The sequence below is a fragment of the Actinacidiphila bryophytorum genome, from assembly GCF_016916835.1.
Classification (GTDB): Bacteria; Actinomycetota; Actinomycetes; order Streptomycetales; family Streptomycetaceae; genus Actinacidiphila; species Actinacidiphila bryophytorum.
In genome coordinates, this window is sequence record NZ_JAFFIX010000004.1 from 335,718 (window position 1) to 393,248 (window position 57,531).

Genomic DNA, 57,531 nt, shown 5'->3' on the forward strand with positions numbered 1-57,531 from the left:
CGATCGTCGAGCGCGCGATCAGCCAGTACGAGAGCGCCCGCACCGAAGGCCCGGAGTCCGTCGTCATCCTCGGATCGCTCCACCTACGAGGCGTCGTCCTCGCCTCCCGCAACCGCGACCGCCACGCCACCGAGACCCACCTGCGCCACGCGAAGGGCCTGGCCGCCCAGCTCGACGGCGACGTGCTGATGCACAACCTGACCTTCGGGGAGGGCAACACGGCCCTCTACGAGCTGGCTGCGCATGTCGAACTGGACCAGCCCAACAAGGCGGTGACCATGTCGACGCCCCTGATCGACCAGCCGCCCTCCGGCCTCAAGCCCAACCGCCTCGGCCGCCTCTACATCGATGTCGCCCGCGCCCGCCTGGCCCTGAAGGACGCAGCCGGAGCCGAGGAGGCACTGAAGGCCGCCTTCAAGGTGTCCCCGCAGATGGCACAGATCCACCCGATGAGCCGCGAGGTCCTCCGCGTCCTCTTCATCCTCCACCAACGCGCCCGCCCCGACCTGGTGGCGATGGCGGAACGAGCGGGCCTCACCATGTGAAGGACATGCATGTTCTTCTGCTCACGCATGACGCCTGGGCGACGCGCGCGCGAGTTCGCTGGCCGACGCAGTGCGACGATCGCTGGCTTAATGAGAGCCACTGCTGGGTACTGAACTTGATTGGGTGATGTCGGTCCCGTTCGCCTGACAGCCGGCGTTCGGCGCCGGTAGCCGTGGGGTGTGAGGTACGCGCAGGGCGGCGGGCTGACCGACGCCGAGAGAACCACGCGGGAGCGGTTGCGACTCCAGGCCGTGGAGCGTTTCGAGGCTGGGCAGAAGAACACCGAGATTGCCGCTGGCCTGCGGGTCAGTGTGCGGTCCGTCGAGCGGTGGCGCCGGGCCTGGCGGGAGGGCGGCGAGGCGGGAGTCCTGTCGAAGGGGTCGCCGGGAAGACCTCGGCTCAGTGAAGCCCAGATCACCCGGCTGGAGCGTGAGTTGGAGCGTGGTCCGCTGGCCCACGGTTGGGCGGACCATCGGTGGACCCTGGCGCGGATCAAGACGCTGATCGGCCGGCTGTTCCATGTCTGCTACACGGTCGAGGGCTCCTGGCGGCTGCTGAAGCGGCACGGCTGGAGTTGGCAGCAGCCCACTCGGCGGGCGATCGAGCGCGACGACGAGGCGGTCGAGGTCTGGAAGAGGGAGACCTGGCCGCGGGTAAGAGCACCGCGGCGGAGCGCGGGGCCTGGATCGTCTTCGAGGACGAAGCCGGGCAGTCAATGACTCCGCCGCGAGCAAGGACCTGGGGCCGGATCGGCCACACCCCGATCGTGAGGATGAGAGGCCGGGGCTCCGGACGGGTGTCGATGGCAGGCATGACCTGCTACAAGCCCGGCGAGCGGTCCCGGCTGATCTACGCGATCCGCGAGTACCGCGGACGCAAGGACGAACCGAAGGGCTTCGTTTGGCGCGATTTCCGCGACCTCATCGTCCGCGCCCGCATCCAGCTCGGCGGCCCGATCGTGCTCGTCTGGGACAACCTCCGCCTGCACCTCACGGCCGGCATGCGGGCGTTCATCGACGCGAACGCCGAGTGGCTCACGGTGTTCCAGCTGCCAACCTACGCCCCGGACCTCAACCCGCAGGAGGGCGTCTGGTCGCTGGTCAAACGCGAGATCGGCAATCTCGCCGCCGTGGACCTCGGCCAGGTCACCCGATCCGTGAAGCGGCGGCTCAAGAGGATCCAGTACCGCCCGGAACTCGTCGACGGCTGCCTCGCGACCACCGGCCTGACCTTGGACTGAGGTGACTCAGTCCTCCTCCCAGTTCGCGTAGTCGCCCATCGCCACGTCGTCGCACAGGGTCTCCCACAACCCGCTGTGAGCGGGTGCACTGTCATCGAGGGTGTCGAGGAGCTGGCGAAGCTCGTCCGCCACCTCCTCGAATCTGTCCTCTTCACCCTCTTCGTAGAACGGGAAGCGGTCGATGACGGCCGCGACGCACCGGTGGAAGGTTTCGAGGTTCCTGTTCACATGCCGGGCGGTCGCAGACCCGATCTTGGGGATGTGCACGACGCGACGCGAAGCCACATCGACGCCGAGCCGACCGAACAGGCCGCTGGACCCAAAAATGACCACCGCGCTCTCGCCGATCCCGTCCAGCAACGTCGCTTCGGTCAGCGGTTGGTACTCATAGCCGATCAGCCCCGCCGGGACGCCCCTATCTCGCAGATCGGCGGCGATCTCGGCGGGTACCTGGGGTGCGCAGCCGATCTGGACCACAACGTACTTGGGCAACCGCAACGGCGGGAGGTCTCGAATCACGCGAACATCATCCCTGTGCTCCGCCTTCGCCGGAAGGACGCGGGCGGGGCCCTCGGTCATCCGGCGGCGAGCCCCGACATCACTCAATCAAGTTCAGTAGCGCTGGCTGGAATCCGGAGAAGCCCGGGTCATTCGCCCCACACCTCGATTACCATCGCCTCTGGGCGAGAGTTGCCAGGTGCATGAACTGGCGGCGTGGAGGGGGCATCTCCAAAACTTCGCGGTGTTCTTCGGATCATGTGGATCACGAGTCAGCCGCAAAGCGGGAGAGCCCGTATCAGGGGAAGCAGGCTGCAAGCACCCATGACGTACGATATCGCCGCCCCTGAGCCGGCGGGAATGGTGGCTTCGCTGAGATCCCTGGGGTACTCACTGCCGGCGGCGGTGGCGGACCTAGTGGACAACAGCATCTCGGTAGAAGCACGGAACATCGACGTCGAGTTCACCTGGGCGGGACGGGACTCATGGATCGCGGTGGTCGATGACGGCTGGGGCATGGCTGCTGAGGAGCTCGTCACGGCGATGACCGTGGCGGCTCGGGGGCACACGAGCCCGCGCTCCTCCACGGATCTGGGCCGCTTCGGAGTCGGTCTGAAGTCGGCGTCGTTCTCGCAGTCGAGGCAGCTCACCGTGGCCAGCGCCAAGGTCGGTGGTGAATGGTACACACGCACCTGGGACCTTGACATCGTCGAAGAGAGCGGCGAGTGGCGGCTCCTCCACGGAGCCGACGACGCCACGACAGCCGTACTGGACAGGATCCGGACTGCCGCCGGCCACGGCACGATTGTTCTGTGGCGACGGCTCAATGGCTATTTTGGTCGTGACGTTAGCCAGGACGACGAGCGTACCCAGAAGCTGTTCTACTCCGAGGCGGCCCGCACGGAGTCGCACCTCGGAATGGTTTTCGCACGCTTCCTCACCGGAAGCCGACGCCGGCACATGCGAGTGTCCGGGACCCCGGTGGAACCCTGGGATCCGTTCATGGGAAACCACCCCTCGGTTCAGCGGCTCCCCATGGAGGAACTGCTTCTGGGTGGCGGCTCTGTACGAGTCGAGGCGTTCATCCTCCCCAGCGCCCAACGACTCACGCCGGAGGAGTACGGCAGGGCCGCAGGACCGCAGGGATGGCTCGACCAACAGGGCTTCTACGTGTACCGCCGGAACCGCTTGATCCTGGCTGGCGACTGGCTGGGGCAGAGAGGTATGCGCCGCGAGGAGAAGTTCAACCTTGCCCGCATCGCCGTCGACATCCCGGTGGAGACGGACGCCGAGTGGGGCGTTGACGTGAGGAAGTCGAGCGTCGTCCCGCCCGTAGGCCTGCGCCCGCACCTCCACCGCATCGCGCGGCAGGCCCGGGCGAAGGCGGCGGACGTATTGCGGCACCGCGGACATGTCGCTGCGCGTACCCACGGTGATCCCCTCTCCTACGCGTGGAACGTGCGCCGACCGGACGGCAAGGTCACCTGCAGGATCAACCGCAGTCACCCACTGGTCCAGGCTGCTCTGAGACCCGGCGGCAACAGCACTGCAGACGTACGGGCGTTGATCCGACTCTTGGAGGAGACTGTGCCTGTAGCTGCCCTTCGCGTGATGCACGAGACGGACACCAGCGATGACCCGGAGCCATTCGGTGGACCCGGGCCCGCCGACGAGGCGGCGACCGAGGTCGCACAGCGGATCTACGAGTCGCTCGTCTCGGGGGGCCGCTCACCCGCTGCCGCGCGCGAGAGGTTGAGGACCATGCCTCCCTTCGACCAACTACAGGGCTTCTGGAGCGGATGAGCCCCGAGCTGTTGTCGGTGCTCGCCCCTATCCTGCTCGATACCGTCGACGTCCCGCTGGAGGTTCCACGTGAGCGCCGTTCCTGACGACCCCATGGCCAAGGCCCAGCGCCTGGTTCTCGGGTTTCTGCCACAGGACCGTCAGCCGACGACAGAGGAGGTACAGAACGCGGTCAACGCCATCTTCGGAATGCTTGCCGCACAGGGAGAATCCCTGGACCGGGACCAGTTGGCCAAGGAGATCGAGGCCATGACCGCCGTGTTCCAGGAGCGGTCGTCTGGCCTCACGGACCCCAAAGGCCACGACCCGTGGCTGCCGGAGGCGAAGAACGATCGTGACTGGGACTTCTGGGAGCGGTACCGGCGCTACCTCGAGGACGTGGTGGGCCTTCCACCGTGGGTCGTGAGGCGGCTGGACCAGAGCTCCGACGAGGTGTTGGGCCAGCTGGAGGATCCACGCCGCCCGGGTTCCTGGAGCCGCAAGGGGCTCGTGATCGGCCAGGTGCAGTCAGGCAAGACCGGTCAGTACATCGGGCTCGCCGCAAAGGCGGTGGACGCCGGCTACCGGCTCATCGTGGTGCTCGCCGGCATCCACGACGACCTCCGCAGCCAGACACAGCTACGGGTCGACGAGGGACTCCTGGGTTTCGACACCCAGCACTACAGGCGGTCCAACGAGGTCGGCAAGTCCCGACTCATCGGCGCGGGCCGGATGCCGGGCGCGAAAAAGCTCGACATCGCCTCGCCGACGAACAGCACCGCGAAGGGGGATTTCGGCAAGAAGACGGCTTCCCACACCAACTTCCCTCTCGGGAGTTTCCCCGTCGTGCTCGTCGTCAAGAAGCACTGGAAGCTTCTCGAGTACGTGCGTAACTGGGTGACCGATGTTCACGGGACCGAGGATGAGAACGGCAAGAAGGTCGTGAAGGATCTTCCTCTGCTCGTCGTCGACGACGAGGCGGACAACGCCTCGATCGATACGACCAAGGACGACGACGCGGACCCGACGAAGACCAACGCCGCGATACGTGACCTCGTCAACGCATTCGACCAGTCCGCGTACGTTGGATACACGGCGACACCGTTCGCCAACATCTACATCAACCCGGAGGCGAACAACGAGAAGGTCGGGGAGGATCTCTTTCCGGCAAGCTTCATCCGCAGCCTTCCTTCGCCCTCCAACTACCTCGGTCCCGAGCGGGTCTTCGGCCTCCAAGTCGATGACGATGACGAGGAGGACACGCCGCCTCTGCCTTTGGTGCGTCACGTGAAGGACGCCGAGATCTGGCTTCCCGCCAAGCACAAGTCGGGCCACGTTCCCGGCGCCGAGCTGCCTGCCTCCCTACGCGAGGCGATCTCCTCGTTCGTGCTCGCCTGCGCGGCTCGCCGGGCCAGGGGACAGACGAAGGTGCACAACTCGATGCTGGTGCATGTCACCCGTTTCACCTCGGTGCAGGGGCTGGTGCGCGACCAGGTCGACGACCATCTGCGGCTCCTCGTCGACACGCTCCGGGACCGGTACGGGAAGGGCCCCACGCTCCGCGAGGAACTCCAGGGTCTCTGGGAGCGGGAATTCGTCCCCACCACGGAGCAATTCCCGACCGACGAGGCCGAGCGCCTCACGTGGGATCAGGTGTCGGCGCAACTCCTGGATGCCATTCGGAAGATCCAGGTCAAAGCGGTGAACGGCACGTCCAAGGACGCGCTTGATTACTACTTGAGCCGCAAGGATGGTCTCTCCGTGATCGCTGTCGGAGGGCAGAAACTCTCCCGCGGCCTCACTTTGGAAGGCCTGACGGTCAGCTACTACCTGCGCTGGTCGAAGTCATACGACGCGCTCCTCCAGATGGGGCGGTGGTTCGGGTACCGGCCAAAGCACGAGGACCTGTGCCGTCTGTACACGACCCCCGAGCTTCAGGTCGCCTACGTGGAGGTCACGGCCGCCACCGACGAACTTCGGCGGGAGGTTGAGGAGATGGCCACGCTCGGCCTCGAACCGACGGCGTTCGGACTGAAGGTGCGGTCCTCGTCACTGGGCCTGACGGTGACGGCGCCCAACAAGATGCGCAAGGGCAAGAAAATCCTCCTAAGCTACTCCGGCGAAGGGCCGGAGACAGTGATCTTCAAGCTCGCCGATCGGACAGTCGCTCACAACTTCGGGCTCCTTGAGGGGTTGGTCCGACGACTCGACAGCGGCGAGGGTCTCAAGGCGGCGCCCAAGGGCGGCAACGTGCAGTGGGAGGGTGTCTCACCTGGACTGGTTTCCGAGTTTCTCTCTGACTACGAGACCGACCCCATGGCGCAGCGCGTCCGGCCGCGGCTCATCGCCAAGTACATCGACCAGTGCGCGAAGGTGGGAGAACTGGTCGACTGGACAGTTGTTCTGGTCAGCAGCACAACGTCGCAGTGGCCGCAGGAGATCGCCGGACACACCGTTGGTGTTGTGAAGCGAGCCGCGCTCAAGGACGACTTCGAGAGCGAGGGCAGGTACACGATCCGCCGGATCATCAGCCCCCAGGACGAGCTGATCGGTCTCGACCCGATCGAGGAGGAGAGGGCACGTGAAGCCGCGCGAAAGGCTGCGGAGGACGCGGAGAAGGCGGTGCCCCCGCAGAACCCATCGGGCACGTACATCCGGAGGCAGCGCCGCCCCGAACAGGGCCTGCTACTGATCTACCCCGTCATGCCCGTCAACAGGGACGGCGTCGGGGTGTCGGCCACTCCTCTCGTGGGCTTCCAGGTGAGCCTCCCTCACTCGGAGCACCAGTCCAAGACCGAGTACGTCGCCAATACCGTCTGGCTTCAAGACGACATCTACTCGATCGTCGAGGAGGACGAGGCGTGACCGTCACGGAGGACGCGTGGCACGAACTGGAGAGCCCCCAGGATGCACCGGGGCGTTCCAGTCTCCGTCTGTACCCGGAGTCCCCGCTCGACACGTTCCTTTCCGTCTCCCACCCAGGCCGACAGCGCATGCTGGTCCTCCGAGCGGACGCCCGCTCCGCAGACCCGATCGTGCGCTCGGTGGGCCGTCTTCCCAAGGCAGCCGGGATCGAGATGAACCTCAGTGCGGTGTCCCGGGTCGAGTACGAACTCCAGGTGATCCTGACTGCGAACGAGCTCCGCGACGTCTTCAACCCGCTCGTCGCCGACGTCGCCGAGACCGCCAAGGCCGCTCCGGCTGCTGCAGAGGCCCTGGCAGCCGCGGTCGACAGGTTCGGGAGGTGGCAGGACCTCCTGCGTGCAGTAAGCAAAGACGGGCTGAGCGCCGAGGCCCGTCGTGGACTCTACGGCGAACTCCTGGTCCTGGGCGACGTCCTCCTGACCTCGGTGGCCCAGTCCGAGACGGTCGAGGCATGGACCGGCCCCACAGGGGCCAACCAGGATTTCCAGCTGACCGAGGTGGCAATCGAGGCCAAGGCCAGCGTCGCGAAGCGCCCCAGGAGCATCCGGATCGCCAGCGAGCGACAGCTGGATGGAACCGGGACGCCTGCTCTGCTTCTCGCCCTGGCACAGCTCGACGAACGGCGCGGTGGATCGGGAGAGAGCCTGAACACGAGGGTGGAGGACATACGACGGCAGCTATCGAACCCCACCGCGCGTGTACGGTTCGACGGTCTGCTCATCCAGGCCGGCTACCTCCCCGGACACCACGACCTCTACGAAGAACCCCGGTACACCGTCCGTGACCTGCGGTTCTGGCATGTACGAGAAGGCTTCCCCAGACTGGTCGAATCGGACCTGCCCGAGGGAGTCGGCGACTGCACATACAACGTGAGCACCGCGGGCCTGGACGTCTACCGAGCCACGGCCGACGAGGTGAGGGAACTGATCGGGGTGCCCCATGGCTGAGCTCGACTTGGCCGAGTTCTCGCGGAGCCTTGTCGCCGACGTCCAGGCGACAGCTGACGCTGAGGGGACGACCACCCCGGAGGCCTTCACCCGTCGGGTCTTCGAGGACCTGGAGCAGGCCGGCGTTGTGTCCAACACCTTCACCGCCTACCACAAGATGCACGGCCACGAGGTACACGGCTACGGCATCGGTGAGTCGGGCGGGTCCCTGGACTTGTTCGTGACCGACTTCCAGCTGGCACCGCTGGAGACCAAGCTGACGAAAGCGCAGATCGAGACGTCTTTCAGAAGGCTTCTGGCGTTCGCCCAGCGTTGCCGCGACGGGCTGCGGCAGCACATCGACGAGTCCTTCGACGTGTACGACATGTGTGCGGCGGTCGAGAAGGCCCTCACCGAGGCGCAGCGGATCAGGCTCTTCCTGCTCAGCAACCGGGTGAGCACCTCGAACGAGTTCCCGGTCTCGCACTTTGACGGTCTGCCGGTGACCCACGAGGTCTGGGACTTGGCGCGTCTGCACCGTCACGCGACGTCGGGTGCCCTCGGCGAGCCCATCATGGTGCCCTTCAACCCCCCACTTCCCTGTGTCTCCGCCCTGAGTTCGGAAGAGGACCACTCCGTGGTCCTGGCGGTCATACCCGGAGAGCTGCTCGCCGAGTTGTATGCGGAGTACGGCACCCGGCTCCTTGAGCTAAACGTCCGTTCTTTCCTCCAGACCCGCGGAGCGGTCAACCGGGGTATCCGTGAGACCCTGCTGATCGCACCAGGCAGATTCCTGGCCTACAACAACGGGATCACCGCGACCGCGTCGATGGTCGAGTTCGTGAGGGGCCCGGACGGCGAGCCGACCCACATCTCCGGAGTACACGGACTCCAGATAGTCAACGGCGGTCAGACGACAGCCTCGCTTCACTATGCCCGGAGCCGAGACAAGGCCGATCTGTCCCACGTCCGGGTCCAGATGAAGCTCACGGAGGTGGCGCCCCAGCGCCTCGCGGAGATCGTTCCGAAAATCTCGGAGTACTCCAACACGCAGAACCGAGTGACTCAGGTCGACTTCAGCTCCAATCACGACTACCACGTGGACATGCAGCGCATCACCCGCTCCCTGTGGGCTCCCGCGACGGACGGCAGCGGCCAGGAGACCCACTGGTTTTACGAGCGGGCGCGCGGCCAGTACACGGACGAGCTGGCGAAGGCCCGCACCCCCGCCAGGCAACGGCAGTTCAAGAAGCTGAACCCCACGAAGCAGAAGTTCACGAAGGCGGACCTCGCCAAGTTCGTCCACTCCTGGAGCCAACTGCCATACCACGTGAGCCGCGGAGCACAGAAGAACTTCGTCGAGTTCATGGTCAATCTCGACGAGGCGCCGCCCCGCGTCGACGTCCAGTACTGCCAGCGGGTGATCGCCATGGCCATCCTCTTCAAGGCAGTGGACCGGATCGCTGCAATCCATGGAGCCGGCAGCCACAAGAGCATGATCACCACCTACACCGTGGCTCGCCTGTCCCTGGCGACCGACCGGAAGATCGATCTCGACCAGATCTGGCGCGAGCAGGGCGTCTCACCAGTGCTGGAGGCCGCGATCCATGATCTCTGCCCTCGCGTCATGCGAGCGGTGACCATGCCGCTTGAGGGGAACCACGTAGGCGAGTGGGCCAAGAAGTCGGCCTGCTGGGACGTTGTGTCAAGGGTGCCCTGGACGATTCCTCGCGCTCTGGTGTCGGAGTTGTCGGACTGTTCGCTGGACGAGGCGGCACTCGTCGGCGGCGACGGTGATCACGGGGGGGGGCGGCCGAGGCGGTAGCACTGATCCTCTCCGACGAGTGGTTCGCGATCGAGCGATGGGCCAAGGAGACCCGTAGCCTCGAACCCTGGCAGCGACAGCTGACGCAGTTCGTCGGCAGGCGCCTCGAACTGGACCAGGAAGTTCCCGAAACGCAGGCCGTCCAAGCCCTGCACGCTCGTACCGAGGCACTGCGGCTGGGATTTACGCCCCAGCCGTAGTCTGTGGTTCGCACCTCATGCGAGAACCACTGACATCGCAGAAGGTAGTTCGCCAAGATAGGGCCATGATTCCCGAGTTCCATGTGGACATCCGCCGCGACTACGACCTGAAAACGCTAATCACGGGCCTGAGCGCAGAAGAGGTGGCCAGAGGTTTCACGGAACACCACGAGTACGAATGCCTGGGGCTCCCGAGCTGGGAAGAGGCCGCAGAGTGTCTGACGGAGGAGGCCGCCTTCCTCGAACGGGCGGGAAATTCTGATGCGCCCGACGGGGTCGAGGCGCTCCTTGACGAGCTGCGGGACGCTGACGACATCGGCTACGCCGAACTGATGGCGTACACGTTCCGCTGGAACGATGTCGGGGTGGCAGGACTCAGTTTGGCGCTCAGCGCCGCCCGGATCGCCACCTTCTACTCCTGCTCAAGCGGGCTCGACCAGCGTCACCACGCCGAGTATCCGATGGTCGGTGCTGTGCCCGATCGTGAGCGCGCTGATCTGCTCGCTCGGCTGATCGAGGAAAACCGCTGCGGTGTCGATCAGGTGTACGGGCGTTGGTACCTCTACGGGCGCTCCGTCAAGGACATGCACGCTCTCGGCAGGGCCGTCCTAGCTGCGCGTGATGCCTTCGATGCGCAGCCCCGGCCCTCCTGGACCGAAGGGCTCGCCGAGTTTCTTGAGGAACATGGCGAAGAGTAGAACCGCCGGTGGCCAAGGCAGCGCCAGCTGGCCCAGGCCACTCGCAGAAACCTTGAACTCGACCGTGGGTTCAAAGACACGGGCAGGCGTCCGGGCGTTGCTCACTGGCAACGAGGTGCTACACCTGGGTGGGTTCGCACAGTGGGGCGCAAGCCCACCAAGACGTCAAAGCGTGCCTCTCGTGATCAGGTCCGTGATCGCGTCCTCAGTCCGTCTCAGCACTATGCGACCGTCTCCGTCACTGAAAGCGACAACGTCGGCGCCTGGCGTGATGCCGGCCTCCGCCAGCAGGCCGAGGGGCAGTTCGACCCGGCCCTGATCGTCGACATGAAGTTCGGCTGGTTCCCGGAGCATAAGGAGAGTGTGGCACTCTCCTTCTCGGAGGCGTCGAGAGGCTGGGGCTGCGAACATGACCAGAGCAGGCCGAACACAGGACCAGCGGTGGGTCGCCACTGCGGAAGGGGAACACCTTCGCGGTCGGCGCAAAAGGGACACCAAGCCCGAGGTGACTCTCAGGAAAGCGGTACATCGACTCGGCCTCAGGTTCCGCCTCCAACGGAAAGTGGCGCCTCGGTGTACGGCCGACTTCGTGCTTCCCCGACATCGCGTCGCTGTCTTCGTTGACGGCTGCTTCTGGCATGGATGTCCCGACCACTCTCCCGAGGAATTCCGCGGGCCCAACGCCGCCCTGTGGGAGGAGAAGATCGAGACCAACAGGGAGCGAGACCGACGCAACACGACACAGGCTGCAGAGGCCGGCTGGATTGTTGTTCGGATCTGGGAGTGCGAGATTCGTCGGAATGTCGAGGAAGCGGCTCAGAGGGTGGCGGAGACTACCGGCTCGAACGAAGCGCCGCGGCGGCGCAGGCCGGCAATGCCGAAGTAACGACCAGCGTCAGAAGATCGTCGGGAGCGCTTTCTGGCGGGGGCAGTGAGCGACGAGCGGACACTCCGAACAGACAGGCTCGTCCTCCCTGCACAGGTCTGTTCCGATGATTCGGATAGCTCCCATGCGGAGGGGGGCGTCCTCTCCGGCGCCCACGAGTTTCACCAGGTTGACGCGGCCTTCACTATGGCGGTTCGGATGGTCCGTGTCGATGTCGTTCATGCGCGCTGCGACCCGCAGCGTTCCCTGGACGACCAGCATGAGGTCCTCGCCGATCAGTAGTCGGTAGAGGGACTCCTCGGCGGGCTTCATCGCCAGCTTGGAAGGTACGTCGAACCGCTTGCTCCACTGCCAGTCGTACGGCTTGTCCACCAGCGGTTCCAGTCGGTTGACGCGGGCACGGGCGGCCGCTGTGGGAGCCGTGTCGACCAACTTCTTGAAGAGTGTGGACGAAAGTCGCTTCGACTTCCTCACGGCGGCCGTCAGGTCCGCCATGGCCGTCGATTTGATCTTCGTGCTGGAGAGTATGGCCACCACGGCGGCGTGAAGTGGAACAGGGGTCTCGTTGGGAAGTTGGTACCAGTCGCTGCTGTCCCGTCGTTGCTCCGCCCACTTGGTGAGAGCCGCCCGGACCTCGCGCCAGTGGGGGCGAAGCTCGGTGCCCTGTGCAGTCGCGTGGTCGAGGGGTCTCAGCACGGTCGCCGCCGCCTCCCCGAGCAGAGGAGGAACGGCGTTCCCGATCTGCCGGAAGGCATCACTCCGTGTGCCGGCGAACCGGAACCGGTCCGGGAAGGTCTGAACACGCGCTGCCTCGCGTACGGTGAGGGTTCGAAGCTGCTCCGGATGGATGTACCAGTAGCCGTCCTTGGCGATGTGCGCGGTGATCGTACGGCTGAGTTCGTTCCAGGCCAGCTTCTTGTACTTGTCCGTGTACTTCGTCGCGCTGTACCGCTGGTACTTCTTCTCGTCTCTGGCCAGCTTCTCCTGGAGCTCTGAATATTTGGTGTCGGGCTCCATGACCTGGAAGATCCGGTGGTCGTCCTTCCGGACTCTTCGGGTCATGTGGTCCCAGACGGTTCCGCGAGGTGCCCCGTCGCGCATCTTCCTGCCAAAATCAGACAGATTGCGGGGCGTGCGGTACGTGAGTTTTCGCTGCCCGACCCGCTCGGTGGGGATGACCTCCAGTTCAGGCAGGTCGCCGATGGCGTCACGCAGAGTGGTGCGCTTCTCGTCCGGCTTTCGCCAGGTGAAGTCATCAACGTCGTTCCTGGCCAGGAGTATCAGGCGCTTCCGGTGTTGCGGAACACCGTAGTTCCACGCATCGACCAGCCGCACCTGCGTCGCGTATCCGATCTCCTCAAGTTCATCCTCAATTGTCCGGATGACGAAGAAGTCGTCGTGAAGGCCCATGTCGGGGACGTTTTCCATGAGGACCGCCCGGGGGCGGATCCGCTTGACCATGTCGAGGTAGGCGCTCCAGAGTTCCTTCCGGCGGTCCTCCGGGTCGCGGCCATGGTTCTTGACCAAGTCTCGGATCTTGTTGCGCCCGGCCCTGCTGAAGGGCTGGCAGGGGGGCCCACCCGCTACGAGATCGATTTTGGCGGGTTTGAGGATCTCCTCGAGTCGGTCCCGCTCAGCGGGATCACCGAGATCCATCTTGAGGCTGAGGCCCGGAAAGTTCGCCCTGTGAGTGTCCAGCGCCGGATCGTCGAAGTCCACGGCAGCCGCGATGGTCCAACCTGCCTGCTGAACGCCGAAACTGAGGCCGCCGGCACCGGAGAAGAGGTCGACGGCCAGCCTCTTGCCCTTGCCGAAGCCTTCAAGCCACCCCTGGAAGTCCTCGGGGCCACAGCTGTTCTCGTCCGGATCAAGCCTGAGGTAGTCGCTGCGTTCAAGGGGTACGCCGTACCATCCCTTCTTCACAGCACCAGCCCTCCGTACGCATGAGATGAACGAGCACCAGGACATCACAGACGTGCTGGTGGAAGCAAGGATTCCGGCATCTTGACCTAGAGGGCAACCTGGATGACCGTCAAGGTTTCCTCCGGCGCCCGCCGCGGGTAGACAGGACTCGCAGCGCGCGGCCTCGAGCCAGTGTTCCGTTGCGCCCTTAGGTGACCGATCTTAGGGCAGCCCCCTGACAGCCTTGCCGTCAGGGTGACCGCAGAGCCCACCCTCCGATCAGTCTTCCCAACGACACGGAGACGCGGAAGGCACGTTCGACTCGTCGGGTAGTACCGCAAGATTCCGGACAACTAGAGCCATGAATCGGGTGGTTCACCATCGAAGCGTTTGTAGAATTCCCTCACTCACTGCGTTCTGCGGTGCAGCACAGCCGACAGTCGCCAGGAGCGGGAGCACAGGTGAACTTCGAAGGGGCACAGGCGTATCTCCGGCCTCGGGCCCGACTCATGAGCACGCTTGGCGAAGAACTGATCAGCAACGAGCGGGTGGCCCTGACCGAGCTTGTGAAGAACGCCTACGACGCGGACGCCAACCTGGTCCTGATCCGGTTCAACCCCCCGCTCCAAGAGAACGGTGGCTCGATCGAGGTCTGGGACGACGGCCATGGCATGTCACCAGACACGGTGCGTGGCACCTGGATGGAGATCGCCACCTCGTACCGGCACCGAAACCCCCGCAGCGAGTCGGGTGGACGGCGTGTGCTCGGAGCCAAGGGCATCGGTCGGTTCGCTGCAGCCCGCCTTGCTCATGTCACCGCCATCACGACCCGACGCGCAGGCGAGCCTGAGGTCACTCTTCGCATCGACTGGGGCAATTTCACGGAGGGTGACGCCTATCTGGATGAGGTTCCGGTTTCCTGGTCCACGGCCGCGCCTTACGTCTTCATGGAGGGAGGCGAGGCAGAGCGGAACTTCTCCGAGGTCACCCGGGGGTTCACGACAGCTTCGGCCGACGCACGACCCGGTCACGGGACCGTGGTGAGGCTAGAGGGGCTGCGGATGGAGTGGGGGCGGGAGGCCGTCGAGTCCCTCAAGCGCTCCCTTTCCCGGCTCCTCCCTCCTCCGCCTCCCGCGAAGCTGTCTGTTCCCGACCAGCCGGAGTTCGCGATCTACATCGACGTCCCCGAAGGCCCGCTCAGCCATCTCGCCGGCTTCGTGGCCGTAAGCGAGGCGCTGGCCCACCCGCGCTATCGCCTGATCGGGAGCGTGGACGTTGCGGGTAACGCACATCTGGCTGTCTACGCTGACGGAGATGAACCGGTGGAGGTCGTCGAGGAGAACCTTCGGAAGGACTCGGGCAGGCCGTCCTGCGGCCCGCTGAAACTGGACTTCCGCGTGTGGGACCTCGAGAAGCCGGCGCTTCAGCCGCTCTTCCATCTCGACACGGGGGCGAGGAACCTCACCGAGGTACGGAAGCTGATCAAGGACAACAGCGGAGTGACTCTCTACCGGGACGGGTTCCGCGTCCAGCCCTTCGGTGAACCGGGATTCGACTGGCTCGGTTTCGACCAACGGCGTGTCAACAACCCGACGATGCGGCTGTCCAACAATCAGGTGGCAGGATTCGTCTACATCTCGGCGGACGACAACCCCGGGCTTCAGGACCGTTCCCACCGGGAAGGACTCATTGACAGCCCGGAGTACGAGGAACTGAAGACGGTCATACTCCAGGCAATAACCAGACTTGAGATCCAGCGCTACAAGCTGCGCCGTCCCGAGCCCGGGGTGCAGCCGGGAACCGGCCTCCTGACGGGCCCGTCCGGCGGACGAGGTCACGGCGTGTTCCAGAGCTTCAACCTGGAGCCGCTCCGCCAAGTCGCCACCGAGCGGTACCCAAACGACGTCGTCTTGGGCCGGGCCATCGAAGAAGCCACGGAGACGATCAACGAGGGGGTTCGCAAGGTCCAGGAGATCATCGCTCAATTCTCCAGACTGGCGACACTGGGCACCCTCGTCGACGTCATCCTCCACGACGGTCGAACGGCCCTGGCACGCATGGCCTTCGACCTGCGCCAACTCAGCAAGATCACGAAAAAGGTCGAGGAACGCGACGTGGACCTGTCCGCCGCGCTGGTGGACCTGCGCACGGACTTCACCGCCCAGGAGAGGGCCATCGACCGGCTTTTCACCCGTATCGAGCCGCTCAGCGGACGGCAGCGGGGACGGCCTCGCCAACTCTCCCTTCATCAGAGCATCTCCGAGGCAGCCTCCGTTCTGGAATCGGAGATCGCCAGGCACCGGGTGGACGTCACGATCGGCGGGGAGGACGTGACAGTCACCGCCGAGCCGGGGGACATCAGAACACTCGTGCTCAACCTCGTGAGCAACGCGGTGTACTGGCTGTCCACGACGCCCGACGGGACGGAGCGCGCGATCCTCATCGAAACCGAGCGTGCCCGAGAGGGTGAATCGGATGTCGTGGACATCACGGTCAGTGACAACGGTCCCGGCGTGCGTGAGGAGATCAGGGAGCTGATCTTCGACACCTACTTCAGTGACAAGCCGGACGGTATCGGTCTCGGCCTCAGCATCGCTGGCAGCGTCGTGAAGGACTTCTATGACGGTGACCTGTGGCTGGTCAGCCCAGGTCCCCTCTCTGGCGCCAGTTTCCGGGCACGACTGCGAAGGAGAGTTGGGTGACGTCATCAGACGTTGCGTATCGGGTACTCATCGTCGACGACGACGCCAGAATGGCGGAGCAGCTCCAGGAGTTGCTGATCGACGAACTCGAGGATCTGGGGATCATCCACTTCGAAGCCGAGCAGGACTTCAACGCCGCCGAGGAGCGGCTGGGCCATGCGGACTTCGACCTGGTCATTCTCGACGTCCGGGACGCGTCCGACGGCAGTCCTTCTGCGGACATAGAAGGGCGGGGCCGCGAATTGTATGAGCGGATCGCCAGGGTCCGGTGGGTACCCGTGGTGTTCTTCACGGGTGTTCCGCAGCAAGTGCGTGCCCTGGAGGAGCCCCCACTCATCCGCGTGGTGACCAAGAACGCTTTGGATGATATTGCCCCCGCAGTCCGCGACGGCTTGGTGTCGGGTGTGTCGGCACTGACGCGTCGCATCTCGGCGCTGGTCGGTGACTACGTGCGCAACTTCATGCGTGATGTTGTGGCTCCGCACTGGGACGAGATAGCGGGCGCCGACCAGAACGAGATCGTCCCGATCATCGTCAATCGTCTTGCCGCATGGCTCAGGGAGAATGGTCTCCGAAAGCTTGACCAGAGCGTGGAGGGCGATCTCGTCGCTGTGGCGGCTCGACCCTCGGCAGCACGGGTCTACTTGATGCCTCCGGTCACGCACCATCTCACGGCGGCAGACCTCGTTCTCGACCCCGACGATGATTTGTGGTTGGTCATCACTCCGGCCTGCGACCTGTATGAGGACCACCCGGAGTCGAACGTGGCGAAGCCTCGCGTCGCCAAGGCCCAGTACGTACGCCTGGCCAAGGCCGATCGGGTATTCACGGAAGACGAGAAGTGCTCCGAGTCTCCCGCCATCTCCGAATGGCATAGGAGCTCCAAGACCAGCAAGGACAAGGCCCAGGCGCAGCGTGCCTTCCGAACTGATGACAACCGGTACTACGCGCTCCCTCAGTACCTCGACGTCCCGCATGTCGTGATCGACTTCGAGAATGTCAAATCGGAGAGCCTCGATGAGGTAAGAGCCTGGAAGCGGGTCGCAACACTCGACAGTCCCTTCGCGGAGGCGGCGCTGATCGCATACAGCCGGTCCGTTGGCCGCATCGGTACGCCAGACGTCAGCTTCGACGATGTGCAGGTGCAGTTGGAACTCATGAAAGCGAAGCCCGGCCACGTTCCAACCCAAAGCTCCGCGTCCGCGCCGCATGGTGAGTTCGTCAGCGACTGAACGCCCCATTTCAGTTCCCGTTCATGATCGGTACGCGAACCGTCACCTCAGGCCGCGGCGAGTCATCATGACAGGGTCGAACTCTTGCGAGACAAGCTACTCCCGCCAGGCAAACTCCATCCATGTCGACAAGATCAGCAACCGAATCTCACTTCCTGACGAAAGCCCTGATGACTCAGGACTCCAGGCGTTGCAGGCGGCTGGATGCCTCGGCGAGGACCGCGTGCTGTTTGCAGGAGGCAAAGCGGACCTGAGTGCGGCCGGCGTCCGGGTGGTCGTAGAAGACGGAGTTGGGGACGGCGACCACTCCGCAGCGTTCGGGGAGTGAGCGGCAGAAGGCGAGGGCGTCCTTCTCGCCGAGGGCGGCGATGTCGGTGGTGATGAAGTACGTGCCCTGGGGGCGGTAGACCTCGAAGCCGGCGGTGGTGAGGCCGTCGGCCAGGAGGTCGCGCTTCGCCTGGAGGTCGTCGCGGAAGGCGGTGAAGTAGTCGTCGGGGAGACGGAGGGCCTCCGCGATGGCGTACTGGAAGGGGCCCGAGGCGACGTATGTGAGGAACTGCTTGGAGGTGCGGACGGCCGCGACGAGGGGAGCGGAGGCGGTAACCCAGCCAACCTTCCAACCCGTGAACGAGAAGGTCTTGCCCGCCGAGGAGATGGATACCGTCCGGTCGCGCATGCCGGGTAGCGAGATCAGCGGGGTGTGGGCGCCGCCGTCGAAGACCAGGTGCTCGTAGACCTCGTCGGTGACCACCAGCAGGTCGCGCTCCACGGCCAGTTCGGCGATCGCCGTCAGCTCGTCGCCGGTGAGGACCATGCCCGTCGGGTTGTGCGGGCTGTTCAGGAGCAGCAGGCGGGTGCGCGGAGTCACGGCCGCACGCAGCGCGTCCAGGTCCGGGCGAAAATCGGGGGCGCGCAGCGTCAGCGGGACGCGTACCCCGCCGGCCATCGCGATGCTCGCCGCGTAGGAGTCGTAGAAGGGCTCGAACGCGATGACCTCATCGCCCGGTTCGAGCAGCGCGAGCATCGCCGCCGCGATCGCTTCGGTCGCGCCCGCGGTCACCAGCACCTCTGTGTCCGGGTCGAAGCTCAGCCCGTAGAAGCGGCGCTGGTGGTCGGCGATCGCCGTACGCAGCTCCGGAACACCCATCCCCGGCGGGTACTGGTTGCCGCGCCCATCACGTAGCGCGCGCACCGCGGCCTCCCGGATTGCCTCCGGTCCATCCGTGTCCGGGAAGCCCTGGCCCAGGTTGATTGCGCCCGTCGCCAGCGCCAGCGCGGACATCTCCGCGAAGATCGTCGTCCCGAGGCCGTCCAGCCTGCGGTTCAGCAGCGGCCTGCCGCTCATCTCTCCACCGTCCTCAACCCGGGTTCCGATCGTCCAAGGTCCATCCTGGCCGACGCACAGCAGGACGCCTACGCGGCCAGCGTCCAATAGGCAGGTGAAAATGGCTTGACCCAGCCGACCTTCCAGCCTGTGAAGGAGAAGGTCTTGCCGGCCGACGAGATCGAGACCGTGCGGTCGTGCATTCCGGGGAGGGAGGCCAGCGGGATGTGGGTGCCGTCGAAGGCGAGGTGTTCGTAGACCTCGTCGGTGACGACGAGCAGGTCGCGTTCGACGGCGAGTTCGGCGATCGCGCTCAGCTCGGCGGGGGTGAGGACCGTGCCCGTGGGGTTGTGGGGGGAGTTGAGCAGGAGCAGGCGGGTGCGGGGGGTGACGGCCGCGCGCAGGGCGTCGAGGTCGGGGCGGAAGTCGGGGGCGCGCAGGGTCAGGGGGACGCGGACGCCGCCGGCCATGGCGATGCAGGCGGCGTAGGAGTCGTAGAAGGGCTCGAAGGCGATGACCTCGTCGCCGGGTTCGAGCAGGGCGAGCATGGCCGCGGCGATCGCCTCGGTCGCGCCCGCGGTGACCAGCACCTGCGTGTCGGGGTCGGGGTCGAGGCCGTAGAAGCGGCGCTGGTGCTTGGCGACGGCGGTACGCAGTTCGGGGACGCCCATACCTGGCGGGTACTGGTTGCCGCGGCCGTCCCGCAGGGCGCGTACGGCGGCCTCGCGTACGGACTCGGGGCCGTCGGTGTCGGGGAAGCCCTGGCCGAGGTTGATCGCCCCGGTCGCCAGTGCGAGCGCGGACATCTCCGCGAAGATCGTCGTGCCGAAGCCGTCGAGACTGCGGTTCAGCGGAGGCCTTGCCGGCATGTCGGCTCCTCGTGCGCGTCCGGGTCGGTGGCTGCACGGTCGGTCCGTGCAGGGGGCGGGACCACAGACTATGCGGCGCCGGGCGGCTCGGTGTCCGGCGCGGCTGCGGGGTCGCGCAGTTCGACGCAGCACCTGCCGGCGCAGGGGGCCAGGACCGCGTCGACGCCGGTGGCTTCGAGGCCGTCGAGTATCCCGCCGAGGAAGGCGTGGTTGAGGCCGCAGACCAGTTCGGGGGAGCGGGCCGCCAGGTGGTGGAAGGGGCAGTTGAGCAGCGCGAGGCTGGTGGGGCTGCGGCGCTCGGGCTCGAAGCCGTACTGGGCGAGCAGCGGTTCCGTGGCGCTCAGCGAGCGTTCCGGGCCGAGGCGGCCGGGGCGGATGCGGGTGCGTTCCGCCGCGCCGATGTCCTGGCCGCACTGCCGGGCGGTCCGCAGGGCTGCCGCGCGGGCGCCTTCGCCGGGGCGCTGGGCGAGGACCGCGTCGAGCAGGATCTCGGCGATCACGTCGGGGCGGCGCTCGGGGATGCTGACCCGGATGTCGGCGGGCGTCGGCTCGTAGACCTTCGGTTTGCGGCCGACCTTGCGGACGCCGCCGGGGTTGTCGTACCAGGCGCGGAGCAGGCCGGCCTCGACGAGTTTGTCGAGGTGGAAGGCGGCGAGCTTGGCCGAGATGCCGGCTTCGGCGGCGGCCTCCTCGCGGGTGACGGGGTGCCGGACCCGGCGCGCGAAGGCGTACATGCGGCGGCGCTGCTCGTCGGCGAGGACCGCCACCGCTCCGACCGGGTCGCCGCCCGGGGGCGGGGCGTCGTCAGAGGGGGCGGGAGGTGTGGCCACACCTCCACGATAACGCCTACGGGCATGGCCGTAACCGCTCGGCGCGGCCCGAAGCGCTCGCAATCTTGACCCCGGATGCTAATAAGTCCAATACTTGTTGGCGAAAACACCTGTCGAGGAGGCCCGCAGTGACGAGCGCACCGCACCGCAGAACCCAGCCGCCCGCCACCACGGGATCGCATGCGGCCGCGGGGCCGCAGCATGCGACGGGGCCGCAGCACGCCACGGGAGTGCAGCACGCGGCGGGAACGCAGCCCGCCCTGCGGGTGGTGCACAGCACGGACGGCGTGGACATGGCCGCAGCGGAAGGCGCCGCCCGGCAGTTCCTGCACGCCCTCGGGGTGCCCACCGAGAGCGAGAGCATGCGCGGCACACCCGGGCGGATGGCCCGCGCCTATGCCGAGCTGTTCAGCCCGCGGCCCTTCGACCTGACGACCTTCCCCAACGACGAGGGCTACGACGAACTGGTCCTGGCCCGCTCGATCCCGGTCCGCTCGGTGTGCGAGCACCACCTGCTGCCCTTCGTCGGCACCGCCCACGTCGGGTACCTGCCCGCCGACCGGATACTCGGCCTGTCCAAACTCGCCCGCGTCGTCGAGCACTTCGCCTGCCGTCCGCAGGTGCAGGAGCGCCTCACCAAGCAGATCGCCGACTGGTTGCAGGCCCAACTCGCCCCCAAGGGCGTGGGCGTGGTCATCGAGGCCGAGCACACCTGCATGACGCTGCGCGGCGTCCAGGCCACCGGCTCCACCACCGTGACCTCCAGCCTGCAGGGGCTGCTGCGCCACGACCCGCGCTCCCGGGGCGAGTTCCTGGCGCTGACGGGGCGCGCGGCGGTGAGCTGAGCGGGGCGCGGCTGCGACCACTGGGCGGGGCGCGGCTGCGGCCGCCGGACCGGGCGCGTCCGCACCCGCCGAACCGGGCGCGGCTGCGACCACTGGACGGGGCGCGTCCGCACCCGCCGGACCGGGCGCGCAGCCGCGTGCCGAGCGCCACCTTGCGTGCCACCCCGCTGTGCCGTCAGGGGCGGGCGGGAGCCATGGGACGGGTGCGGGTGAACACCTGAACTCGTCGGCGCTCCAAGGGATGGAAAGTGCGCACAGATGGGTAAAAACGCTGAACCCGACCCTGGATCCATGATTCCGTAGGTCTCGGACCCATTTCGAGTCGGGACCGTTCGGGTCCAGCGGACCCCACGTGGGCACGAGCCGACGCGCGCCCTGTCACCCGGGCGCGCGGAGCGGCCCAACTCATCCACTGCGTGCTCGATCCACTGCGTGCTTGCGGAGCCGACCCATGCTCACCACCCTGCAAACCTCCTACACCGACACCCGAGCGGGAGACCTCGCCTGGTGCCTCGGCAAAGACGCGCTCCCCGCGCTCGCCGTGCTCAACGTCGAGGTCGGAGACGGCCTCCGGCTGCGCGCCAAGGTCGAATTACGCCTGCTGGGCGCCTCGCACCAGGTGCTGGTCGACGCCGGGCGCGGCGAGTGCTCGGAAACGGTCGCGTGCATGCCGGGCAGCCAGGCGCCGCTGCCCTTCGGGGTGGCCCGCCGGGTGGGCGTGTGGGACTACGAGTTCGCGGCCCGTATCGAGACGCTCTCGCAGGGCTCCTTCGCGGGCCGCGCGCAGGAGTTGCTCGCACTGGTCGCCGACCACCCGCACGGGCTCGCCGGCACCTTCCCCGGCGACCCGCACGCCTTCACCGCGCTGCTGGTGCAGTACGCGGAAGGGGGCGTGCGCTGGCGCACCTGGCACGCGTATCCGCAGGAGGGGCGGCTGGTGACCACCAGGACCCGGGTGAACGCGCTGGCCTGACCCGATACCGCCCCGGTCCGCCGCCCGCAGCCGCCGATTGCACCCCTGTGGGTGACCGGTGGCGCCACGACCCTGACATAGCGTGCACTCATGATCGACCAGCGCCACCGCAACGAGGCCCCGCGACTCGCCCCGCGGTTACCGGTGCCCGCGGCCGCGGCCCGCGCGCTGGTGCTCGCCGCCGTCTTCGTCTGCGCCGCCTGCGGGCTCGTCTACGAACTCGAACTCGTCGCCCTGGCCTCCTACCTGGTCGGCGACTCGGTCACCCAGGCCTCGGTGATCCTGTCGGTGATGGTCTTCGCCATGGGCTGCGGCTCGCTGCTGGCAAAACGCTTACGCGGCCGGGCCGCCGCCGCCTTCGCCGCCGTGGAGACCGGGCTCGCCCTGGTCGGCGGCCTGTCGGTGATGGTCCTCTACGGCTTCTTCGCCTGGTTCGGGCAGGCCACCCCCGCCATAGTCGGCTGCGCCTTCGCCATCGGGGTGCTGACCGGCGCGGAGGTGCCGCTGCTGATGACGCTGGTGCAGCGGATCAGGCGGCAGGACGCGGGCGGCGCGGTCGCCGACCTCTTCGCCGCCGACTACGTGGGCGCCCTCGTCGGCGGGCTCGCCTTCCCCTTCCTGCTGCTGCCGCACTTCGGGCAGCTGACCGGTGCGCTGGCCACCGGCGTGGTCAACGCGGCGGCCGGCGGCGCGACCGTGCTGTGGCTCTTCCGCGGCGACCTCAGCCGGCGCGCCCGCGGCTGGCTGCTGGTCGCCAACGTCCTGGTGCTCGCGGTGCTCGCCGGCGCCGCGGCCGCCTCAGGACCCTTCGAGCGGGCGGCCAGGCGGGCCGTCTACGGCGGTGACGTGCAGGTCGCGGAGCAGACCCCGGTCCAGGAGATCGTCCTGACCGGCGGCGGCAGCACCGGCCGCCCGCTGCGGCTCTACCTCGACGGCCGGCTGCGGGTCGCGGGCAGCGCCACCGCCCGCTACGCCCAGGCCCTCGTCCACCCGGCCATGAACGGCCCGCACACCCGGGTCCTGGTCCTCGGCGGCGGCGACGGCCTCGCGCTGCGCGAGGTGCTGCGCTACGGGGACGTCGCCGAGGTCACCGCCGTCCAGCCCGACGCCGAGCTGCTGCGGCTGGCCCGCACCGAACCCGACCTGCGCGCGCTCAACGGCCGGGCCTACGACGACCCCCGGGTCCGGGCGGTCACCGCCGACCCCTTCGACTGGCTGCGCGGCCTGCGCCCCGGCGACGCCCGCGGGACCTACGACGTGATCGTCGCCGACCTGGCCGACCCGGGGATCTCCCGCAGCGCCAAGCTGTACTCGCAGGAGTTCTACGGCCTGGCCGCTCGCGCACTGGCACCCGGCGGGCGGCTCGCCGTCCGGGCGGGGACGGCGGCGGGCGCGGCCCGTACGTTCTGGACGATCGACGCGACCGTACGGGCCGCCGGGCTGCACACCTCGCCGTACTGGCTGCCGGTGTCCCCGGCCGGACCGGGGGCGGGAGCCGGTGCGGGACCCGGTGCCCGAGCGGGCGCGGTCCAGGAGGATGCGCCCGACCAGGCCTATCTGCTCGCCGCCCGGGCCGCGGCACCCCGGCTGGCCCTTCCCCCGGGGACCCCGCGGACGCTCACCCCGCCGGCCCTGCGGCTGGCCGCCCGGGCGCCGCTGCCCACCCGGCCCATCCGCTCGCTGCCGCCCTCGACGCTGCTGCGGCCCCGGATACCGGCTTCGTAGGGCGGGGGCAGGGGGAGCCGCTGAAAAAGTGCGGGCCGGGGAAACGTCAAGGGGGCGCGCTGGTGGGTAGGCTCCGCCGCATGGAGCATGAGTCCTTCGTTCCGGGCATGACCACCGCGCGTATGGTGCAGGCGCTGCGCACGCCGGATGTGGTGCGGGCCAGCCTGCCCGGCTGGCAGCCCGACGCCGGTGAGGCGCCCGACGGCGGCGCCGAGGGGCGGCTGCGGCTGCGCGTCGGCGGTTCCACGATCACCTACCGCGGCACCGTGACGGTGAGCGGGGAAGGGCCTGGCTTCACGGTGGAGGCCGTCGGCACCGAGGTGCGCGGCGGCGCGGGCGTCACGGCGAACGCCGAGGTCACGGTGGTGACGGCCGTGCAGCCCGAGGCCGGCGTGACGGTGGTCTGGCGGGGCGAGGCGCGGGCGGAGGGCCGGCTGACGACGTACGAGCCCGCGGCGGTGGAGGCGGCCGTACGGCGGCTGCTGGACCGTTTCTGTGCCGAGCTGGCGGCGAACGCCCCGGCGGCGGACACACGCGACGAGGGTGAGCCGGCCGACGGGCCGCAGGACGTACCGGAGGACGCACGGGGGGACGACGCGTCTCAGGACGCGGCCGGGCAGGCTCCCGCGGACGCGGCCGGGCAGGCCCGGGACGACGCCGACGGCGAGCCGGAGCCGGACGTGGTGGACGACCTGGGGGAGCCGGGGCCGCCCGCCGACGACCTGGAGGACTTCGAGCTGGTCGAGGTCGAGGTGGAGGTCCCGGAGAGTGCCGCGGCGCTCGACGACCTCGTACCGCCCGCCGAGGCCGCGCACGCCCGCAGGACGATGATCGGCCGCAGCGCGGAAGAGGTCGACCACGCGCCGCCGCGCGGACGGTACGCGCCCGTGCCCGCGCCTGACAGCTCGTCCGCTGCCGCCACCCTGCGCTGGGCGGCACCTGTCGCGGCGGCCCTGGTCGCCTCCGCGGTCGTCGTCGGGCGGGTTCTGCGGCGCCGCGGGTAGCCGCCCCGGGCGGGGTGTCCGGGAGCGTCCACCACCCAGTCGCCGGACCATAAGTGAACGTCAGAGCACCCGCCCGCTACGCTCGTCGCGTGGAGAACGAGACGAAGCTGACGGCGGGCGACGCCGAACTGACCTTGGAGCCCGGGCACGGCTGCCGGATCGCCTCCCTGCGGATCGCGGGAACGGAACTCCTCCGCCAGGGCGACCGGTTCGGCGCCTTTCTTATGGTGCCGTGGGCGGGCAGAACCGAGAACGGGGTCTTCCGCAACGGCGGTGTCACCCACCAGCTCCCGGTCGACGCCCCGCCGCACGCGATCCACGGCACCGGGCGCCACGTCGCCTGGAAGGAGGCCGCCGCCCCGACCGAGACGACCGCGGCCTACTACTTCGACCTGGCCGACCCCTGGCCCTACCCGGGCCGGGTCACCCACACCGTGGAGCTGGCACCGCACTCGGTCACCCTGACCATGAGCGTCGAGGCGGCGCCCGACGGCGACTCCTTCCCCGCGCAGGCCGGCTGGCACCCCTGGTGGCGGCGCAACCTCGGGCAGGGCGGCCAGGACGTCGAGCTGGCCTTCAGCGCCGAGTGGCAGGAGGAGCGCGGCGACAACCACCTGCCCAACGGCAACCGCATCGACCCCAAGCCCGGCCCCTGGGACGACTGCTTCGGCATGCCCGACGGCGTGGACGTGACGCTGACCTGGCCCGGCGAGATGCGCCTCGAAGTGCGCAGCCCCGCCCAGTGGGCGGTCATCTACGACGAGCAGCCCGAGGCGGTGTGCGTCGAGCCGCAGTCCGGCCCGCCCAACGGCCTGAACACCGCACCGCGGCTGGTCACCCCGATCGACCCGCTGGAGATCTCCACCGTCTGGACCTGGCACCGGATCGGCTGACGGCGGCCCTCCCGCCAAGGCCCCCGGCCCCGGAGACCGAACCCGGCCCCGTGACCTGCGCTTCGTGCGCCGGGTCGCGGGGCCGGATACTTGGGGGCATGAGTGACGACGTACGCAGTGCGCTGCTGCAGCAGATCAAGGACAAGGCCGTGGTGCACGGCAAGGTGACCCTCTCCTCCGGGATCGAGGCCGACTTCTACATCGACCTGCGCCGCATCACGCTGGACGGCGAGGCGGCACCGCTGGCCGGCCAGGTGATGCTGGACCTGACCGCGGACCTGGACTTCGACGCGGTCGGCGGTCTGACGCTGGGCGCCGACCCGGTGGCCGGGGCGATGCTGCACGCCTCCGCCGCGCGCGGGAAGCGCCTTGACGCCTTCGTGGTGCGCAAGGCCAACAAGGCGCACGGGCTGCAGCGCCGTATCGAGGGCACCGAGGTCAAGGGCCGCCGGGTGCTGGTGGTGGAGGACACCTCGACCACCGGCGGCTCGCCGCTGACCGCGGTCGAGGCGGTCAGGGAGGCGGGCGGCGAGGTCGTCGCGGTCGCTGTGATCGTCGACCGCGGGGCCGAGGCGAAGGTTACGCAGGAGGGTCTGCCGTATCTCGCCGCGTATTCGCTGGCCGACCTCGGTCTGGAGTGAGCTGCGGGCCGCCGCTGTCCGCATGGTGGTCGGCGGCGGCTCGGACGACCTCTCCCCGAAGGTGCTCTGACCTGCTCTTTTGCGGCCTCCGGGATGTTTCACGTGAAACACCGGGCGGGCTGCGGGCAACTGCCCCCGTACCGAGGTGGTGTATCCGTTCGAGAATGGGAAGATAGGGCCGACGATGACGTCGCCACGCCAGCACCACCACCCCGCGGAATCTGAGGAGCGGAAACGATGCCCATCGCAACCCCCGAGGTCTACAGCGACATGCTCGACCGGGCGAAGGCAGGCAAGTTCGCCTACCCGGCCATCAATGTCACCTCGTCGCAGACGCTGCACGCCGCGCTGCGCGGCCTCGCCGAGGCGGAGAGCGACGGCATCATCCAGATCTCCACGGGCGGCGCGGAGTTCCTGGGCGGCCAGTACAGCAAGGACATGGTGACCGGCGCGGTCGCGCTCGCCGAGTTCGCGCACATCGTCGCCGAGAAGTACCCGGTCACCGTCGCGCTGCACACCGACCACTGCCCGAAGGACAAGCTGGACGGCTACGTCCGCCCGCTGCTGGCGATCTCGCAGGAGCGCGTCGAGGCCGGCCGCAACCCGCTGTTCCAGTCCCACATGTGGGACGGCTCCGCCGAGAACCTGGACGACAACCTCGCCATCGCCAAGGAGCTGCTGGCCCAGGCGGCCAAGGCCAAGATCATCCTGGAGATGGAGATCACCCCGACGGGCGGTGAGGAGGACGGCGTCTCGCACGAGATCAACGACAACCTCTACACCACCGTCGACGACGCCTTCCGCACCGTCGACGCGGTGGGCCTCGGCGAGCAGGGCCGCTACCTGCTGGCTGCCTCCTTCGGCAACGTGCACGGCGTGTACAAGCCCGGCAACGTGGTGCTGCGCCCCTCCATCCTCAAGGAGCTGCAGGACGCGGTCGCCCAGAAGTACGGCAAGGCCAACGCCTTCGACTTCGTCTTCCACGGCGGCTCGGGTTCCACGATCGAGGAGATCAACGAGGCGCTGGAGAACGGCGTCGTCAAGATGAACATCGACACCGACCTGCAGTACGCCTTCACCCGGCCCGTCGCCGGCCACATGTTCGCCAACTACGACGGTGTGCTGAAGGTCGACGGCGAGGTCGGCAACAAGAAGGCCTACGACCCGCGCGTGTGGGGCAAGGCGGCCGAGGCCGGCATGGCCGCACGCGTCGTCGTCGCTGCGGAGAACCTGCGCTCGGCGGGCAACAAGCGCAAGTAGTCCCCCGTACGCGCGCCCCCGCGGGCGCCCGGTCCCGCCCCTGCGGGCGCCGAGTGCGCTGGACCGCGAAGGACCCCCGGCAACCTTGCCGGGGGTCCTTTCGCACGCCGGCTCGGGCAGACTGGAACCCATGGCCAATCACGAGAACCTCCTCGGGGGTCCCGCCCCCACCCACCTGCCCGACGACCCGGAGCCGCGCGAACTGCTCGCCTCGGGGACCGCGCCCGCCGAGGTCGCGAAGAAGTACCCGGCGTCCTCGCTGGTCTGGGCGCAGCTCGCCGACGACGCCTTCGAGGCCGGCCGTGTCGTGGAGTCGTACGCCTACGCCCGCACCGGCTACCACCGCGGCCTCGACGCGCTGCGCAGGGCCGGCTGGAAGGGCCACGGGCCGGTGCCCTTCGAGCACGAGCCGAACCGCGGTTTCCTGCGTGCCCTGCACGCGCTGGGCCGCGCGGCCCAGGCCATCGGCGAGAACGACGAGTACGAGCGCTGCACCGTCTTCCTGCGGGACAGCTCGCCGACCGCGGCCGACACGCTGAGCTGAGCCCTGCAGAACACGCTGAGCTGAGCCTTTGCGGGGCCGCCCCGGCCCCGCAACCCTGCCTCCTGCCCCGCGGGCGCGCGCCTTCCGCCGCCCGCGGCGCCATGTTGCAGTCCTGCCACAGACCCAGGGCGCATGGCCTGGCCACGTATCTGTGTGCGATTCTTGGCCCTGTTGTTCGGGTCGTACACACCTGTGTCCGGCCGTATGTCCACACGCAGCACGGATATGCCATGGGGGGCCGGAGCAGGGCGGGCCGGGGCCGTGGGCCGGCTGCGCGGCCGCAGGGGGAGTCTTGGCAGCACAGCGCAGCGGGCGTCGTCATGGGCGCCGGCGGGCGAAGAAGCGCGCCGCCATAGCCGGGCCGCTGGCCCTCGGCGTGATCCTCCTCGTGGTCGCCACCGCCGGATACGCGGCCTGGCACAAGACGCAGCAGGCAGGCGGCTCCGCGGCGCTGGACGACGGTGTCAGGGCCACGGCCACCACCGCCCCGCCGTCCGCCGGGGAGGTGGACAGCAGCCGCAGCCCCTCCGCGACGCCGTCCGCCTCCCACACCGCGGCCACCACCCCGCCGAGCCCGTCGCGTACGCCCTCGGCGCCCCCGCCGATGTCCGTGCCGAAGTCCGGCACCGGGACCTTCAGCATCGCCAAGGCCGACGGCAGCGCGTCGGGCCACGGCCTGATCCGCCGCTACAAGGTCGAGGTCGAGGGCGGCATCTCGCTGTCCGCCACCGACGCGGCCCACGAGATCGCCGCCATCCTGGCCAACCCGCGCGGCTGGACCGCCGACGGCCACGACGGCTTCCAGCTGGTCTCCTCCGGCCGCGCCGACTTCGTGATCAAGATCGCGACGCCGGACACCGTGGACGACATCTGCGGTGCCGCGGGCCTGCTCACCCGCGGCGAGGTCAACTGCGACGTCGGCGCGACCGTCGTGGTCAACCTCAAGCGCTGGATGCTGGGCTCACCGGAGTTCGACGGCCCCATCGAGGGCTACCGGGCGCTGATCATCAACCACGAGGTCGGCCACCGCATCGGCCACCACCACGAGGGCTGCCCGGGACCCGGCAGGCCCGCCCCGGTGATGATGCAGCAGATCAAGGGCCTCAAGGGCTGCACCGCCAACCAGTGGCCCTACGACAGCCACGGGCGCTACATCTCAGGGCCGCCGGTCGCCTGACCCGCACCGTGCGGCGGCGCGCCGCGGGAAGGCCGGGCCTTGCCGGATGCGTCCGCACCGCAGATGATCGCGGCGTGGCCCGGTGATCCCGGGCGACCCGTTCTGGAGGTAACCCATGTCCGATGCACCGACCGACGAGGCGGCGACCCCGAACCTCTCGTTCGAGGGCAGCACGCCGTACGAGGACTACGTACAGGCGACCGTACTCACCCATCTGCAGCACCCGCTGTCCGACGAGCCCGGCGAGATGGCCTTCCTGGTCACCACCCAGGTCATGGAGCTGTGGTTCACCCTGCTGGTCCACGAGTGGACCACCGCCGCCCGCGCCCTGCGGCAGGACGACCTGCCCACGGCGATGGCCGCCCTGCACCGCAGCCTGCCGGAGCTGGAGTCGCTGAACGCCTCCTGGAAGCCGATCGCGCACCTGACCCCCGGGCAGTTCAACGCCTACCGCTCCGCACTCGGCGAGGGCTCCGGCTTCCAGTCCGCGATGTACCGCCGGCTGGAGTTCCTGCTCGGCGACAAGTCCGCGTCCATGCTCGTCCCGCACCGCGGCACCCCCAGCGCCCACGCCGAGCTGGAGAAGGCCCTCACCGAGCCGAGCCTGTACGACGAGGTCCTGCGGCTGCTCCACCGGCGCGGCTACGCCATCCCCGCCGACGTGCTCGACCGCGACCCGGCCCTGCGCCACGAGCCGCACCCGCAGGTCGAACAGGCCTGGCAGCGCGTCTACGCGGCCGACGACCAGGACTCCGACCTCATCAGGCTCGGCGAGACCCTCACCGACGTGGCCGAGTACGTGTGGCGCTGGCGCAACGACCACCTCGTGGCGACCCGCCGCGCGATGGGCGCCAAGACCGGCACCGGCGGCTCCGCGGGGGTGGCCTGGCTGGAGAAGCGCGCCGCCAAGAACGTCTTCCCCGAGCTGTGGACGGCCCGCAGCCATGTCTGACCCGACCCGCGCCCCCGAGCTGACCGCGCGCGCCGCCGCCCTGGACGCCGCCGACCCGCTCGCGGCGGTACGCGACCGCTTCGTGCTCGACGACGCCACCGTCTACCTCGACGGCAACTCGCTGGGCGCGCTGCCTGCCGAGGTGCTGCCCCGGCTCGCCGACGTCGTCACCAGGGAGTGGGGCGAGCTGCGCATCAGGTCCTGGGAGGAGAGCGGCTGGTGGACCGCACCCGAGCGGATCGGCGACCGTATAGCCCCGCTCGTCGGCGCCGCACCGGGCCAGGTCGTGGTCGGCGACTCCACCAGCGTCAACGTCTTCAAGGCCCTGGTCGCCGCGGTGCGGATGGCGCCGCCCGGGCGGACCGAGATCCTGGTCGACGCCGCCACCTTCCCCACCGACGGCTACATCGCCGCCGCCGCGGCCCGGCTGACCGGCCACACCGTTCGGCCCGTGCCCGCCGCCGAGGTCGGCGCCGCCGCAGGACCCGCGACGGCCGCCGCCCTGGTCAACCACGTCGACTACCGCACCGGGCGGCTGCACGACATGGGCGGCACGACCGCCGCCCTGCACGCCGCGGGCGCGCTCGCGGTGTGGGACCTGTGCCACAGCGCGGGCGCCCTGCCGGTCGCCCTGGACGCCGACGGGGTCGACCTCGCCGTCGGCTGCACCTACAAGTACCTCAACGGCGGCCCCGGCTCGCCCGCCTACCTCTACGTACGCCGCGAGCTGCAGCCGCGCTTCGACTCGCCGCTGCCCGGCTGGAACTCGCACGCCGACCCCTTCGGCATGGCCCCCGGCTACCAGCCCGCAGAAGGCGCCGTGCGCGGCCGGGTCGGCACCCCCGAGATCCTCTCGCTGCTGGCCCTGGAAGCGGCGCTCGACGTCTGGGACGGCGTCACGACCGAGGACGTACGGGCCAAGAGCCTCGCGCTGACCGACTTCTTCCTGGACTGCACCGCGGCGCTGCTGCCGGCGGGCCGCGCCGAATTCGTCACGCCCGCACCGCACGCGGAACGCGGCAGCCAGGTGTCGCTGCGCTGCGCAGGCGCCGCCGAGGTGATGCGCGAACTGACCGCCAGAGGCGTCGTCGGCGACTTCCGGCCGCCCGACATCCTCCGCTTCGGCTTCACCCCGCTCTACACCCGCTACGCCGACGCACTGCGCGCCGCCCGCATACTGGCCGACGTGACCGAAGGGACCGCCTGACCGATGGCTGCCGACTCCGCCGCGCCCCCGCCCCCGTCCGCGGCCGAGGCGGAGGAGGCGTCGGCCTTCGGGCACGCACCGGTGCCCGCGGACGCCACCGCCCGCTACGGCGACCAGGAGCGGCAGCTGGTCGACTTCTACCGCCCGCGCGCCACCCGGGGCGCCGACCCCCGCCCCGCCCCGCTCGTCGCCGTCCTGCACGGCGGCGCCTGGCGCGCTCCCTACGACCGCGCCCACATCTCCCCGCTGGCCGCCCACCTGGCCGCACAGGGCTTCGCGGTGGCCTCCGTGGAATACCGCACCGGCGCCCCGGGCCAGGCCGCCGTCGCGGGCCGCTGGCCCGACACCTTCGACGACGTGGCCGCCGCGGTCGACGCACTGCCCGAGCTGGCCGTACAGGCGCTGGGCGCCGACCTGGTCGACCCGCGCCGCGTCGTGCTCACCGGGCACAGCGCGGGCGGCCACCTCGCGCTGTGGGCCGCAGCCCGGCACGTCCTGCCCCCCGGATCCCGCTGGCACCGCCCCTCACCTCCCCCCCTGCGTGGCGTCGTGGCGCTCGCCCCCATAGCCGACTTCACCTCGGCGATGCGGCTGCGGGTCTGCTCCGACGCGGTGATCGAGCTGCTCGGCGGCCCGGACCACCTCACGGCCCGCCTCCCGCACACCGACCCCGCCGCCCTGCTCCCCACCGGCATCCCCGTCACCATCGTGCACGGCACCACCGACATCGACGTCCCCCCGCAGGTCAGCCAGTCATTCGCCCGCGCGGCAGCCGCAGCCGGCGAAGAAGTCGTCACCGCCTGGCTCCCCGACGTGGGCCACTTCCCCCTGATCGACCCCGCCACCCCCGCGGTGTCGGCCGTCACCGACGAAATCGCCCAACTGGCCTGGTGACGACCCCCGGGCGTCCCCACCACCGGGGGGTGACTGCCACCTGCGGCGGGCTTTGCACGGTCACCCTCTGCGCAGAGGGCGAGCCATCAGGGGTGCGGGGAACTGCGCGCCCAGCCACAACGCACCGTGACGCTGAACGCAACAGGAAGTGGCACTCACCCAGGGGTGCGGGGAACTGCGCGCGCGCAACCCACCACCGGGGCCAAGGCGCGCGGGCCACCGCAAGTGGCACCCCCCTCCGAGGGCGCCGCGGCCTAGCGGCTGGGCGGCCTAGCGGCTGCGCTTGGCCAGCCGCTCGACGTCGAGCAGGATCACCGCCCGCGCCTCAAGGCGCAGCCACCCACGTCCCGCGAAATCGGCGAGAGCCTTGTTCACCGTCTCGCGCGACGCCCCCACGAGCTGCGCGAGCTCCTCCTGCGTGAGGTCGTGGACGACGTGGATGCCCTCCTCGGACTGGACGCCGAAGCGCCGCGAGAGGTCGAGCAGCGCCTTGGCGACGCGCCCGGGCACGTCGGAGAAGACCAGGTCGGACATGACGTCGTTGGTGCGCCGCAGCCTGCGGGCGACGGCACGCAGCAGCGCCGTGGAGACCTCGGGCCGTACGTTCAGCCAGGGCTGCAGGTCACCGTGGCCGAGCCCGAGCAGCTTCAGCTCGGTGAGCGCGGTGGCGGTGGCGGTCCGCGGCCCGGGGTCGAAGAGCGACAGCTCACCGATCAGCTCACCGGGTCCGACGACGGCGAGCATGTTCTCGCGGCCGTCGGGCGAGGTGCGGTGCAGCTTGACCTTGCCTTCGGTGACGACGTACAGCCGGTCCCCGGGGTCGCCCTCGTGGAACAGCGAGTCGCCACGTGCGAGCGTGACCTCGGTCATGGAGGCACGCAGTTCAGCGGCCTGCTCGTCGTCGAGCGCCGCGAAAAGCGGGGCACGGCGCAGAACGTCGTCCACGAGCTCTCTCCTTGTCGGCATCGCTGGGATGTCCCCATGATGCATGACGTCTCAAACAGTGCGATCAATCACAAGGATGTCTTATCCGGGGCCGTATCCGTGCTCCGGGGGTCCGATTGGGCGTCCTCCGAGGTGTCCTCGGCGGCTGAACGGGTGGCCGCGACGGCGAATTCCGCTGTCAGCGAACGACTGTCGCCGCACGCCCGCCGACACCGGCCCCGCGGATCTCCGCCGGGTGTCGGTGGCGGCCCGTAGTCTGGCGGCATGGCGACGAGTAGTGGCGCGACGAGCGGGGCCACGGCCGGCGGGGCCGCGGTCAAGAAGAAGGCGAAGGTCGCGCAGACGCATACGGGTCTGGTGCGCCAGGCCCGGCGGATCAACCGCGAACTGGCCGAGGTGTATCCGTACGCCCACCCCGAGCTGGACTTCGAGAATCCCTTCGAGCTGCTGATCGCCACCGTGCTGTCCGCGCAGACCACCGACCTGCGGGTGAACCAGACGACGCCGGCGCTCTTCGCGCTCTACCCGACGCCGGAGGCCATGGCGGCGGCCGAGCCCACCGCCCTCGAGGAGATCCTGCGGCCCACCGGCTTCTTCCGCGCCAAGGCGCGCTCCGTGCTCGGCCTGTCCACGGCGCTGCGCGACGACTTCGGCGGCGAGGTGCCGGGCCGCCTGGAGGACCTGGTCAAGCTGCCCGGTGTGGGCCGCAAGACGGCGAACGTGGTGCTCGGCAATGCCTTCGGGGTGCCGGGCATCACCGTGGACACCCACTTCGGCCGGCTGTCGCGGCGCTTCGGCTGGACCACGTCGGAGGACCCGGAGAAGGTCGAGCAGGACGTGGCCGGGCTCTTCCCGAAGTCGGAGTGGACGATGCTCTCGCACCGCGTCGTCTTCCACGGCCGGCGGATCTGCCACGCCCGCAAGCCCGCGTGCGGCGCCTGCCCCATCGCGCATCTGTGCCCCTCCTACGGCGAGGGCGAGATGGACCCGGAGAAGGCGAAGAAGCTGCTCAAGTACGAGAAGGGCGGTGCGCCCGGCCAGCGGCTCAAGCCCCCGCCGGACTACCCGGGGCAGCCCGCGCCCCCGCTGGCGGCCTCATGACGCAGGCCCGGGGGACGGGTGCGGAGGTGGTGGTCAGCCGCGAGGGGCTGCCCGGCTGGCTCGGCCCGGTCGCGGACGCGGCGCAGGGCATACGCCCCGAGCAGCTGAGCCGCTTCCTGCCGCCCGCGGCCGGGGGGCGGCAGTCCGCGGTGCTGATCCTCTTCGGCGAGAGGCAGGCCGCGGGAGAGGCCCCCGGGAAGGCCCCTGCGCCCGATCTGCTGCTCATCGAGCGGTCGGCGGCCCTGCGCTCGCACGCGGGCCAGCCGTCCTTCCCAGGCGGCGCCCTGGACCCGGAGGACGGCGATCCCGACGGTGACGGGCCGCTGCGGGCGGCGCTGCGCGAGGCCCGGGAGGAGACCGGCCTCGACCCGGCGGGAGTGCAGCTCTTCGGTGTGCTGCCGCGGCTCTACATCCCGGTCAGCAGCTTCGTGGTGACCCCGGTGCTCGGCTGGTGGCGTACCCCGAGCCCGGTCGGCGTGGTCGACCCGGCCGAGACCGCCCGGGTCTTCCGGGTGCCGCTCGCGGACCTCACCGACCCGGCCAACCGAGCCACCCTGGTCCACCCCAGCGGTTTCCGCGGCCCGGCCTTCCTGGTGCAGGACGCCCTGGTGTGGGGCTTCACGGCGGGCCTGATCGACAAGATCCTGCACTTCGCGGGCTGGGAGCTGCCCTGGGACGAGGAGCGTACGGTCCCGCTCGGCCGCGCCGGGCTTCTGTGACCTGTGGCGTCCCCGGTACCTGTGACCGCCGTACGGTCCCGCGCGCTCAGGTCGCCATGAGACCGTGTTCCCCGTGAACGTGCTGGACTTCCTGCTCATCCTCGCCGCCGTCTGGTTCGCCGTGATCGGCTACCGGCAGGGCTTCGTCGTCGGCATCATGTCGGTGATCGGCTTCCTCGGCGGCGGCCTCTTCGCGATCTACCTGCTCCCGCTGCTGTGGGACAAGGCGACCGGCGACGCGACGCCGGGTTCCGCCGCGGTGGTGACGGCGGTGGCGATCGTCATCGTGTGCGCGTCGGTGGGGCAGGCGTTCACGACGCACCTGGGCAACAAGCTCCGTACCAAGATCACCTGGTCACCCGCCCGCGCGATCGACGCGAGCGGCGGCGCCCTGGTCAACGTGCTGGCGATGCTGATGGTCGCGTGGCTGATCGGCAGCGCCCTGGCCACCACGGCGCTGCCGACGATAGGGCGCGAGGTGCGCTCCTCGAAGGTGCTGCTCGGGGTGTCGCGGGTGGTGCCGTCGGGCGCCGACACCTGGTTCACCGACTTCAGCAACACGCTGGCGCAGAACGGCCTGCCGCAGGTCTTCGGCACCTTCGGCTCCGAGCCGATCACCTCGGTGCCCGCACCCGACCCGGCGCTGGTCAACAGCCCCGTGGTGGAGAACGCCAAGCGCAGCATCGTCAAGGTGGTCGGCACCGCGCCCGGCTGCGGCAAGGTGCTCGAAGGCTCGGGCTTCGTCTTCGCCAAGGACCGGGTCATGACGAACGCGCATGTCGTCGGCGGGGTCTCCGAGCCGACCGTGCAGGTCGGCGGCAAGGGCAGGCTGCACGACGCCCGGGTGGTGCTCTACGACTGGCAGCGCGACATCGCGGTCCTCGACGTGCCGGGCCTGGACGCGCCCGAGCTGCACTTCGCCACCACCGACGAGCGCAGCCGCGACGACGCGATCGTGGCCGGTTTCCCGGAGAACGGCGCCTTCGACGTGCGCGCCGCCCGCGTCCGCGACCGTATCCAGGCCAACGGCCCGGACATCTACCACCGCGGCACGGTCCACCGCGACGTCTACTCGCTGTACGCGACCGTCAGGCAGGGCAACTCCGGCGGGCCGCTGCTCACCACGGACGGCAAGGTCGCCGGGGTCGTCTTCGCCAAGTCGCTCGACGACTCCAACACCGGTTACGCCCTGACCGCCGACGAGGTCGCCCCCGACGCGGCCGCGGGGCGTACCGCGGACCACAGGGTGGACAGCCAGAGCTGCGCGCTGTGAGCCTCAGTCGCGCGGATGGCGCAGCCGGGCGCCGACCCACCTGGCCCGGCGCCTGAGGATGCGGGGGATGCCCAGCCGGGACTCGCCCGGCGGGAAGAGGTCCATGGGCGCCGTACTGCTGACGGCGGCGGAGGTGCTTCGGCGATTGCGTGACACATCACGGTAGTCGTGCGTCCAACCCATACCGAGCTACGTGCCCGCGCCTCTTGGTCGGTAATCGCCGTTTGCTGGTCCGGTTGGCGTATGCGCCCGGCATTTTAACGATCATGAGCTTGTCGTACCGGCGCGGACCCGTACGGTCAGCGGTCCGGCTCGGGGTCCTTGAGCCAGTTGACCAGCTCGGCGGAGAAGGCGGCGGGGTCCTCCTCGTGCGGGAAGTGCCCGAGGCCGTCGAAGAGCCGCCAGCGGTAGGGCGCCTCCACGTACTCACCGCTGCCGGCCGCGCTGCCCGTCCTGATCGCCGGGTCGAGCGAGCCGTGCAGATGCAGCGTCGGCACCCGCACCGGCCGCTTCATCCTGCGGTTGAACTGGATCCCGTCGGGCCGCGCCATCGACCGCACCATCCAGCGGTAGGGCTCGATGGCGCAGTGCGCGGTCGAGGGGATCTGCATCGCCCGCCGGTAGACGTCGATCGCCTCGTCGTCCGGCAGCGAGGGACCCGACCAGGAGTGGATCAGCTCCCCGACCAGCGCCGCGTCGTCCGCGACGAGCTGCCGTTCGGGCAGCCACGGCCGCTGGAAGCCCCAGATGTACGCCCCGGAGCGGCTCTGCCGCAGGTCGGTCAGCATCGCGGTGCGCCAGCGGCGCGGGTGCGGCATGGAGCAGACCGCGAGCCTGCGCACCAGCTTGGGCCGCATCGCGGCGGCCGTCCAGGCCAGGTAACCGCCCAGGTCGTGGCCGACCAGGGCGGCGTCCGGCTCGCCGAGGGAGCGGATCACCCCGGTCACGTCCAGCGCGAGGTTGCCCGGGTCGTAGCCGCGCGGCGTACGGTCGCTGCCGCCGACCCCGCGCAGGTCCATCGCCACCGCGCGGAAACCGGCGTCGGCCAGTGCGGTGAGCTGGTGCCGCCAGGTCCACCAGAACTGCGGGAAGCCGTGCAGGAAGAGCACCAGCGGCCCGTCACCGACCTCGGCGATGTGGAAGCGGGCGCCGTTGGCAGCCACGTCGCGGTGTGTCCAGGGGCCGTCGGGCCGGGCCACCGACGCGCTCGACCCGCCTTTTTTCCACGGGTTTCCCGACCCGTCGGCGAGGTTCATGCTCCAGAGCGTGTCACATCTTGGCGCCCGCCGTGGCGTCCCCCGTGGGCAGGACCCGTGAAGCCTCCGTGGCGCCGCTGCGCAGCGCGGGCACGGTGCCGTCGGCCAGCTCGCGCGGGTGCGGCTTGGCCTTCTGCAGCACCGCGGCGGTCTCCTTCGCCGAGGCGATGGAGCGCTCCGGCTTCTTGACCTTCTTGAACCGCCCGTAGGCGAAGGCGCCCAGCAGCAGGGCCAGCAGCACGTAGCCGCCGAAGACGATCAGGAACGACCAGCCCAGCGTCAGCCCCAGCGCCTGCAGGCCGTACGCGGCGGCGAAGCTGAGCATCGGCACCGAGAAGAACGCGAGCGCCACCGCCCCGACGACCGCCCCGCTGCCGAACGCCGCGCGCTTGGCGTCCTGCCGCAGCTCCGCCTTGGCGAGGGCGATCTCGTCGTGCACCAGGGCACTCATCTCCGCCGTGGCGGCGGCGAAAAGCTGCCCGATGCTGCGGCTGTCACCGTTGTGGGCTGCGCTCATCGCGTCCTCCGTCATTCCCTCGTCCACTGCGGGGCGGTACCGACCGGTTCCGGCCGGACACCGGTGCTCCGCCCTGTCGCTGGTCCGATCATGCCTCAAATGGTGTCAGGTCCGCCGTCGCGGCGGGCCAGTTGGGCGAGCCTGCGGTGTTCTGCGGCCTTGCGCTCCAGGATCTCGGCCATTCTGAGGTGGTAGGCGGGCTCGTCCTCCTCGTAGATGTCGGGGATGCCGTCACCGTCCTCGTCGCGCTCCTCGTTGTCGTAGAGCCGCCGGTAGGTGTTGTTGCGCAGCTTGAGCAGGCAGCCGGCCAGCACCGCGGAGATGGCCGAGGCGACCAGGACGGCGGCCTTGACCTCGTCGGTGAGCTGCTGGTGGCCCTCGAAAGCCAGCTCGCCGATCAGCAGCGAGACGGTGAAGCCGATACCGGCAAGCGTCGACACGGCGAAGACGTCGGGCCAGGACAGGTCGGGGTTGAGCCGGGCGCGGGTGAAGCGGGCCGCGCACCAGGTGCCGCCGAAGACGCCGATCGTCTTGCCCGCCACCAGGCCGACGAGTACGCCGAGGGTCTCGGGTCTTTGGAAGACGTCGGCCAGTGCGTGCCCGGAGATCGAGACACCCGCGCTGAACAGCGCGAACAGCGGCACGGCCAGGCCCGCGGACAGCGGCCGCACCAGGTGTTCGATGTGCTCGCCGGGGGACTGGGCCTCGCCGGGCCTGGTCGTGCAGCGCAGTGTCAGGCCCATGGCGACGCCCGCGATGGTCGCGTGCACCCCGCTGTTGACCATCAGCGCCCAGATGACCAGCGCGAGCGGCACGTACACGTACCAGCCGCGCACCCCCAGGCGCAGCAGCAGCCAGAAGAGCACCAGGCACGCGGCGGCCCCGGCGAGCGCCGCGAAGTTGATCGTCGAGGTGAAGAAGACGGCGATGATCAGGATCGCGAAGAGGTCGTCGACGACGGCGAGGGTGAGCAGGAAGGCGCGCAGCGCGGCCGGCAGCGAGGTGCCGATGACGGCGAGCACGGCCAGCGCGAAGGCGATGTCGGTGGCCGTGGGGACGGCCCAGCCCTTGAGCGAGCCGCCGCCCGCGCCGCTGACCACGGTGTAGACCAGGGCCGGCACCGCCATGCCGCACACCGCGGCGATGACCGGCAGCACCGCGGCGGACGGCGAGCGCAGCTCACCGGCGACCAGTTCGCGTTTCAGCTCGACGCCGGCGACGAAGAAGAACACCGCGAGCAGGCCGTCGGCCGCCCAGTGCTCCACGGACAGATTCAGGCCGAGCGCGGACGGGCCGAAGTGGTGGTCGGCGACCGCCTCGTAGCTGTGGTGCAGGGTGTTCGCCCAGATGAGTGACGCCACGGCGGCCAGCAGGAGCAGCATGCCGCCGACGGTCTCGGTGCGCAGGGCGTCGGCGAGGAAGTTCCGCTCGGGCAGGGAAAGCCGCCCCAGCAGGACGGCGGTACGGCGTCGCCTCGGCTCGGACACGGGGGGCGGCCTCCTGGGAGTCGTTCAACCGGCTGCGGACACAGCTGGGCTGTGTGCCGACCAGACTTCCCGGCGCTCCCTCAAGTCTTGTCGCGAACCCTCCGCGACATGACGTCAGCCTAGCCCGCACGGGGGAGGGCGCCGCCCGTATCGGGACGCCCTCCCCCTGACGGCGGGTCAGTCCTCGCTGGCGGCGGTGGGCAGCCGGCTCTGGATCAGGTCCATCACGGAGGAGTCGGTGAGCGTGGTGACGTCACCCAGTTCGCGGTTCTCCGCGACGTCGCGCAGCAGCCGGCGCATGATCTTGCCCGAGCGGGTCTTGGGCAGCTCGGAGACGATCAGGATGCGCTTGGGCTTGGCGATCGGGCCGAGGGTCTTGCCGACGTGGTCGCGCAGCTCCGCGACCAGGTCCGCACTGTCCTCCGCAGTGCCGCGCAGGATGACGAAGGCGACGATGGCCTGCCCGGTCGTCTCGTCGGTGGCGCCGACGACCGCGGACTCGGCGACCTTGGGGTGCGAGACGAGTGCGGACTCGACCTCGGTGGTCGAGATGTTGTGCCCGGAGACCAGCATCACGTCGTCGACCCGGCCCAGCAGCCAGATGTCGCCGTCGTCGTCCTTCTTGGCGCCGTCGCCGGCGAAGTAGCGGCCGGGGAAGCGCGACCAGTAGGTGTCGACGTAGCGCTGGTCGTCGCCCCAGATGGTGCGCAGCATCGACGGCCACGGCTCGGTGAGCACCAGGTAGCCGCCGGAGCCGTCGGGCACCTCGTTGGCCTCGTCGTCCACCACGGTGGCCGCGATGCCGGGCAGCGGGGTCTGCGCGGAGCCGGGCTTGGTCGCGGTGACGCCGGGCAGCGGGCTGATCATCATCGCGCCGGTCTCGGTCTGCCACCAGGTGTCCACGACCGGGGTCTTGCCCGCGCCGATGTGCTCGCGGTACCAGACCCACGCCTCGGGGTTGATCGGCTCGCCGACGCTGCCCAGCACCCGCAGGCTGCTCAGGTCGAACGTCGCCGGGATGTCGTCGCCCCACTTCATGAACGTGCGGATCGCGGTGGGCGCGGTGTAGAGGATCGTGACGCCGTACTTCTGCACGATCTCCCAGAACCTGCCCTGGTGCGGGGTGTCCGGGGTGCCCTCGTAGATCACCTGCGTGGCGCCGTTGGCCAGCGGCCCGTAGACGATGTAGGAGTGCCCGGTCACCCAGCCGATGTCGGCGGTGCACCAGTAGACGTCGCTGTCCGGCTTGAGGTCGAAGACGGCGTGGTGGGTGTAGCTGGTCTGGGTCAGGTAGCCGCCCGAGGTGTGCAGGATGCCCTTGGGCTTACCCGTGGTCCCCGAGGTGTAGAGGATGAACAGCGGGTGCTCGGCGTTGAAGGCCTCTGCGGTGTGCTCGGCGGACTGGCGGGCGGCGATCTCGTGCCACCACACGTCGCGGCCCTCGGTCCACTCCACGTCCTGCCCGGTGCGGCGGACCACCAGCACGTGCTCGACCTGCGGGGTGCGCGAGACCGCGTCGTCGATCGCCGGCTTGAGCGCCGAGGGCTTGCCGCGCCGGTAGCCGCCGTCGGCGGTGATGACCAGCTTGGCGTCGGCGTCGTCGATACGGGAGGCCACCGCGTCGGCGGAGAAGCCGCCGAAGACCACCGAGTGCGCGGCGCCGATGCGGGCGCAGGCCAGCATCGCCACGACCGCCTCGGGGATCATCGGCAGGTAGACCGCGACCCGGTCGCCCTTGCCGACGCCCAGCTCGGTCAGCGCGTTGGCCGCCCGGCAGACCTCGTCCTTCAGCTCCGCGTAGCTGATCGCCCGGCTGTCGCCCGGCTCGCCCTCGAAGTGCAGGGCGATGCGGTCGCCGTGCCCGGCCTCGACGTGCCGGTCGACGCAGTTGTACGCCACGTTCAGCTCGCCGTCCGCGAACCACTTGGCGAACGGCGGGTTCGACCAGTCCAGCGTCTGGGTCGGCTCGGTCGCCCAGCTCAGCCGCCGGGCCTGCTCGGCCCAGAAGCCCAGCCGGTCCGCCGCGGCCTGCTCGTACGCAGCCGCGGTGACATTGGCGGCGGCGGCCAGCTCTGCCGGAGGTGCGAACCGCCGCTCCTCCTTCAGCAGGTTGGCCAGGCTCTCGTTGCTGCTCACGCCAGCTCCTTGTCAGGGTGTCCCAGATGTCCCAGCACTACCTCATCAGTCCTGGCGCACCCTGACAAGGGTTCACCACGAAAATGGTTTAGACCTTTGTGGCCAGCCCGTACGCCTCCGGCTCCGGGCCGCCGCCCGCCGCCGCGACGGGGCCTTCCTGTCCCGCCTCCGGCCGCACCGCGGCGAACACACTCGTCGAGCGGTCCAGGATGTACGCCTGCGCCTCTCCGACGTGGAAGTACATCCCGTGCAGCTGCAGCGCGCCCTCCGACACCCGGCGGGCCACGCACGGGTGGGCCGTCAGGTGGTCCAGCTGCTGTATGACGTTGACCAGGCTCAGCCGCTCGTGGTCGTCGGCCACCGGCCGGTCGGCCAGCGCCACTTCGCCGCGCCCCAGCCGGCCGATCCTGGACAGCCTGGCCAGACTCGGTCTGCCGTGCCGCAGCCAGCGCGCCAGCGGGGTCTGCGCGCCCGGCTCGTGGTCGGAGCCCAGCAGGGCCTGCATCGCACCGCACCCCGAGTGCCCGCACACCGTGATGCTGGAGACCCCCAGCACGTCCACCGCGTACTCCACGGCGGCGGCCACCGAGTCGCACGACGCGTCGGAACCCGGCGGCGGCATCAGGTTCCCGATGTTGCGCACCGTGAACAGATCCCCCGGCCCGCTGGAGGTGATCATGCTGGTGACCAGCCGCGAGTCCGCGCAGGTGATGAACAGCTGCCCGGGCCGCTGCCCTTCGCGGGCCAGCCGGGCCAACTCCTCGCGCACCAGCGGCGCCGTGTTGCGCTGGAAGGCGCTCACCCCGCCGATCAGCTGACCGCCGCTGGTGGCCGGCACCGACTCCGACCGCGTGCAGTGGTGGTTGCGCCACGGCGTCCACGGCCGGCAGGCGTGCGCCCCCGGCGGCTCGCCGACCGCCTGCCCTGCCCCGTCGCCGAACACCGCCCGGCCGCCGCGCGACCGGTGCCGCTCGCTCCAGCCGCGCAGCGCCTCGTAGGCCGCGTGGTCCATGAACGACCCATCCAGCTCCACCACGGCGTCGGCCCCGTCCGGCACCTGGGCGAAGGCCCGGGTCAGCCGGGGCACCGCCAGGAAGGTCAACTGCCCGCTCACCCGCACCCGGTGGCAGTCCGGCTCCTCGGTCACCGTGACCCTGGTGCGGGTGAGCCGCCGCAGCGACAGGAAGACCGCGACCGCGCCGCCCGCCGCCACCCCCTGCAGCACCCCGAAGACCACGACGGTGCCCAGCGTGGCCGCGTAGACCGGGAATTCGCGGTGCCGCTGGATGTGCCGGATGTGCGCGAAGCTCACCATGCGCACCCCGACCAGCATCACCAGGGCGGCCAGCGCGGCCAGCGGGATCGCTTCGAGCGCGCGGCCGGCCAGCCCCGCACACAGCAGCACCCACACCCCGTGCAGCACCGTGGCCCGCCGGGTCCGCGCCCCCGCCTCGACGTTCGCGGAGCCGCGCATCGCACCGCCCGCGATGGGCAGCCCGCCGAGCAGTCCCGACAGCACGTTGGAAGCGCCCTGGCCGAGCAGTTCGCGGTCCAGCCCGGCCGGCGCGACCTGTGCGCCGGCCTGCCGCTTGGCCTGCAGCGCGTCCACCGCGACCGCCGACAGCAGCGACTCCATGCTCGCCACCAGCGTGACGGTCAGGACCACCGCGGCGATGTCGAGGACCGGCCCCTCGGGCAGTGCGGGCAGCGCGGGCGCCCGCCAGGAGGGCAGCTCGACCCGCGGCACCGACAGGGGTGCGGCGGCCAGCGTGGCCAGCGCCACCGCGGCCAGCGGTGCGGGGATTCTTCGCAGCATCCCGCCCGTGCGGCCTCTGAGCCGGCGCCAGCCGAGCAGCACGGCCACCGTGATCACGCCGACCAACGGGGTGGCGGGGTGACTGTCGACCAACTGCCCCGGCAGGGCCGCGATGTTGTCGACCGTCGAGTTCTGCGGGCTGCCGCCGAGGACGACGTGCAGCTGGCCGACGGCGATGACCGTACCGATGCCGGCCAGCATCCCGTGCACGATGGCTGGGCTGACCGCGAGCGCGGCTCTGGCCACCCGCAGCACCCCGAGCAGCAGCTGCACGAGGCCGGCGAGCACGGTGACGGCGCAGGTGGCGCGCCAGCCGTACCGCTGGACGAGATCGGCGGTGATCACGACAAGGCTGGTGGCGGCACCGCTGACCTGGAGCGGGGCGCCGCCGAGCAGGCCGGCGACGATGCCGCCGACCGCGGCGGCCACCAGGCCGGACTGCAGAGGTGCGCCGGTCGCCAGCGCGATGCCGAGCGAGAGGGGGACAGCGATCAGGAAGACCGTGATCGAGGCGGACAGATCGGATCGATGGAGGTTTCTGCGGAGTCTCATTTTCCCGTCTCCTTCGGTGGGCGGCGGGACTCGGTAGCGCAGCGTCATCACTCGCTACTCTCAAGAGCCGGTAAATGAACAGTAATGGCTCGAATGCGGAGAGTGAAGCCCAGAGGTCGGATCGGGAGGTTATTTACTGCTATCGAGTGATTCGGCCTATGAACGGGCCGGTCGCTTCGGCCACACCGGGTGACCGTGCCAGCTTGGGGGCAGCTACCGGCCACCCGCGCCGACCCTCTGCGATGCGAGGTACGAATGCACTCCGTGCGCAAGACGCCGACCCTCGTCGCCGCGGGCGCCGCGGCCGTCGTCCTGGCCCTGGGGGCGACAGCCTGCGGATCGGGCGCCGACGGCCGCCGCGGCTCGGACGGCCCGGGCGGCCCCGGGATCGAGGCGGTACCGCAGGTGCCCCGCGTGCTGCGGTCGATCGGCGACGGCTCCACCGCGGACACCGGGCCGCAGCCGGGCCAGCCGGAATTCCACCGGCTGCGCCCCGGCGAGGAGCCCCCGCAGTTCGTCGTCTTCTCCTGGAACGGCGCCGTCGAGGACTCCCGGCGGCTGCTGTCGGAGGTCCGCGTGGCCGGGGAGCGCGGCGGCGCGGCGATGACGTACTTCCTCAGTGGGACCAGCCTGCTGCCCGCCGACCGCAAGGACCTCTACGCCCCGCCCCGCCACCCGCGCGGCACCTCGGACACCGGGCTCACCGACCGGGCGACCATCGCCGACAGCCTGCACGAGCTGCGGCTGGCCTGGGCAGACGGCAGCGAGATCGGAACGTACTTCAACGGCCACTTCTGCGGCCAGGACGGCGACGCCGCCGACCAGGCGGCTGCGGCGAGCGCTGGAGCCGGTTTCGGCACCGACGACGCGGCCGGTCCGGGGTCGTGGACCCCGCAGGAGTGGGCCGGCGAGATCCGGCAGGCACAGGACCTCACCCAGCGCTGGAAGACCAACACCGGCCTCGGCGCGCTCGACCCGCTGCCCTTCGACTACCCCAAGGCCGTCGTCGGCGGCCGCGCCCCCTGCCGCACCGACCCCCCGGGGCTGCCGGCGGCGGCGAAGGCGGCCGGCTTCCGCTACACCGCCGACCCCTCGGGGCAGCCGCAGATCTGGCCGTCGCGCACCGACGGACTGTGGCACTTCCCGCTGCAGGACATCCCCGTCCCCGGGCGCGACGTCGAGACGCTGTCGAGCGACGACGGCTTCCTGTCCGTCCAGTCGGGCACTCCGGACGACGGGACCGAGGACCAGGAGCAGTACGCGGTCTGGGGCCGGCAGATGCACGACGGCCTGATCGCCGGATTCCAGCGCGCCTACCAGGGCAACCGCGCGCCGCTTGTCATCGGCAGCCACCTGGAGTCGTGGAACGGCGGCGTCTACCTCAAGGCCGTCGAGGACACCGTCAAGGAGGTGTGCGGGCAGCAGGACGTGCAGTGCGTGTCCTTCAAGCAGCTCGCCGACTGGCTCGACCTGCAGGACCCGAAGGTGCTCGACCGGCTGCGCGGGCTCGACGTGGGGCAGGCGCCGAAGGGCGGCTGGGACGCCTACCTGCGCGGGGCTCCGGCCCCTGCGGCTAAGCGGTGAGCACTGCTTCGTCCAGGACGAAGCCGGGGTCGATCTGGGCTGCCAGGTCGGCCCCGGTCTTCGCGTTGCCCCAGCTCTCCGCGTTCTTGCGGTGGAAGTGCGCCATCTGCCGGGTGTAGCGCGCCCAGTCGCGGCGCCCGTGGGCGGCGTCCGCCCGCTGGTGCATGACCGTCAGGGCCTGCCGGTTGGGCTCCTCCAGCAGGGCGAAGTGCGGCGGGCGGCCCTTCTCCATCGCGCGCACCCAGTCCGAGTGCCCGACGGCGGCCAGCAGGTCGTCACCCACCTCGTCCCGCAGGAAGGCCAGGTCGTCCGCGCCCTGCACCTTGTTGCCGATCACCGCGAGTGCGACGTCGAAGTCGCGGGCGTAGTCGCGGTACTGCCGGTAGACGGCGACGCCCTTGCGGGTCGGCTCGGCCACCAGAAAGGTCACGTCGAAGCGGGTGAACATCCCGGAGGCGAAGGAGTCGCTGCCCGCGGTCATGTCGACGACCAGGTATTCGTCCCTGCCGTCCACCAGGTGGTTCAGATACAGCTCGACCGCCCCGACCTTGGAGTGGTAGCAGGCGACGCCGAGGTCGGACTCGTTGAAGGGGCCGGTCACCATCAGCCGCACCGAACCGTCATCGAGCGCCACCGTGCGGGCGCAGGCGGTGTGCACGGGGTCGGTGCCGCCGCCGGTGAGCCGCAGCAGGCGTGAGCCCTCGCCGGGCGGCGTCGTCTTGATCATCGTCTCGGCCGAGGAGATCCGCGGGTTGGCCCCGCGCAGGTACTCCTTGATCTCGGGCAGGTGCGCACCGAGCGCGGGCAGCGCCGCGGCCTCGTCCTCCGGGAGGCCGAGCGCGGGGCCGAGGTGCTGGTTGATGTCCGCGTCGACGGCGACGACCGGGACGCGGGCAGCGGCGAGATGGCGGATGAACAGCGAGGACAGCGTGGTCTTGCCGCTGCCGCCCTTTCCGACGAAAGCGATCTTCATGTTCGCCAAGCGTAGCCGGGTGGTGACCGAGAATGAGCGGGGGACGTGGGGAAGGCCACTCGATCGTGGTCGATCGCCCTGTCGCGCGGTGCGTAGGGTCGTGGGCATGGCTACGAACGCTGATCCGTCCGCCGCCCAGGGGCTGTCCACCGACCCGATGGTCGTACTGGGAACGCTGCCCGGCGTGCCCGAGGCCGTCGACGCCGTCCGGCAGGCTGTGGACAAGTTGTACGGGCACCGGGTGATGCGCCGCCGGTCGGACGAGGTGACGTCCGAGGCGGCGCTGCGCGGGGCACGCGGGTCCGCAGCGCTGGCAGGCGCCGACTGGTCGCTGGAGGAGGTCCGCAGGCGCACCGACTTCTCCGCCGACGACCAGGCCCGTACGGTCGGGGCGGCGCTGCGGCTGACCGCGGAGGCCGGCCAGTTGCTGAGCGTGTGGCGCCGCTCGCCGATGCAGGCGCTGGCCAGGCTCCACCTGGTGGCGGCCGGCGGTGCGGCTGCGGACGACACGGTCGGGCGGCCCCGGCTCGCGGGCGAGCCTGTGGACGAACCGATGGTGTCGGTCGCCGAGATCGACCTGCCGGAACCCCCCGAGGTCACCGCCAGGCTCGACGGCCTGAGCGCGCTGCTGCTGGCCGGCACCGCCGCGCCGGCGCTGGTGGTGGCGGCGGTCGTGCACGGTGAGCTGCTGTGCCTGCGCCCCTTCGGCTCCTTCAACGGCCCCGTGGCACGGGCCGCGGAACGCATCGTCCTGGTCGGCAGCGGCCTGGACCCCAAGTCGATCTGCCCGGCCGAGGTGGGCTACGCGGAATTGGGCAGGGCCGGCTACCTGCGGGCGCTGGAGGGCTACGCCTCGGGTACCCCGGAGGGGATGGCGGTCTGGATCGGCCACTGCGGCCGGGCGCTGGAACTGGGTGTACGCGAGAGCGTCGCGGTCTGCGAGGCCCTGCAGCGCGGGGCCGCCTGAGGGCCGGGTGGCCGAAAAGTGTTGCGGCGGCACCCTGGGGGTGCCGCCGCTGGCACGTCCGCCGAGTTACCAGTGCGTGCTCGGTTTTCGCCCATCAGGTCGGGGTCTTCGCCCGTTACCTGGTGCGGCTGGCCCGGTTGGCGGGTCGGCTACGCGTGGGTGCCCGGCTTTCGTGCTCGGTCCGTGGGGCCAACTGCTGTGAACTGCGGTCTTCCTCTCGGAACTCCGTGGTCTCGCGGGCCGCTACCACCTTTCTACCGCTGACCGGCCGGTAGTGGAACCCCCGACCGCACTTATTTACTTTTAGGTCGAATCACGACATAACAACCATCCGGCGCCGGCGTGCCGCGAGCCAGACCAGCCCGGCGGTGGCGGCCGCCGCACCCACGGCTGCCGCCGCCAGCACCGGCCGCGGCGGCATCGACAGCGACGGGATGCGCTGGTTCAGCCGCACCGGGCGGCTGAAAGTGAGCACCGGCCACTCGCGTGCGGCGGCCTCCCGGCGCAGCGCCCGGTCGGGGTTGACGGCATAGGGGTGGCCGACCGACTCCAGCATCGGGATGTCGGTCACCGAGTCGCTGTAGGCGAAGGACCGCTCCAGGTCGTAGCCCTCGGAGCGGGCCAGGTCCTCGATCGCCTCGGCCTTCGCGGGACCGTAGACGTAGTGCTCGATCTCGCCGTTGTACGCACCGTCCTTGACCACCATCCGGGTGGCCACCACGTGGTCGGCGCCGAGCATCTCGCCGATCGGTTCGACCACCTCGGAACCGGAGGCGCTGACGATGACCACGTCACGGCCGGCGGCGTGGTGCTCCTCGATGAGCGAGGCAGCCTCGTCGTAGATGATCGGGTCGATCAGGTCGTGCAGCGTCTCTGCCACGATCTCCCGTACCTGCTGGACATTCCAGCCGCGGCACAGCTCGGACAGGTATTTGCGCATGCCTTCCATCTGGTCGTGATCTGCGCCGCCGACCAAGTACACGAACTGGGCATATGCGGTGCGCAATACCGCTCGCCTGTTGATGAGACCGCCCTGGTAGAAGGATCGCCCGAAGGCGAGCGTGCTCGACTTGGCGATCACGGTCTTGTCGAGATCGAAGAAGGCCGCGGTGCGCGGTGGCAGGTGGTTTTCCACGGGACGAGCATAGGCAACCACCATTCGGCGTAAGGTCAGGCGTGTGGGTTTGCTCTCCAAGGCCATCGGGTACACCATGGAAGTCACGGATCGTTCGCGACCGTGCTAACCCGGTCTGGCTCCTCCCCCCCCGAGTCGGACCGTGGGGACGACCCCCGCTCTCCCCCCCGGCGGGGGTCGTCGCATGTCCGGAGCCGTTCTGCCGCCTTCTGCGGCTCGTGTGCCGTACTCGTCCATGCCGGTCTCCTTCGCGCGTGTGCGGGTTCTGACGGGTACGACGTGTGACAGTCCGTAATCGTTGCCCGCTCGACGCGAAGTCACCCGTGTGGGTGGCGGGTTATCCACAATCGCCGAGTTGTCCACAGATTCCGACCAAGATCATCTCAATTCCCGCTTCTCGCCCCAAGCTGATCTCAGCGACGCACGCCGTGCTCGCAACTCAAGCGACGGGGGCAGAGAAATGTTCGGATCCATCACGCCCGAACCACCGCACGCCACAGGCGGGCGGGCGGGCGGACCGCTGATTGTCACCGATGACGAAAGGCTCCTCGACGACCTGCTGCGGCTGTGCGCGGCAGCCGGTTCCGAGCCGGAAGTCGTCTTCGGCGCGCCGCCGCGCGCGTCCAGTTGGGACACCGCCCCTCTGGTGCTGGTGGGCGCCGAGGCGACCGACCGGGTGCGCGGGTCGGTGGCCCGCAGGAAGGGGGTCCTGCTCGTCGGGCGGGACCTGGACGACTCCGAGGTGTGGCGCAGAGCCCTCGACATCGGGGCCGACCACGTGCTGCTGCTGCCCGACGCCGAGACCTGGCTCGTGGACAGGATCGCCGACATCGCCGAAGGGGTCGGCCAACCCGCCCTGACCATCGGGGTGGTGGGCGGCCGCGGGGGCGCCGGGGCCAGCACACTGGCCTGCGCGCTGGCCGTCACCTCCGCGCGGGCCGGCCGCCGCACGATGCTGGTGGACGCCGACCCGCTCGGCGGCGGCCTCGACATCCTGGTGGGCGCCGAGCGGACCGGCGGGCTGCGCTGGCCCGACCTCGCCGACTCCCGCGGCAGGGTCAACAGCGGGGCGCTGGAGGAGTCCCTGCCGCGGCTGGAGTCCCTCAGCGTGCTCAGCTGGGACCGCGGCGACTCCGTCCTCATCCCCGCGCAGGCCATGAGGTCGGTGCTGGGCGCCGCCCGGCGGCGCGGCGGGGTCGTCGTGGTCGACCTGCCGCGCCGGGTGGACGACGGGGTCGCCGAGACGCTGGCGCAGATCGACGTCGGCCTGGTCGTCGTCCCCGCCGAGCTGCGCGCGGTCGCCGCCGCCACACGCGTCGCCGCGGCCGTCAGCATGGTCCTCAAGGACCTGCGGGTGGTGGCACGCGGACCCTTCGCCGCCGGGCTCGACGACCGCGAGACGGCCAGGCTGGTCGGACTTCCGCTGGCCGGCGAACTGCCGCTGGAGAGCAGGGCGGTCGGCGCGCTCAGCGGCAGCGGGCCACCGGGCTCGACCGGGCGCGGACCGCTCGCCCGCTTCTGCACCGCCTTCCTCGCGCAGGCGCTGGCCGGCGGCGGGAGCGTGCCGGTATGAGCGCGGGCCTGCTCGACGCGGTACGCCTCAGGCTCGCCGAACACGGCGGCGAGGCGACACCCGCCCGGGTCGCGGCAGCGCTGCGCGCCCAGGGTCGGCTGCTCGGGGACACCGAAGTGCTCGGCGTGGTCGGCGCGCTCAGGTCGGAACTGGTCGGGGCGGGGCCGCTGGAACCGCTGCTGGCCGACCCCCAGGTCACCGACATCCTGGTCAACGGCCCCGACGAGGTGTGGATCGACCGCGGCCGCGGCCTGGAGCGCGGCGCCGTCCGCTTCGCCGACACCGCGGCCGTCCGCAGGCTCGCCCAGCGGCTGGCCACCAGCGCGGGCCGGCGGCTCGACGACGCGCGTCCCTGGGTCGACGCCCGGCTGCCCGACGGCACCAGGCTGCACGCGGTGCTGCCGCCGGTCGTGGTCGGATCGCCGTGCCTGTCGCTGCGGGTGGTGCGCTCCAGAGCCTTCACCCTCGGCGAACTGGTCACCGCGGGCACCCTGGACGCCGGGACAGCCGCGCTGCTGCGGTCCGTGCTGGACGCCCGGCTGTCCTTCATGATCAGCGGCGGCACGGGCTCGGGCAAGACGACGCTGCTGAGCTGCCTGCTCGGCCTGGTCGACCCCGCCGCGCGCATCGTGCTCGCCGAGGACTCCGCGGAGCTGCGCCCCGACCACCCCCATGTCGTCCGGCTGGAGACCCGGCCGGCCAACCAGGAGGGCGCCGGCGAGGTCACCCTGCGGGACCTGGTCCGGCAGGCGCTGCGGATGCGGCCCGACCGCCTCGTGGTCGGCGAGGTGCGCGGCGCCGAGGTGACCGACCTGCTGAGCGCGCTGAACACCGGTCACGAGGGCGGCTGCGGCACCGTCCACGCCAATGCGGCGGCCGACGTCCCGGCCCGGCTGGAGGCCCTCGGCTCGACCGCGGGCCTGGACCGTGCCGCCCTGCACAGCCAGTTGGCGGCGGCTCTGTCGCTCGTCGTCCATCTGTCCCGCGACTCCGCGGGGCTGCGGCGCGTCGCCGAGATCCATGTCCTCCAGCGCGGCGCCGACGGCCTGGTGGCCACCGTGCCCGCACTCCTGCGTGACGGACACGGCCGTTTCGAACGCGGCCCGGGCTGGCAGCGGTTGGACCGGCTGTGCACCAGGGGCGCGTCATGAAGGCGGCATCCGGCGTCGGGGCGCCGGTCGCCCGGCAGGCCGGCGTCAGGTGCGGGGGTGCGCGATGACGGCGAACGATCCGGTGGCGGTGGTGTGGGCCGCCGTGCTGTGCGCGTGCGTGCTGCTGTGGACGGCGCTGGACGGTGGCGGGACGCGGCGGCGGGCCCGCCGGACGATCGGCGGGATCGCAGCGGGGCGCAACCCCGTGAGCGGCTTCGACCTGGAACCCGGTCGCCGGCTGCGGGAGGTGCTTGCGGGACTGCGGACCTGGCTGCGGGGCCGCCGCTGGGCCGGGCGGCTCGGCAGATGGGCGCGGGCCGAGGTGCTGTGCGTGCCGGCCGGGGCGGTGGTCGCGGCGGCGACGAGTTCGGTGCTGCCGCTGCTCGCCGGGGTCGCGGCGGTCCCGCTGGCGGGGCGTGCGCTGCGGCGGCGGTCCGAGCGGGCGGCGGCCGAGCGCGGCGCCGCGGCGGTCGGGGCGCTGTGCGGCGCGCTGGCCGGTGACCTGCGGGCCGGCCGCCCGCCGCATGCCGCCCTCGGCGACGCGATCGAGGCGGCGGGCTGGCCCGGCGTGCCGGAACTGTCCGGTGCGGCAAGGCTGTTGCTGTCGGCGGCCAGATTCGGCGGCGACGTGCCGCAGGCGCTGCGGGCTGCCGCACGGCTGTCCGAGGGCACGCGGGGCCTGGCCGCGGTGGCGGCATGCTGGCAGGTCGCCGTGGACGGCGGCGCGGGTCTGGCGGCGGCGCTCGACCGGGTGGCCGCCGCGCTACGGTCCGAGGCCGACCAACGCGACGACCTGCGCGCCCAGTTGGCCGGCCCGCGGTCCACGGCGGGGCTGCTCGCTCTGCTGCCGCTGTTCGGCGTCGTCCTGGGCGCGGGCCTCGGCGCCCGCCCGGCGCACATCCTGCTCCACACGGCAACGGGGTTGGCCTGCCTGTTGGCCGGCGCCCTCCTGGAATGGGCAGGCCTGGCCTGGACGGCCCGCATCATCAGCGCGGCGGAGAACGGACGTCCTGCCGCCCGCCCGGCGGCACCCGGAGGGCGGAGCGGCCCGGACCGCACTGGCGGCTCGGGCGGGAGCGGTGGGCCTGGCGGCGGCGCCGGTGGTCCTGGCCGTGCAGATGGTTCGGGCGGTCGTGGCCGGCCGGACATGTCCGGCAGATCGGGAGGGTCGGGCAGACCGGGTGGTCGTGACGCGGTCGGCGGGTTCGGCCCGTTGAGCCGGTCGGGCGGGTCCGGCGGTCTAGGCCGTGTTTTGGAAGTAGGGCCGTCCGCCCACAGGGCGGGCCCCGCGGCGTCCGGTGCGTGCGATCGCAAGGCGGAGGGTCGTCCTCGTAGTGGGCCTACTCGGACGACTCCGACAACGCAGCGAGCGTGCGTGCCAGGCTCCGCGGGGCAGGCGGGACTTCCCAAACCCGGCCTAGGTCGGTCCGCCTCGGGCGATCCGCTCGGGCCGCGGGGTGAGGCGGACCGGGCCGGCCGCGGTGGCGGGGCCAGCTGGGTCGGCCGGGTCGGCCGGGGTGAGGTGGACGGGGCCGGCCGGGGCGGCCGGAGCGTGGCGGACCGGGGCAGCTGGGGTGAGGTGGACGGGGGCGACCGTGGTCGCCGGGGTGGCCGGAGCGGGGTGCACCCGGGCGGCCGCGGTGGTCGGCTCGGCCGGGATGCGTGGCGTGAGGGTGGCCGGGTCGGTGCCGGGGATCCGGTCGCGGCGGTGGCGGCTGTTGGTGGGGGGTGGTCTGTCCACAGCCTGGGGACAGTCGCGGCGGCTTTGGTCGCGGCCGGGGGAGCGGTGGCGGTTGCCGTGGACGGCGGGCGGCAGCGGAAGGGGGTCGGGCGGTTGCGGGCGGCGCTCGGTGGGAGCCGTTCGCGGCATGCGGTGCCCGAGTGGTGGCGGCAGGGCGTCAGCGGGTTCGTGCGGCGCTGGGGGCCGCCGGCAGCGGCCGGGCTCGCGGCGGGCGGGCTCGTCGGCGGGGCTCTGGGCGTCCTTGTGGGGCTGCTGGCGGCAGCGGGGGTCGTACGGGCGCTCCGCGGGCGTCGGGGGGCCGCAGACGGCCGTACGGCGGCTCTGGAGCCCGACCCCGCACAACTCCCGCTCTGCGCCGACCTGATGGCTGCCTGCCTGGCGGCCGGGGCGAGCCCGGGAGAGGCGGCGGGAGCGGTGGGCGGCTGCCTGGGCGGGGCGTTGGGGGCGGCGCTGATACGGGCTCAGGCCGAGTTGCGGCTCGGCGGCGACCCGGTGGAGTGCTGGCAGCGCTTCGGCGCCGTGCCCGCCGCCCGCGAGATGGGGCGGTGCCTGGCCAGGGCGTCCACGACCGGAGTCGCGCCGGTGGCGGAGATGACCCGCCTTGCCGCGGACCTGCGGGCCGCGCACGGCAGGACCGCGTTGGCCGGGGCCAGGAAGGCGGCGGTGCTGGCCACCGCACCGCTCGGCCTGTGCTTCCTGCCGGCCTTCCTGCTCGTCGGCGTCGTGCCGGTGGTGATCGGCCTGGCGGGGACGGTCCTGGGCGCAGGCGGCAGCTGAAGCGGTGGGCCGCCACCGGCGAGCCGCGGTTCGACCGCACACACAACGGGGGCGTGGTTCAGCACGCCCGAAACCGGTCCGGGACCGGCACCGTGCCGGCCTCGGAACAACCACACAACAGGAGGAAGTGGCATGAGCATCATCAAGACGGGTCCGGCGGGGAAGACCGCGCGGCGACCGCTCGACGTGACCGGGCGCGGGACGTCGGCCCGCAGGGGCCGCGCGTGGTGGGAACGCAGGACGCACGCCTGCCGGGCGGCGGCGGAGGCGGGGATGAGTACGGCTGAATACGCCGTCGGAACGATCGCGGCGTGCGGCTTCGCGGCCGTGCTCTACAAGATCGTGACGAGCGGGCCGGTGAAGTCCGCGCTGTCCGGGGTGATCGAGAAGGCGCTCCATGTGTCGTTCTGACCGCTTCGCGGGTCCCGGTCCCGGTTCCGGCGCGAAGCCGGGGCCGGCCGGCCCCGGCTCCCCGGGCACCGGCATGGGGCAGGACGAGCGGGGCTATGTCACCGCGGAGACGGCGATCACGATCCCGGTGCTCATCCTGGTGGCCGGGTTCCTGGTCTGGGGGTTGGCCGCGGGGGTGGCCCAGGTCGAGTGCGTGGACGCGGCGCGGGCCGGGGCGCGGGCGGCGGCCAGGTCGGAGCCGGCAGCCGACGTGCTCCAGGTGGCGCGGAAGGCCGCCCCGTCCGGGGCGCGGGTGAGCGCGGGCCGGGACGGCCCCCTGGTCGTCGTGCGGGTGACGGTGCCCTGGCCCCGCTTCCCCATCACGCTGGGCGCGCAGGCCGCCGCGCTCGCCGAGGACACCGTGGGCGACGCGGACGACGCGGACGACGCGGGCGGGGGTGAGGGGTCGTGAGACGGCTGCGCGGACGAGGCGACCGGGGGTCGGCCACGGTGTGGTCGCTGGGGATCGTCGCGGTGCTGCTGGCGGTCTTCGCGACCGGGCTGTTCGTCACCCAGGCGGTCGTCTTGCGGCACCGTGCGGGCGCCGCCGCGGACCTGGCGGCGCTCGCCGCGGCCGACCACGCCCTGGACGGCCGGGGCATCGCCTGCGGGCTGGCGGCGAAGGTCGCCGAGGCCCAGGGCGCCCGGCTGGCGTCCTGTGCGCTCACCGGTGAGATCTCCGACGTGACCGCGGAGGTCGGCGGGGCCAGGGTGCGCTCCCGCGGGGGACCTTCATTCGACCCCGCGCCGCCCGCCGTCCGGCTCGCCGCCGCCGGTGTCCCCGGGCGGGCGGGCCGTACCGTCCTCCTGGTCTCCGCCGGGACCCGCAGCGCCCTCCGCGTCACCCGCGGGCTCGGGCGCATCCACGGGCCGGCCGCCGGGCTGGGCGTCCGGCGCGTCGGGGGAGGCGGACAGGAGGCAGGTCAGGAGGCGGACGGCTGCGGCCTTGTCCAGCGGGTCGTTGCCGTTGCCGCACTTGGGGGACTGGACGCAGGAGGGGCAGCCGAAGTCGCATTCGCAGGCCGCGATGGCCTCGCGGGTGGCGGTGAGCCAGGTGCGGGCGGTGTGGAAGGCGCGTTCCGCGAAGCCCGCGCCGCCGGGGTGGCCGTCGTAGACGAAGACCGTGGGCAGGCCGGTGTCGGCGTGCAGCGGTACGGAGACGCCGCCGATGTCCCAGCGGTCGCAGGTGGCGAAGAGCGGGAGGAGGCCGATGGAGGCGTGCTCGGCGGCGTGCAGGGCGCCGGGCAGCTCCTCGGGGTGGATGCCTGCGGCGTCCAGCTGGGCGTCGGTGACGGTCCACCAGACGGCCCGGGTGCGCAGGGTGCGCGGCGGGAGGTCGAGCTTGGTCTCGCCGAGCACCTCGCCGGTCAGCAGCCGGCGGCGGAGGTAGGACACCACCTGGTGGGTGACCTCGACCGAGCCGAAGTGGATGCGGGCCTCGCCCCAGGGCTCCTCGACGTCGGCGGACAGCACCCGGATGGCCGTGATGTCGCGGGCCATCGTCGAGTAGGGCGGGTCGGTGCGGGTGACCAGGGCGACGTTCTCGTCGAGGTCGAGCTGCTCGACCAGGTAGGTGCGGCCCTGGTGGAGGTGGACCGCGCCCTCGTGGACAGCGGTGTGGGCCGAGGAGGCGTCCACCGTGCCCAGCAGCCGCCCGGTCGCCGACTCCACGACCTGGACCGGCTTTCCGCCCTCGCCGCGGATGTCGGTGAGGTCGGCGGCCCGCTCCCTGCGGGTCCAGTACCAGCCGGTGGCCCGCCGGCGCAGCAGCCCGCGCCGCTCCAGCTGCCCGAGCAGGGCGGGCGCCTGGGGGCCGAAGAGGTCCAGGTCGTCCTCGGTGAGCGGCAGCTCGGCCGCGGCGGCGCACAGGTGCGGGGCCAGGACGTAGGGGTTGTCCGGGTCCAGGACGGTGGACTCGACGGGCTGCTCGAAGATCGCCTCGGGGTGGTGGACGAGATAGGTGTCGAGCGGGTCGTCGCGGCCGACCATGACCGCGAGCGCGCCCTGGCCCGAGCGGCCGGCCCGGCCGGCCTGCTGCCACAGCGAGGCGCGGGTGCCGGGGTAGCCGGCCAGCAGGACGGCGTCGAGGCCGGAGATGTCCACGCCCAGTTCAAGCGCGGAGGTGGAGGCGAGGCCGAGCAGCCGGCCGGAGTGCAGGTCGCGTTCGAGGGCGCGGCGCTCCTCGGGCAGGTAGCCGCCACGGTAGGCGGCGACCCGGGCGGGCAGCGAGGCGTCGGTCTCGGCGAGCCGCTCCTGCGCGATGACCGCGACCAGCTCGGCGCCGCGCCGGGAGCGGACGAAAGCGACCGTGCGGACGCCCTGGACCACCAGGTCGGTGAGCAGTTCCGCGGCCTCGGCGGTGGCGGTGCGGCGCACCGGCGCCCCGTGCTCGCCCGACAGCTGGGTCAGCGGCGGCTCCCACAGGGCGAAGGCGAGTTCACCGCGGGGCGAGGCGTCGTCGGTGACCTCGGCGACCGGCACCCCGGTGAGCAGGCCGGCGGCCCGCGCCGGGTCGGCAGCGGTGGCCGAGGCGAGCAGGAAGACCGGCTCGGCGCCGTAGCGGGCGCAGATGCGCCGCAGCCGGCGCAGCACCTGGGCGACGTGCGAGCCGAAGACGCCCCGGTAGGTGTGGCACTCGTCGATCACGACGTAGCGCAGATGGCGCAGGAAGGAGGACCAGCGGGCGTGTCCAGGAAGGATGCCGCGGTGCAGCATGTCGGGGTTGGTGAGCACATAGGTGGCGTACTGCCTGACCCACTCGCGTTCCTCGACGGGCGTGTCGCCGTCGTAGACCGCTGGGCGCACGGCGGTGCCCAGCGGCGCCGCGAGGGCGCTCACCGCCCGCCGCTGGTCGGCGGCCAGCGCCTTGGTGGGCGCC

Annotated in this window: 47 protein-coding genes and 4 pseudogenes (2 of these 51 running past the window's edge); 34 read left to right on the top strand and 17 right to left on the bottom strand. The window is 70.8% G+C overall.

The genetic code is table 11. The annotated features are described in order from the left end of the window. A protein-coding gene (locus JT723_RS08945; RefSeq protein ID WP_205043945.1) for a helix-turn-helix domain-containing protein crosses the window boundary here: on the top strand, positions 1-545 show its 3' end. 634 nt of this gene lie to the left of the window's left edge; 545 of the gene's 1,179 nt are visible here — the last part of the coding sequence; the start codon falls outside the window, past its left edge; it ends in the stop codon at positions 543-545. A 180-nt stretch (positions 546-725) separates the two neighbouring features. Continuing rightward, a protein-coding gene (locus JT723_RS36555; RefSeq protein ID WP_443607969.1) for an IS630 family transposase occupies positions 726-1,786 on the top strand; the annotation gives its coding sequence in 2 pieces (ribosomal slippage) (positions 726-1,173 and positions 1,173-1,786; 1,062 coding nt in all). Positions 1,787-1,792: 6 nt separating this feature from the next. Here JT723_RS36555 and JT723_RS08960 read toward each other — a convergent pair. Next, positions 1,793-2,305 carry an SUKH-4 family immunity protein gene (locus tag JT723_RS08960; protein WP_251513243.1) on the bottom strand — a complete coding sequence of 171 codons (513 nt, stop codon included), beginning with the start codon at positions 2,303-2,305 and terminating at the stop codon, positions 1,793-1,795. A gap of 303 nt (positions 2,306-2,608) precedes the next feature. Here JT723_RS08960 and JT723_RS08965 point away from each other — a divergent pair, with 303 nt between their 5' ends. The 6 genes from JT723_RS08965 to JT723_RS08990 all read left to right on the top strand — a co-directional run bounded on the left by JT723_RS08965 (position 2,609) and on the right by JT723_RS08990 (position 11,526). Continuing rightward, positions 2,609-4,087: an ATP-binding protein gene (locus tag JT723_RS08965; protein WP_205043947.1), complete on the top strand. Its 1,479-nt coding sequence runs from the start codon at positions 2,609-2,611 to the stop codon at positions 4,085-4,087. Between the two features lie 69 nt (positions 4,088-4,156). Continuing rightward, entirely contained in the window at positions 4,157-6,931 is a 2,775-nt protein-coding gene (locus JT723_RS08970; RefSeq protein ID WP_205043948.1) for a Z1 domain-containing protein, read from the top strand. Then, positions 6,928-7,938, top strand: a complete 1,011-nt coding sequence (locus JT723_RS08975) for a PD-(D/E)XK motif protein (RefSeq protein ID WP_205043949.1) — start codon at positions 6,928-6,930, stop codon at positions 7,936-7,938. The genes JT723_RS08970 and JT723_RS08975 overlap by 4 nt, the downstream gene beginning before the upstream one ends. Further along, on the top strand, positions 7,931-9,742 hold the full coding sequence (locus tag JT723_RS08980) for an AIPR family protein (protein WP_240165270.1): 1,812 nt from the start codon (positions 7,931-7,933) through the stop codon (positions 9,740-9,742). Before JT723_RS08975 ends, JT723_RS08980 begins: the two co-directional genes overlap by 8 nt. Before the next feature lie 265 nt (positions 9,743-10,007). Continuing rightward, complete coding sequence (locus tag JT723_RS08985; RefSeq protein WP_205043950.1) at positions 10,008-10,640, top strand: hypothetical protein; 633 nt, start codon at positions 10,008-10,010, stop codon at positions 10,638-10,640. A gap of 409 nt (positions 10,641-11,049) precedes the next feature. Beyond that, the gene (locus JT723_RS08990; protein ID WP_205043951.1) at positions 11,050-11,526 is read left to right on the top strand and encodes a very short patch repair endonuclease; all 477 of its coding nucleotides are present in this window, start codon (positions 11,050-11,052) and stop codon (positions 11,524-11,526) included. 9 nt (positions 11,527-11,535) lie between these two features. On the opposite strand, the gene JT723_RS08995 is transcribed toward JT723_RS08990, so the two are convergent. Then, on the bottom strand, positions 11,536-13,449 hold the full coding sequence (locus JT723_RS08995; protein WP_251513242.1) for a DNA cytosine methyltransferase: 1,914 nt from the start codon (positions 13,447-13,449) through the stop codon (positions 11,536-11,538). A 440-nt stretch (positions 13,450-13,889) separates the two neighbouring features. Here JT723_RS08995 and JT723_RS09000 point away from each other — a divergent pair, with 440 nt between their 5' ends. After that, entirely contained in the window at positions 13,890-16,130 is a 2,241-nt protein-coding gene (locus tag JT723_RS09000; RefSeq protein WP_205043953.1) for a sensor histidine kinase, read from the top strand. Continuing rightward, the gene (locus JT723_RS09005) at positions 16,127-17,362 is read left to right on the top strand and encodes a DNA-binding transcriptional response regulator (protein ID WP_205043954.1); all 1,236 of its coding nucleotides are present in this window, start codon (positions 16,127-16,129) and stop codon (positions 17,360-17,362) included. Before JT723_RS09000 ends, JT723_RS09005 begins: the two co-directional genes overlap by 4 nt. 175 nt (positions 17,363-17,537) lie before the next feature. Here the strand turns inward: JT723_RS09005 and JT723_RS09010 are convergent, their stop codons facing one another. The 3 genes and pseudogenes from JT723_RS09010 to JT723_RS09020 all read right to left on the bottom strand — a co-directional run bounded on the left by JT723_RS09010 (position 17,538) and on the right by JT723_RS09020 (position 20,385). Further along, positions 17,538-18,707, bottom strand: coding sequence for a pyridoxal phosphate-dependent aminotransferase (locus JT723_RS09010; protein WP_205043955.1), 1,170 nt, complete (start codon positions 18,705-18,707; stop codon positions 17,538-17,540). Positions 18,708-18,814: 107 nt separating this feature from the next. Beyond that, positions 18,815-19,555: pseudogene (locus JT723_RS09015) on the bottom strand (aminotransferase class I/II-fold pyridoxal phosphate-dependent enzyme); the annotation flags it as partial. Between the two features lie 68 nt (positions 19,556-19,623). Then, positions 19,624-20,385 (bottom strand): helix-turn-helix transcriptional regulator, encoded by a 762-nt coding sequence (locus JT723_RS09020; protein ID WP_205043956.1) that lies wholly within the window; start codon positions 20,383-20,385, stop codon positions 19,624-19,626. Between the two features lie 293 nt (positions 20,386-20,678). Between JT723_RS09020 and folE the strand changes: the two genes are divergently transcribed. The 12 genes from folE to JT723_RS09080 all read left to right on the top strand — a co-directional run bounded on the left by folE (position 20,679) and on the right by JT723_RS09080 (position 32,500). Continuing rightward, positions 20,679-21,230 carry a GTP cyclohydrolase I FolE gene (gene folE, locus JT723_RS09025; protein ID WP_205044034.1) on the top strand — a complete coding sequence of 184 codons (552 nt, stop codon included), beginning with the start codon at positions 20,679-20,681 and terminating at the stop codon, positions 21,228-21,230. Positions 21,231-21,681: 451 nt separating this feature from the next. Further along, positions 21,682-22,203, top strand: a complete 522-nt coding sequence (locus JT723_RS09030) for a DUF2617 family protein (RefSeq protein ID WP_205043957.1) — start codon at positions 21,682-21,684, stop codon at positions 22,201-22,203. A 90-nt stretch (positions 22,204-22,293) separates the two neighbouring features. Beyond that, positions 22,294-23,928, top strand: a complete 1,635-nt coding sequence (locus tag JT723_RS09035) for a polyamine aminopropyltransferase (RefSeq protein WP_205043958.1) — start codon at positions 22,294-22,296, stop codon at positions 23,926-23,928. Positions 23,929-24,008: 80 nt separating this feature from the next. Continuing rightward, the gene (locus JT723_RS09040) at positions 24,009-24,932 is read left to right on the top strand and encodes an SRPBCC domain-containing protein (RefSeq protein ID WP_205043959.1); all 924 of its coding nucleotides are present in this window, start codon (positions 24,009-24,011) and stop codon (positions 24,930-24,932) included. Between the two features lie 89 nt (positions 24,933-25,021). Next, positions 25,022-25,825: an aldose epimerase family protein gene (locus JT723_RS09045; RefSeq protein ID WP_205043960.1), complete on the top strand. Its 804-nt coding sequence runs from the start codon at positions 25,022-25,024 to the stop codon at positions 25,823-25,825. A gap of 98 nt (positions 25,826-25,923) precedes the next feature. Next, the gene (gene pyrE, locus JT723_RS09050) at positions 25,924-26,466 is read left to right on the top strand and encodes an orotate phosphoribosyltransferase (protein ID WP_205043961.1); all 543 of its coding nucleotides are present in this window, start codon (positions 25,924-25,926) and stop codon (positions 26,464-26,466) included. A 237-nt stretch (positions 26,467-26,703) separates the two neighbouring features. Then, entirely contained in the window at positions 26,704-27,726 is a 1,023-nt protein-coding gene (fbaA, locus tag JT723_RS09055) for a class II fructose-bisphosphate aldolase (protein WP_205043962.1), read from the top strand. Between the two features lie 130 nt (positions 27,727-27,856). After that, positions 27,857-28,270, top strand: coding sequence for a DUF3151 domain-containing protein (locus JT723_RS09060; protein WP_205043963.1), 414 nt, complete (start codon positions 27,857-27,859; stop codon positions 28,268-28,270). 292 nt (positions 28,271-28,562) lie between these two features. Then, entirely contained in the window at positions 28,563-29,447 is an 885-nt protein-coding gene (locus JT723_RS09065; RefSeq protein ID WP_205043964.1) for a DUF3152 domain-containing protein, read from the top strand. Positions 29,448-29,562: 115 nt separating this feature from the next. Then, positions 29,563-30,399 carry a tryptophan 2,3-dioxygenase family protein gene (locus JT723_RS09070; protein WP_205043965.1) on the top strand — a complete coding sequence of 279 codons (837 nt, stop codon included), beginning with the start codon at positions 29,563-29,565 and terminating at the stop codon, positions 30,397-30,399. Continuing rightward, positions 30,392-31,606, top strand: coding sequence for a kynureninase (gene kynU, locus JT723_RS09075; protein WP_205043966.1), 1,215 nt, complete (start codon positions 30,392-30,394; stop codon positions 31,604-31,606). Before JT723_RS09070 ends, kynU begins: the two co-directional genes overlap by 8 nt. Before the next feature lie 3 nt (positions 31,607-31,609). Further along, positions 31,610-32,500 carry an alpha/beta hydrolase family protein gene (locus JT723_RS09080; RefSeq protein WP_205043967.1) on the top strand — a complete coding sequence of 297 codons (891 nt, stop codon included), beginning with the start codon at positions 31,610-31,612 and terminating at the stop codon, positions 32,498-32,500. Between the two features lie 270 nt (positions 32,501-32,770). Here JT723_RS09080 and JT723_RS09085 read toward each other — a convergent pair whose 3' ends face one another. Then, positions 32,771-33,445, bottom strand: a complete 675-nt coding sequence (locus JT723_RS09085; protein ID WP_033174884.1) for a Crp/Fnr family transcriptional regulator — start codon at positions 33,443-33,445, stop codon at positions 32,771-32,773. Positions 33,446-33,709: 264 nt separating this feature from the next. On the opposite strand from JT723_RS09085, the gene nth reads away from it, so the two are divergent. The 3 genes from nth (at position 33,710) to JT723_RS09100 (ending at position 36,538) form a co-directional block, all read left to right on the top strand. Then, positions 33,710-34,546 (top strand): endonuclease III, encoded by an 837-nt coding sequence (nth, locus tag JT723_RS09090; protein ID WP_205043968.1) that lies wholly within the window; start codon positions 33,710-33,712, stop codon positions 34,544-34,546. After that, entirely contained in the window at positions 34,543-35,265 is a 723-nt protein-coding gene (locus JT723_RS09095; RefSeq protein ID WP_205043969.1) for an NUDIX hydrolase, read from the top strand. The genes nth and JT723_RS09095 overlap by 4 nt, the downstream gene beginning before the upstream one ends. 73 nt (positions 35,266-35,338) lie before the next feature. Further along, complete coding sequence (locus JT723_RS09100) at positions 35,339-36,538, top strand: MarP family serine protease (RefSeq protein ID WP_205043970.1); 1,200 nt, start codon at positions 35,339-35,341, stop codon at positions 36,536-36,538. A gap of 3 nt (positions 36,539-36,541) precedes the next feature. On the opposite strand, the gene JT723_RS09105 is transcribed toward JT723_RS09100, so the two are convergent. The 6 genes from JT723_RS09105 to JT723_RS09130 all read right to left on the bottom strand — a co-directional run bounded on the left by JT723_RS09105 (position 36,542) and on the right by JT723_RS09130 (position 44,302). Further along, positions 36,542-36,721: a hypothetical protein gene (locus JT723_RS09105; RefSeq protein WP_205043971.1), complete on the bottom strand. Its 180-nt coding sequence runs from the start codon at positions 36,719-36,721 to the stop codon at positions 36,542-36,544. A gap of 116 nt (positions 36,722-36,837) precedes the next feature. Next, a complete protein-coding gene (locus tag JT723_RS09110) occupies positions 36,838-37,794 on the bottom strand; it encodes an alpha/beta fold hydrolase (protein ID WP_205043972.1) in 957 nt (318 codons plus the stop codon). 13 nt (positions 37,795-37,807) lie between these two features. Then, positions 37,808-38,311, bottom strand: a complete 504-nt coding sequence (locus JT723_RS09115; RefSeq protein WP_205043973.1) for a phage holin family protein — start codon at positions 38,309-38,311, stop codon at positions 37,808-37,810. A 95-nt stretch (positions 38,312-38,406) separates the two neighbouring features. Next, positions 38,407-39,798 (bottom strand): Na+/H+ antiporter NhaA, encoded by a 1,392-nt coding sequence (gene nhaA, locus JT723_RS09120; RefSeq protein WP_205043974.1) that lies wholly within the window; start codon positions 39,796-39,798, stop codon positions 38,407-38,409. A 177-nt stretch (positions 39,799-39,975) separates the two neighbouring features. Then, positions 39,976-41,934, bottom strand: coding sequence for an acetate--CoA ligase (gene acs, locus JT723_RS09125; protein WP_205043975.1), 1,959 nt, complete (start codon positions 41,932-41,934; stop codon positions 39,976-39,978). A gap of 88 nt (positions 41,935-42,022) precedes the next feature. Continuing rightward, positions 42,023-44,302, bottom strand: a complete 2,280-nt coding sequence (locus tag JT723_RS09130) for a bifunctional SulP family inorganic anion transporter/carbonic anhydrase (protein WP_240165272.1) — start codon at positions 44,300-44,302, stop codon at positions 42,023-42,025. 255 nt (positions 44,303-44,557) lie between these two features. Between JT723_RS09130 and JT723_RS09135 the strand changes: the two genes are divergently transcribed. Next, complete coding sequence (locus tag JT723_RS09135; RefSeq protein WP_205043977.1) at positions 44,558-45,886, top strand: polysaccharide deacetylase family protein; 1,329 nt, start codon at positions 44,558-44,560, stop codon at positions 45,884-45,886. On the opposite strand, the gene JT723_RS09140 is transcribed toward JT723_RS09135, so the two are convergent. Beyond that, positions 45,876-46,859 carry an ATP-binding protein gene (locus JT723_RS09140; protein WP_205043978.1) on the bottom strand — a complete coding sequence of 328 codons (984 nt, stop codon included), beginning with the start codon at positions 46,857-46,859 and terminating at the stop codon, positions 45,876-45,878. The genes JT723_RS09135 and JT723_RS09140 overlap by 11 nt on opposite strands. A 106-nt stretch (positions 46,860-46,965) precedes the next feature. Here JT723_RS09140 and JT723_RS09145 point away from each other — a divergent pair, with 106 nt between their 5' ends. Continuing rightward, positions 46,966-47,826: a Fic family protein gene (locus JT723_RS09145; RefSeq protein WP_205043979.1), complete on the top strand. Its 861-nt coding sequence runs from the start codon at positions 46,966-46,968 to the stop codon at positions 47,824-47,826. Between the two features lie 313 nt (positions 47,827-48,139). Here the strand turns inward: JT723_RS09145 and JT723_RS09150 are convergent, their stop codons facing one another. Beyond that, positions 48,140-48,985, bottom strand: coding sequence for an HAD family hydrolase (locus tag JT723_RS09150; RefSeq protein WP_205043980.1), 846 nt, complete (start codon positions 48,983-48,985; stop codon positions 48,140-48,142). A 436-nt stretch (positions 48,986-49,421) separates the two neighbouring features. Between JT723_RS09150 and ssd the strand changes: the two genes are divergently transcribed. From ssd to JT723_RS09165, 3 genes and pseudogenes are all read left to right on the top strand, one after another. After that, positions 49,422-50,534, top strand: coding sequence for a septum site-determining protein Ssd (gene ssd, locus JT723_RS09155; protein ID WP_205043981.1), 1,113 nt, complete (start codon positions 49,422-49,424; stop codon positions 50,532-50,534). After that, positions 50,531-51,685 (top strand): TadA family conjugal transfer-associated ATPase, encoded by a 1,155-nt coding sequence (locus JT723_RS09160; RefSeq protein WP_205043982.1) that lies wholly within the window; start codon positions 50,531-50,533, stop codon positions 51,683-51,685. Before ssd ends, JT723_RS09160 begins: the two co-directional genes overlap by 4 nt. 64 nt (positions 51,686-51,749) lie before the next feature. Next, a pseudogene (locus tag JT723_RS09165) lies at positions 51,750-52,490 on the top strand (type II secretion system F family protein); the annotation flags it as partial. Here JT723_RS09165 and JT723_RS36090 read toward each other — a convergent pair. After that, positions 52,449-52,595 (bottom strand): hypothetical protein, encoded by a 147-nt coding sequence (locus JT723_RS36090; RefSeq protein WP_307793981.1) that lies wholly within the window; start codon positions 52,593-52,595, stop codon positions 52,449-52,451. The pseudogene JT723_RS09165 and the gene JT723_RS36090 sit on opposite strands and share 42 nt — an antisense overlap. Before the next feature lie 507 nt (positions 52,596-53,102). Then, on the bottom strand, positions 53,103-53,426 hold the full coding sequence (locus JT723_RS09170; protein WP_205044039.1) for a hypothetical protein: 324 nt from the start codon (positions 53,424-53,426) through the stop codon (positions 53,103-53,105). A gap of 369 nt (positions 53,427-53,795) precedes the next feature. Here JT723_RS09170 and JT723_RS36580 point away from each other — a divergent pair. The 4 genes and pseudogenes from JT723_RS36580 to JT723_RS34980 form a co-directional block, all read left to right on the top strand. Next, positions 53,796-54,203, top strand: a pseudogene (locus JT723_RS36580) (type II secretion system F family protein); the annotation flags it as partial. Between the two features lie 132 nt (positions 54,204-54,335). Further along, a complete protein-coding gene (locus tag JT723_RS35735) occupies positions 54,336-54,614 on the top strand; it encodes a DUF4244 domain-containing protein (protein WP_205043983.1) in 279 nt (92 codons plus the stop codon). Further along, positions 54,601-55,065 carry a TadE family type IV pilus minor pilin gene (locus JT723_RS09185; protein ID WP_307794093.1) on the top strand — a complete coding sequence of 155 codons (465 nt, stop codon included), beginning with the start codon at positions 54,601-54,603 and terminating at the stop codon, positions 55,063-55,065. Before JT723_RS35735 ends, JT723_RS09185 begins: the two co-directional genes overlap by 14 nt. A gap of 62 nt (positions 55,066-55,127) precedes the next feature. Further along, a pseudogene (locus JT723_RS34980) lies at positions 55,128-55,313 on the top strand (Rv3654c family TadE-like protein); the annotation flags it as partial. A 72-nt stretch (positions 55,314-55,385) separates the two neighbouring features. Here JT723_RS34980 and sftH read toward each other — a convergent pair. Beyond that, positions 55,386-57,531: the 3' portion of a DEAD/DEAH box helicase gene (sftH, locus tag JT723_RS09195; RefSeq protein ID WP_205043984.1), read on the bottom strand. It continues 380 nt past the right edge of the window; only the last 2,146 of its 2,526 coding nucleotides appear in the window; the start codon falls outside the window, past its right edge; it ends in the stop codon at positions 55,386-55,388.

Excerpts from the sequence above, each read along its gene's own strand:
- JT723_RS08965 (WP_205043947.1), top strand. The coding sequence starts at position 2,609 with ATGACGTACGATATCGCCGCCCCTGAGCCGGCGGGAATGGTGGCTTCG.
- JT723_RS08980 (WP_240165270.1), top strand. The coding sequence starts at position 7,931 with ATGGCTGAGCTCGACTTGGCCGAGTTCTCGCGGAGCCTTGTCGCCGAC.
- JT723_RS08985 (WP_205043950.1), top strand. The coding sequence starts at position 10,008 with ATGATTCCCGAGTTCCATGTGGACATCCGCCGCGACTACGACCTGAAA.
- JT723_RS08990 (WP_205043951.1), top strand. The coding sequence starts at position 11,050 with ATGACCAGAGCAGGCCGAACACAGGACCAGCGGTGGGTCGCCACTGCG.
- JT723_RS09010 (WP_205043955.1), bottom strand. The coding sequence starts at position 18,707 with ATGAGCGGCAGGCCGCTGCTGAACCGCAGGCTGGACGGCCTCGGGACG.
- folE (WP_205044034.1), top strand. The coding sequence starts at position 20,679 with ATGGCCGCAGCGGAAGGCGCCGCCCGGCAGTTCCTGCACGCCCTCGGG.
- JT723_RS09030 (WP_205043957.1), top strand. The coding sequence starts at position 21,682 with ATGCTCACCACCCTGCAAACCTCCTACACCGACACCCGAGCGGGAGAC.
- JT723_RS09035 (WP_205043958.1), top strand. The coding sequence starts at position 22,294 with ATGATCGACCAGCGCCACCGCAACGAGGCCCCGCGACTCGCCCCGCGG.
- JT723_RS09040 (WP_205043959.1), top strand. The coding sequence starts at position 24,009 with ATGGAGCATGAGTCCTTCGTTCCGGGCATGACCACCGCGCGTATGGTG.
- pyrE (WP_205043961.1), top strand. The coding sequence starts at position 25,924 with ATGAGTGACGACGTACGCAGTGCGCTGCTGCAGCAGATCAAGGACAAG.
- fbaA (WP_205043962.1), top strand. The coding sequence starts at position 26,704 with ATGCCCATCGCAACCCCCGAGGTCTACAGCGACATGCTCGACCGGGCG.
- JT723_RS09060 (WP_205043963.1), top strand. The coding sequence starts at position 27,857 with ATGGCCAATCACGAGAACCTCCTCGGGGGTCCCGCCCCCACCCACCTG.
- JT723_RS09070 (WP_205043965.1), top strand. The coding sequence starts at position 29,563 with ATGTCCGATGCACCGACCGACGAGGCGGCGACCCCGAACCTCTCGTTC.
- kynU (WP_205043966.1), top strand. The coding sequence starts at position 30,392 with ATGTCTGACCCGACCCGCGCCCCCGAGCTGACCGCGCGCGCCGCCGCC.
- JT723_RS09080 (WP_205043967.1), top strand. The coding sequence starts at position 31,610 with ATGGCTGCCGACTCCGCCGCGCCCCCGCCCCCGTCCGCGGCCGAGGCG.
- nth (WP_205043968.1), top strand. The coding sequence starts at position 33,710 with ATGGCGACGAGTAGTGGCGCGACGAGCGGGGCCACGGCCGGCGGGGCC.
- JT723_RS09095 (WP_205043969.1), top strand. The coding sequence starts at position 34,543 with ATGACGCAGGCCCGGGGGACGGGTGCGGAGGTGGTGGTCAGCCGCGAG.
- JT723_RS09105 (WP_205043971.1), bottom strand. The coding sequence starts at position 36,721 with ATGGGTTGGACGCACGACTACCGTGATGTGTCACGCAATCGCCGAAGC.
- JT723_RS09110 (WP_205043972.1), bottom strand. The coding sequence starts at position 37,794 with ATGAACCTCGCCGACGGGTCGGGAAACCCGTGGAAAAAAGGCGGGTCG.
- JT723_RS09115 (WP_205043973.1), bottom strand. The coding sequence starts at position 38,311 with ATGAGCGCAGCCCACAACGGTGACAGCCGCAGCATCGGGCAGCTTTTC.
- JT723_RS09130 (WP_240165272.1), bottom strand. The coding sequence starts at position 44,302 with ATGAGACTCCGCAGAAACCTCCATCGATCCGATCTGTCCGCCTCGATC.
- JT723_RS09135 (WP_205043977.1), top strand. The coding sequence starts at position 44,558 with ATGCACTCCGTGCGCAAGACGCCGACCCTCGTCGCCGCGGGCGCCGCG.
- JT723_RS09140 (WP_205043978.1), bottom strand. The coding sequence starts at position 46,859 with ATGAAGATCGCTTTCGTCGGAAAGGGCGGCAGCGGCAAGACCACGCTG.
- JT723_RS09145 (WP_205043979.1), top strand. The coding sequence starts at position 46,966 with ATGGCTACGAACGCTGATCCGTCCGCCGCCCAGGGGCTGTCCACCGAC.
- JT723_RS09150 (WP_205043980.1), bottom strand. The coding sequence starts at position 48,985 with ATGGTGGTTGCCTATGCTCGTCCCGTGGAAAACCACCTGCCACCGCGC.
- ssd (WP_205043981.1), top strand. The coding sequence starts at position 49,422 with ATGTTCGGATCCATCACGCCCGAACCACCGCACGCCACAGGCGGGCGG.
- JT723_RS09160 (WP_205043982.1), top strand. The coding sequence starts at position 50,531 with ATGAGCGCGGGCCTGCTCGACGCGGTACGCCTCAGGCTCGCCGAACAC.
- JT723_RS35735 (WP_205043983.1), top strand. The coding sequence starts at position 54,336 with ATGAGCATCATCAAGACGGGTCCGGCGGGGAAGACCGCGCGGCGACCG.
- JT723_RS09185 (WP_307794093.1), top strand. The coding sequence starts at position 54,601 with ATGTGTCGTTCTGACCGCTTCGCGGGTCCCGGTCCCGGTTCCGGCGCG.